This window comes from Pseudomonas putida (genome assembly GCA_041071465.1).
In the GTDB taxonomy this organism is placed as follows: Bacteria; Pseudomonadota; Gammaproteobacteria; order Pseudomonadales; family Pseudomonadaceae; genus Aquipseudomonas; species Aquipseudomonas putida_P.
In genome coordinates this window covers 2,983,702-3,041,372 of record CP163498.1, presented here as the reverse complement: position 1 = coordinate 3,041,372, position 57,671 = coordinate 2,983,702, and the positions used below count along the sequence as shown (strand labels likewise).

Sequence of the window (57,671 nt, the reverse complement as noted above, 5' to 3'; positions counted from 1 at the left end):
AGCATCACCCCTGAAAATGATTGCCAAGGAGAGATAAGCATGGCATTTGACGCTTATATAAAAATCGACGACATCGCGGGCGAAGCTCTGGATGAAAAGCACAGCAAATGGATTGAAGTCACCGGTTATGACTTCGGTGTAAGCCAAAGCACTTCCGCCACTGCCAGCTCGGCAGGGGCGCCACTTCGGGCGCGCCGAGGTGAGCCACTTCACTTTTACCAAGTTTCTCGACAGCGCCAGTTGCAAGCTCATGGAGGCCAGCTGCGCAGGGCAGCATCTCAAGGAGGTCAAACTCGCACTGTGCCGCGCGGGCGGCGACAAGCTCAAGTATTACGAGATTATTCTCGAAGAAGTGATCATTGCAGACTACACACAGAGTGCTGCCGATGGCGTGCCTGTCGAGGTAGTTCGCCTCGATTACGGAAGGATCAAGACCACCTACACCTTACAGAAGCGTATCGACGGTTCGGGCGGCGGCAATATTGCCGGCGGTTGGGACCGGATCGGCAACAAGAAATACGCGTGAGGAAATTGCCATGACCGAAGCTCGCGCGTTCATCAACCCCAAAATGCAGAACTACCACACACTCAAGGCTGGCCTTGCCCTGAGCGGGCATTCGGCCAGCAAGTTCGATGTACTGAACTCACACATTTACAACAGTGTGGTCAGAAGCGGCGAACTGGTCATTGTCGGTGACTGGTCCACGCCTTCATGTACTAGCCAGGAGGCGTATCTGATGGCAAAGGCTGCCGCTACGCACATGGGGCTAATGCGCAGCGGGCAAGGTGCCGACGAGTTCTTTCTTGAGAACTTCGAGTTGCTGAAGAGCCTGCTCGCCCATGCATCCATGGGTGCAGGCGTGGTCAGCGATGGGTGGAGCAGATACCTGAAGGCCACTCAAGACACGTTGCTGGAAATTGAGAAACTGTATCAGGAGCACATGAGTTCTGGGACGTTCAAAGCGCGCGATCAGTTCTATGCCAAGCGAGCGGCGCTATTTGGGAGGCTGGATGAGCAGTTGAGCAAAATGGCCGCGTTCGGTACGAGCCTGCGAAACCAAGGGTCGATTAAAAGAACCCTTGGCATCTCCACGAAAAGCTATTTGCATACAGGAGAAATTGCAGGGTATGCGGATAAGGTTGCCGGAGTGGGCAAGGCTGCCAACCTGATAAAAAAAGGTACCTATTTAGGCATATCGCTAGAGGTTGCGTCTATTGGATTAGATATTCAGAAGGCATGCACATTAGGGCGGCAAGACGCTTGCAGGAAAGCAGCATATATTGAAGGCGCTTCATTAGCCGGAAGTCTAGGAGGAGCCGCGGGTGGCGCGTATCTGGGTAGCTATGCTATTGAGCAACTTTGTATAGCGATTGGTGTTCCTACAAGAGGCCTCGGCACACTCGCGTGTGCAGTCATTGGGGGGGCGACTGGAGGCATGCTAGTAGGTGATGTCGGCAAAACACAGGGAGCAAGGCTCGGAGAACTTTTGTACGAGGTCTCAGGTGAATGACAAGCACTTTATGGATAATCATCTCTTTTCTTGTTCTGATCTCGCTGCTTTTCAGTGTTTCCGCACTGACCTATATCGCATATCGGCACGTTGAAAGCTTCGAGACGCTTTTGACAAATTGCAAATTCGTACAAGGAAACCGCTCAGCGTACTCTACGGCAGGCGTTTTCGGCAAAACGATGAGACTTTGCATGATAGCAGGAATGCTGTCGACCCCGAATTTTTACCTGCGCCGTAATCTGGCAGATATCTCTGACATAAAAAATTTCCCCCAGAGAACCAAGCGCCTGATCCTCTTTTTCTGGTACCACCTCATGCTCTCAGTGTCATCATTAATCATCTTCGAATGCGTCACAAGATACCTCGAACGAGGCTAGTTCAAAGTGCAAAAGAGGCGAACATCCCCATACCCTCTCGCGGAACAGGCATTCTGAGCCCGAGCCGCACTGCAACGAACCCATGCCTTAGCCTGTTGTCCCACACCTGCACCACCCAGGCTGTAAACCACGACCTTCGCAGGTGGGTTTGCCCCCGCGCTTGTGTCATCATGCTCCGACCGCCGGTGAGTCCTCCTATAAGCCTTTCTATGAACAAACCATACGCATTGCTGCTTGCCTTCGCCCTGCTCCAGGGCTGCCAGAGCCTGGCCCCGCAAAAAGCCGAGCCTCCCGTCGCCGAAGCCGGCAAGGGCGAGGCGGAAAAGCCCGTGGTGTATGGCTCGTTCAAGCAGGACACACTCTATAGCCTGTTGGTAGCCGAGCTGGCCGGCCAGCGCAACCGCTTCGACATCGCCCTGGCCAACTACACCGACCAGGCGGCAAAAACCCAGGACCCTGGGGTTTCCGAGCGCGCCTACCGCATTGCCGAATACCTCGGTGCTGACGAGCCGTCGCTGGACAATGCATTAGTCTGGGCCCGTAACGACCCGCAGAACCTCGACGCCCAACGTGCCGCCGCCATCCAACTGGCCCGCGCTGGCCGCTATGACGACTCCATGGCCTACATGGAAAAGGTTCTACAGGGCCAGGGCGACACCCACTTCGACTTCCTCGCCCTGTCTGCGGCCGAAACCGACCAGAGCACCCGCGACGGCCTGCTGCAAAGCTTCGAGCGCCTGCTGGTGAAATACCCTGACAACGGCCAACTGGTATTCGGCAAGGCCTTGTTGCTGAACCAGGACGGCAAGGCCGAAGAAGCCCTGGAGCTGCTCGAATCGCACCCGGCTCAAAACGGCGAAATTGCCCCGATCCTCCTGCGCGCTCGCCTGTTGCAGGCCCTGGACCGTGGTCCGGAGGCTCTGCCACTGCTGCGCGGCGCAATCCGCGACAACCCGGACGACAAACGCCTGCGCCTGACCTACGCCCGCACCCTGGTCGAACAGGACCGCATCGCCGATGCCAAGGGCGAGTTCCTCAGCCTGGTCCAGCAATACCCCGATGATGACGAACTGCGCTACTCGTTGGCCTTGGTGTGTCTGGAGAACAAAGACTGGGATGAAGCCGAAGGCTACCTGCAGGAATTGATCGAGCGTGAGAGCAACGTCGACGCCGCACACCTGAACCTGGGCCGCATCCGCGAGGAGCGCCACGACCCTGCTGGCGCCCTGCGTGAGTACGCCCTGGTCGGCCCTGGCCCCGACTACTTGCCGGCACAACTGCGCCAGGCCGACATCCTGATCGCCAACGGCCGCAGCAGCGAGGCCTCGCGCCTGCTTGCCGAAGCCCGCGAAGCCCAGCCAGACTACGCCATCCAGCTGTACCTGATCGAATCGGAAAGCTACAGCAACAACAACAAGGACGCCCAGGCCAGCCAGGTGCTGCAGCAAGCCATCCAGCGCTACCCGGACGACCTCAACCTGCTGTACACCCGCGCCATGCTGGCCGAAAAGCGCGACGACCTGGCGCAAATGGAGAAAGACCTGCGCGCCATCATCGCCCGCGAGCCAGAAAACGCCATGGCCCTGAACGCCCTGGGCTACACCCTGGCCGACCGCACCACTCGCTATACCGAAGCCAAGGCACTGATCGACAAAGCCCACCAGCTGACCCCGGACGACCCGGCAGTGCTCGATAGCCTGGGCTGGGTCAGCTACCGCCTGGGCAACCTCGACGCAGCGGAAACCTACCTGCGCCAGGCCTTTGCCAGCTTCCCCGACCACGAAGTGGCCGCTCACCTGGGCGAAGTGCTGTGGGCCAATGGCAAGCGCCGTGAAGCCCGCCAGGTCTGGGCGAAGGGCTTCGAAGCCCAGGCCGACAGCCCCATCCTGCGCAAGACCATTTTGCGCCTGACCGGATCCGAGACTCTTTAACGCCATGTTCCTGCGCCATTGCATCACCTTCACCCTTATCGCCCTGCTGGCCGGCTGTGCCGGCTTCGGTAGCCGAGAAGCCCTGCAGGGTCACGGCGACCCGCAGCAGTGGCGCGCCCATAAAGAACAGCTGAGCAGCCTCGATGGCTGGCAGATCAACGGCAAGGTCGGCATCCGCGCCCCGCGCGACTCCGGCAGCGGCACCCTGTTCTGGCTGCAACGCCAGGACTACTACGACATTCGCCTGGCCGGCCCGCTGGGCCGTGGCGCCGCACGCCTGACCGGGCGCCCAGGTGGCGTGGTGCTCGAAGTGGCCAACCAGGGCCGCTACGAGGCCACAAGCCCCGAAGCCCTGCTTGAAGAACAACTGGGCTGGCAGCTGCCAGTCTCGCACCTGGTCTGGTGGGTGCGCGGCCTGCCTGCCCCCGACAGCAAGAGCAAGCTGACCCTGGATGGTGACAGCCGCCTGGCCAGCCTCGATCAGGATGGCTGGCAGGTACAGTACCTGAGCTACACCGAACAAAACGGTTACTGGCTGCCCGAGCGCCTGAAACTGCACGGCAAGGACCTGGACGTGACCCTGGTGGTCAAGGACTGGCAACCGCGCCAGCTGGGGCACTGACCCTATGCACACGCTCACCCTGCCCGCCCCGGCCAAGCTCAACCTGTGGTTGCACATCATCGGCCGCCGCGCCGACGGTTACCACGAGCTGGAAACGGTGTTCCAGTTCCTCGACCACGGCGACGAACTGAGCTTCGCCCTGCGTGAAGACGGCGTGATCCGCCTGCACACCGAGATCGAGGCCGTCCCCCACGACAGCAACCTGATCGTGCGCGCCGCGCGCAAGCTGCAAGAACAATCAGGCACCGCACTCGGTGCCGATATCTGGCTGACCAAGGTGCTGCCCATGGGCGGCGGCATCGGCGGCGGCAGCTCGGATGCCGCCACCACCCTGCTGGCCCTCGCCCACCTGTGGCAACTGGATTGGGACGAAGACCGCCTGGCCGCACTGGGCCTGAGCCTGGGCGCCGACGTGCCGGTGTTCGTACGCGGCCATGCGGCGTTCGCCCAAGGTGTGGGCGAGCAACTGACACCGGTCGACCCGATCGAGCCCTGGTATGTCGTACTGGTGCCGCAAGTGTCTGTCAGCACAGTAGAAATTTTTTCACATCCACAGTTGACACGTGATTCACTCCCCCTTAAGATGCGCCCGTTCCCGAGGGAAACAGTCGAAATGACTGCCAACCGGTGGTAGAGCAGAATTACCCAGAAGTTCGCAATGCGTTGAATTCACTGGGGAAATTCACTGAGGCTCGGCTAACCGGCACTGGAAGTTGTGTGTTTGGGGCCTTCCCAAGCAAAGCCGAAGCTGATAAAGTTCTGGCCCTTCTTTCAGCGACCCAAACAGGGTTTGTGGCGAAAGGAAGCAATATTTCGATGTTGCATCGCAAGCTGCAAAGTCTGGTCAAGAAGTCGAGCGCATAAGCGTTCGCAGCAACAGATACAGGGGCGTCGCCAAGCGGTAAGGCAGCAGGTTTTGATCCTGCCATGCGTTGGTTCGAATCCAGCCGCCCCTGCCATTTTCCTTATACTCATCCAGGTATACCCTCAGCCTTCAGGTACTGCGCGTGTCCAAGATGATGGTCTTTACGGGGAACGCTAACCCCGATCTGGCTCGGCGTGTCGTACGTCAGCTGCATATCCCTCTCGGTGACGTCTCTGTCGGTAAATTCTCCGACGGCGAGATCAGCACTGAGATCAATGAAAATGTTCGCGGTAAAGACGTTTTCATTATTCAGCCGACCTGTGCCCCGACCAACGATAATCTGATGGAACTGGTAGTGATGGCCGACGCCTTCCGCCGCTCCTCAGCCTCCCGAATCACCGCCGTGATTCCTTACTTCGGATATGCCCGCCAGGACCGCCGTCCGCGTTCGGCACGTGTAGCCATCAGCGCCAAAGTCGTCGCTGACATGCTCACTGTCGTAGGTATCGACCGTGTACTCACCGTCGACCTGCACGCTGACCAGATCCAAGGCTTCTTCGATATCCCCGTCGACAACATCTACGGCTCGCCCGTACTGGTCGACGACATCGAAGACCAGCGTTTCGAGAACCTGATGATCGTCTCCCCGGACATCGGTGGTGTCGTGCGCGCACGCGCTGTCGCCAAGTCCCTGGGCGTCGACCTGGGTATCATCGACAAACGCCGCGAAAAGGCTAACCACTCCGAGGTTATGCACATCATCGGCGACGTCGAAGGGCGCACTTGCATCCTGGTAGACGACATGGTCGACACCGCCGGCACCCTGTGCCACGCGGCCAAAGCCCTGAAAGAGCACGGCGCTGCCAAGGTTTACGCCTACTGCACGCACCCTGTCCTGTCGGGCCGCGCGATCGAGAACATCGAGAAGTCGGTACTGGACGAGCTGGTGGTGACCAACACCGTACCGCTGTCCGCCGCTGCTCAAGCCTGTGACCGTATCCGCCAGCTGGATATCGCACCGGTTGTCGCTGAAGCGGTACGCCGCATCAGCAACGAAGAATCGATCAGCGCGATGTTCCGCTAAGCGGGACACGTGTTGATGTGAAGCGCCCCGCCCCAACCTGTGTTGGGGCGGGGCTTTTTTGCCATCCCCGTCTGGCGCTGGTCGCAAACGCCATACGGGAGGCTATTTTGGAGAAACAAAATGACTGACTTCATCCTGAACGCCCAAGCGCGTACTGACCTGGGGAAAGGTGCGAGCCGCCGCCTGCGTCACGCCGCCAGCATCCCTGCCGTTGTTTACGGTGGCGATAAAGAAGCCCAATCCCTGACCATCGTGGCCAAGGAAATCGCCAAACTGTTCGAAAACGAAGCTGCCTACAGCCACGTTATCGAACTGAACGTCGACGGCGCCAAGCAGAACGTCGTGGTCAAGGCCATGCAGCGCCACCCAGCCAAAGGCTTCATCATGCACGCCGACTTCGTTCGCGTCGTTGCTGGCCAGAAGCTGACTGCCAAGGTTCCGGTTCACTTCATCGGTGAAGAAGCCCCGGTCAAGAAAGGCGGCGAGATCTCGCACGTTGTTTCCGAGATCGAAGTTTCCTGCGAAGCCAAAGACCTGCCTGAGTTCATCGAAGTTGACCTGGCCAACGCCGAAGTCGGCACCATCATCCACCTGTCGGACCTGAAAGCTCCGAAAGGCGTAGAGTTCGTCGCTCTGGCCCACGGTGATGACAAAGCTGTTGCCAACGTTCACGCTCCACGCGTTGCTCCAGAAGCAGAAGGCGCTGCCGAGTAATCCACTCGCACGCCGGCGTTGATCGGGTTACAGTGCCGCGCGCACTGTAACCCACCAACTCCAAGGAAGAGCCCCTGACGTGACCGCCATCCAGTTGATCGTTGGCCTGGGTAACCCCGGCCCCGAATACGAACAGACCCGGCATAACGCAGGGGCTCTTTTCGTTGAACGCATTGCCAGCGCCCAGCGAGTTTCGCTGACTGCTGACAAAAAATATTTCGGCCTGACGGCTAAATTCAGCCATCAGGGCAACGACGTTCGTTTGTTGATCCCTACCACCTACATGAACCGCAGCGGTCAGTCCGTGGCGGCCTTGGCCAATTTCTTCCGCATCAAGCCGGAAGCGATCCTGGTGGCACACGACGAACTCGACCTGCCCCCAGGCGTTGCCAAGCTCAAGCGCGGCGGCGGCCATGGTGGGCATAACGGCCTGCGCGACATCATCGCGCAGCTCGGTAACCAGAACGACTTCCACCGCCTGCGGCTTGGCATCGGCCACCCGGGTGACGCCAAACTGGTATCCAACTTCGTCCTGGGCCGCGCGCCGCGCGCCGAGCAGGAGAAGCTCGACGCCAGCATCGATTTTGCCCTCGGCGTGCTGCCGGACGTGCTTGCCGGCGATTTCGCCAAGGCGATGCGCGAGCTGCACAGCCAGAAGGCCTGATTTCCTTTAGAGAGGGGAATACCCATGGGTTTCAATTGCGGCATCGTCGGCCTGCCCAACGTCGGCAAGTCCACCCTGTTCAACGCCCTGACCAAGTCTGGCATCGCGGCGGAGAACTTCCCTTTCTGCACCATCGAGCCAAACAGCGGCATCGTGCCTATGCCCGACGCTCGTTTGGCTGCGCTGGCTGAAATCGTCAAGCCAAACCGCATCCTGCCGACCACCATGGAATTCGTCGACATCGCCGGCCTGGTTGCCGGTGCGTCGAAAGGCGAAGGCCTGGGCAACAAGTTCCTCGCCAACATCCGCGAGACCGACGCCATTGCCCACGTGGTGCGCTGCTTCGAAGACGAGAACGTGATCCACGTTTCCAACAGCGTCGACCCCAAGCGTGACATCGAGATCATCGACCTCGAACTGATCTTCGCCGACCTCGACAGCTGCGAAAAGCAGCTGCAGAAAGTAGCCCGCAACGCCAAAGGCGGCGACAAGGAAGCCTTGGCGCAGAAGGCAATACTGGAAAAGCTGATCCCGCACTTCACCGAAGGCAAGCCTGCACGCAGCCTGATGAAGCACATGGCTGACGACGAAAAAGCTGTCATTCGTGGCTTCCACCTGCTGACCAGCAAGCCGGTGATGTACATCGCCAACGTGGCCGAAGACGGCTTCGACAACAACCCGCACCTGGACGTGGTCAAGGCCATCGCCGAGGAAGAAGGCGCGGTAGTGGTGCCGGTGTGCAACAAGATCGAGGCAGAAATCGCCGAGCTGGAAGACGGTGAAGAGAAGGACATGTTCCTCGAGGCCCTGGGCCTGGAAGAGCCTGGCCTGAACCGCGTGATCCGCGCCGGTTACGAGCTGCTGAACCTGCAGACCTACTTCACTGCCGGCGTGCAGGAAGTACGTGCCTGGACCGTACGCGTAGGTGCCACCGCACCACAAGCCGCAGGCGTGATCCACACCGACTTCGAAAAAGGCTTCATCCGCGCTGAAGTGGTGGCCTATGATGACTTCATCCAGTTCAAGGGTGAAAGCGGTGCCAAGGAAGCCGGTAAATGGCGCTTGGAAGGCAAGGACTACATCGTCAAAGACGGCGACGTGATGCACTTCCGCTTCAACGTCTAAGCGGTAGCCTGCTGCAACCACGAACCCCTTGAGGCCTACGCTTCAAGGGGTTTTGTTTTTCCAGCAGGTAGCAACGGCCAAGGAACGTGACTTGATCTCGCGCATGTGAACCGAGATCACAAATGATGTGCCCCTTCACCGGATATTCATCCCGCATCGTATCCCCCACAGTAGAGCCCGTTGACGCACACCTCACGCGTCTGCCGGGCAACGATCATAAATGCCAGCCCGGCCGCCTCCCCCGCCCCCACAAGAACCAGAACTCCGGCGAAGGCACCTTATCGTCTTGCGATTCTCGAATCCGGAGTACTGAACATGAGCAGATCCAGCACCGGGCTGCATCCCGGCATCCTCACCCTGGCGATCACCGCCTTCGCAATTGGCGTCGCCGAATTCATCATCGTCGGTATTCTGCCGTCGATCTCGACCGCCTTCGCGATCTCCCTCGCTAGCGCCGGCAGCCTGGTTGGGCTGTATGCCCTGGCCTTGGCCATCGGCACACCGTTCATCGTCATCGGCCTGGGCCGCTTCCCGAAAAAAACCGTGCTGATGATGCTGATCGGCGTGTTCCTGCTGGGGAACCTGGTCTCGGCCTTAGCGCCGAATTATCCGATCTTGTTGTTGGGGCGAATCATCACCGCGCTGGCGCACGGCAGCTTCTTCGCCATCGGCGCTACCGTAGCGGCTGGCTTGGCACGTGAAGGCCAGGCCAGCAAGGCGATCGCAGTGATGTTCGCCGGCCTGACCCTGGCGATGGTCATTGGTGTGCCGCTGGGCAGCTACCTTGGCAACGCCCTCGGTTGGCGCCTGCCGTTCTATGCGGTGGCGTTGCTGGCCCTGCTTGCGCTGCTGGCCACCGCAGTTTGGCTACCACGACAACCGGCCAGCAAGGCCGGCAATGCCCTGGGGCAGTTGGCTGCACTGCGCAGCCCGGCGATCTGGGCAATGATGTCGGTCACTGTCCTTGGCTTCGGTGCAAGCTTCTCGGCATTCACCTTCATCACGCCAATCCTGACAGACATCACCGGGTTCTCGGCCAGCAGCGCCAGCGTGCTGCTGCTGGTGTTCGGTGTGGCAACCATGATCGGCAACCTGCTGGGTGGCCGGCTGTCCGATAGCCTGGGCTGGGAACGTACCTTGCGGCTGCTGTTCGGCGTATTGGCGCTGACACTGGTGGCCCTGGCACTGTCGCTACCGTACAAAGTCTTGATGGTGATCACCGTGTTCGTCTGGGGCATCGTTGCCTTCGGCATGACTCCAGCGTTTCAGACCGGCATGTTGTCCACTGCCCGCTTGCATACGCCAAAGGCGGTGGACTTCGCTTCGGGATTGAACATCTCGGCATTCAACCTGGGCATCACCCTGGGCGAACGGGCAGGTAGCGTGCTAGTGGAAAACGGCCAACTGGCGCTCACCCCCTGGGCTGGTGTGGCTGCCGCCTTACTGGTGAACCTGCCGCTGGCCTGGTTGCTGTGGCGCCGGAAAGTGACCATGGCGGCTTGATAGTCGGCGATAACTGACGTCAAAGTATGCTGCGAATAGTTCCACCCTCCACCCGCATCGCCATCCCATTGAGAGCGGGCGATGCGGCCAGGTGCACCACACTGCGGGCCACCTCCTCCGGCTCGATCATGCGACGGATCAACGAGGTAGGCTCGGTCTGGTCGAAGTAATCAGCCACCACCTGCTGGGCGCTGATGCCTTTTTCCTCCGCGATCTCGGCATGGTAACGGCGCACCGCCTCAGTGCTGGTAGGCCCCGGCAGGATGCTGTTGACCCGCACCGCAGTTCCCTTGGTCAGTTCGGCCAAGGCACGGGATACGCCTAACAGGCAAGACTTCATGGCACCGTAGTGGACCATCCACGGCTGCGGCTTGACACCCGACTCACTGCTGATGAACACCACCGAGCCCTCGCCCGCGGCCAGCATCTCGGCCAGCACCAGGCGAGTCATGCGCACCGCCGTCATGACGTTCACGTCGAAATAGCGAAACCACTGCGCGTCGTCCGTCTCGAAGAAGTCGCGCACCTCGAAGATGCCGACACAGTTGATCAAGTAATCGATGGGGCCGTTGTGCCGCGCCTGCTCGACAAGGCGCTCGGCAATACCCGGTTGGGTCAGATCGCCGGCCAGACCGCTGCAGCGAGGGCCGAGGGCTTCGCAAGCTTCGGCAACCATTGCCTCAGTCAACCCACTGACTACCACATGAGCGCCCTCGTCCAGGAAGCACTGGGCAATGGCCTTGCCGATACCCGTGGCGCCGCCGGTGATCAGGACATTCTTGCCGACCAGTTGGTAATCCATGATGCCGTACCTTTTGTAGTTGTTCTTGCCAGGAATCTATTACGAATCGGCGTGACAGCCGTATTCACTTCCCGTGCAAACACCATTCAGCAAATGTTGATACGAATCGACGTCACAAGAGTTGTGCGTGGCTAGCGGCTGGTCGCGCCTTCGGCAAGTTCTTACCGTAGGCCTGCAACACAGATGCTTACCTCCACTCATCAATAAGAAAGGTCCACGATGAAAATCTTCATTACCGGCGCTTCAGGCTACATCGGTGGCTCGGTAGCCAAGTACCTGGCAGACGCCGGGCACGAGGTCACCGGCCTGATCCGTGATCCTGCCAAACGCGATGCCCTGCAAGCCTTGGGCATCACCCCAGTACTGGGCACCCTGGATGACACCTACATCCTCACCCAGCAAGCCCAGGCCGCCGACGCCGTGGTGCACACCGCCGATTCCGACCACCGGGCCAGCGTCGAGACCTTCATCAACGCCCTTCGTGGCAGCGGTAAACCGTTCATCCACACTTCTGGCTCCAGCGTGGTCGGCGACGACGCGCGCGGTGCCTACGAGCGGGAGGCAATCTTCACCGACGAGACGCCGTTCGAGCCGATGGACATCCGTCGTGACCGTGTGGCGATCAACCAACGCGTGCGCAATGCCGGCGTGGAGCTGGGCATCCGCGCCATTGTGTTCTGCCCGACCATGATCTACGGCGATGCACTGGGCCTACCGACCGCCAGCGACCAGTTGCCCAAGCTGCTGGCCAAGTCGCGCCAGTTCAGCGCTGGTGCTTACCTAGGCGAGGGCGTACACCGGTGGTCCAACGTACACATTGAGGACCTTGCCGAGTTGTATCGACTGGCCTTGGAAAAGGCACCTTCGGCGTCGTTGTTCTTTGCCGAGAACGGCGAGGCTTCGTTCATCGAGATCGCGACTTCCATCAGCCACGCACTAGGTTACGAAGGGCGTATCGAGAGCTGGCCGGCGGACGAGGCGATTGCCGAGCTAGGTGACTGGGCCCGCTTTGCGATTGGCTCAAACAGCCGCGTACGGGCGGTAAATGCGCGACAGTTGCTGGGCTGGCAGCCCAAGCGTGAGTCAATTCACCAGTGGCTGCGCACGACCAGCGTGCATTGGTAAGACAACCGGTTTAGTCAGCCCCCCACTTACAGGCAAACCGGATCGCGATCGGGCGAGTGCGGGCCCCCCCCCACCCGCCCCACTACTGCCTCACTTCCACCAATACTCCACCTGCACCCCGAAGTTACTGCCATGCAGCGCATTGCCGAAAGCACCGCTTTCAGACAGCGCCGAGCCCGCCGCACTCTCATTGGCGGCGCGCTGAGCGGCATGGTTCCAGCGTGCATGGGTGTAGTAAAGGCGTACCTCCGGTCGCTGCCAGAAGCCCGGCCCTGCCGGTGACCACGTGGGCGCGACGGTGATCTTGGTCAGCTTGCGTGTGCCGCCGGGGGCATCGATCTGGTCGCGGCCAAGCTCCGTGATCAGCTTGAAATGGTCGCCGAATGCGTACACTGGGCGCACGCCCAGCGACAGCCAGTCCTGGTCATTTCCATCAGGGCGACGGTCCTTCTGGTAGACCACCTGGAACTGCCCACCGAAACGCGGCGTCAGTTGCCAGTCGAAGTACTCCACTGCACGCCAGCTCTGGTTGCCGTTGTCCAGGGTAGGGTCACCGGTGTATCCCAAGGCTGTGCCGGGGCCACGGCCGTATTGCAGGGCGAAGGTGTTCAACCCGCCGAAAATGCCCCGCTGCTTGTGCTGCGCCGCCACTGACCACCCGCTGTGAGCACCGCGGCTGTCGGGCCGTTGCAGATAACTCACGCCGAACTCCAGCTCTCCCCCCGAGTTGCTCTTGAAGCCACCGACATTGAAATCGTGGCGGTTGATGTAGGGCTCCTGAAACAGGTTGTCCTTGCGCGAGAACACATAGCTGTACCTAAGGTCGCCAATGGCCACTTCGTCAACGCCAAAGCCTGTGGCGCTCTGGTTCCAGTAGAAATAGTCGGAGATGTGAATGTCGTTACGTCGGTAGTAGCGCCGGCCGGCCCAGAACGCGCCACCATTGAGTACCGGCATGTCGCGCCACTGGGCGTACATCTGCACCATTCGAGAATAGCCGTGCTCGCCTGTAAACCGTGGAGTGTGGCCATAGCCTGCGAACAGCTGGGCCATACCCACCACACTCAAAGTCGAGCCGTCGCCAGGCTTGATCAGGTCTTGAGCCAATTGCAGTTCGGCGAGCTGTTCACACTCGTTGCCCAAGCGGTACTTCGAGGGTGAGCCGGGAAGCTGAAAGCAGCTCTGGCTGCCGCCGCTGGAGGCGCCGCCGGCAACGGTTCGGAGGTAGCCCGTGAACTCCAGGGCATAAGCCGGCAGTACGAGGGTAGCCAGGGACGCCCCGGCAAGGGTGGTGAGGAACTTCAGTTTCATGGTGGTGCTCCGCTTTGTTGTTTTTTTGTTGCGGGCGATCAGTTTTCTGCGGGCGACAGCCGTCCACGGCAAGGGCGTCAGACACGCGCTCACCCGCCGCGCGATCGCGGCGAAAAAAGGTTTATTGGGGTTCTGTTGAAGTTGTCAGTCGCAGGAAAGGCTCAGCAGGCCAACCCTGCCGAGTGTGCCCAACACACCCCTACAGACGTCGAGATGGTCGCCGTAGGAGCGTGCTGGCACTGCAGTGGGTGAACTGCAGCTGCAGGTTAGTCGATCAACTCTCTCGCCACGCTCTCGATGCCTTCGGCATCCAGCTTGTAGTGACGATAGAGGTGGGTAGGCGGCGCGATCAGGCTGTACTCGTCATAGATGCCATGACGGCGGATGCGCGTGCCAATGCCAGCCTCGGCGATCACCTCGCACACAGCGCCCCCCAGGCCACCGATGATGTTGTGCTCCTCGACGGTAAGGATCGCCCGGCTTTGGCGCGCCACGCGCAAAACAGCCTCCACATCCAGCGGTTTGACCGTGGTCATGTCCAGTACCCCCACCGAACGCCCCTGGGCATTGAGCGCCTTGGCCGCCTGCAGTGCCGGGTGCACAGTCGAGCCTGTGGCGATGATGGTCAGCTCGTCACCGGTAAGCAACGTGGTGGCCTTACCAAACTCGAACACAGGTTCTTCTTCGTACACCACCGGGTCACGCCCGCGCTGGATGCGGAAGTAGATCGGCTGCGGGTGATTGGCCGAGGCCTTGATCGCGGCCTTGAGCTGGTTGGCATCGGCCGGTGCGACGATGGTGATGTCAGCAATCGCGCGCATGATCGCCAGGTCTTCGGTGGCATGGTGCGAGGTTCCATAGAAGCCCAGGGATATCCCGGCGTGGTGGCCAATCAGGCGCACCGGTAGCGCCGAGTAAGCGACATCCATGCGGATCTGCTCGCAGCACAAAAGCGGCAAGAACGAAGCAAAGGTGGCCACGAACGGCTTCATGCCGACCGCAGCCATACCGGCGGCGCACGACACCATGTTCTGCTCGGAGATACCGAACTGCACGAAGCGCTCCGGATGAAACTGAGCGAATTTGGCCAGGCCGTTGGAGTATTGAAGGTCCGCAGTACCAGCGACCACCGGTTCGCCCTGCTCGACCAACGCCAGCAAAGCATCGGACAACGCATCCAGGCCAGGCGTTTGGGTATTGAGGGCACGGTACTGCCAGGAGTTGGGGGACAGGGGGCAGTATTCATGATCAGATCACCTTGCTCTTGATTTCGTCGATGGCGCGTTGCGCGTCTTCAGGGTCCAGGTAGCCCAGGTGCCAGCCAGGTTCCGTCTCCATATACGAGACGCCTTTACCTTTGAGGGTCTGGGCAATGATGCACACTGGCTTCTCACGGCCCTTTTCAGCCTTGATGCGCCGCAACAGAGGGGTCAGCGCGGCCAGGTCGTGGCCATCGACGTCGTAGACCTCCCAGCCGAACGCACGCCATTTGTCAGCCAGTGGCTCGACACCAATCACATCGTCAACGCTGCCATCGAGCTGGAAACCGTTGCGATCGACGATCGCCACCAGGTTGCCTACCTTGTGATGCGAGGCGGCCATGGCCGCTTCCCACACCTGGCCCTCCTGCATTTCACCGTCGCCGACCATGACAAACGTAGTGAAGTCCTGGCCGAGCATGCGCCCGGCCATCGCCATGCCCAAACCGCCCGACAGCGCATGGCCGATGGAGCCTGAGGAGAAGTCCACGCCGGGCACCTTGCGCATGTCCGGGTGGTCACCCAGCGGGTTGCCCAGGCGGGTGTAGCCGTCGAGGATCTCCTTGTCGAAGAAGCCCCACTCCACCAGCACCGGGAACAGGCCCACGGCGGCGTGGCCCTTGCCCATCATGAATCGGTCGCGCAGCGGCCACTTGGGCTCGCCATGCCGCAGGGACATCACGTCGTAGTAAAGCGCGGCGAACAGCTCAGCCGCGGAAAACACCGAAGTGTAATGGCCAACCTTGGCAATCTCGATGAGGCGGATGGTTTCCAGGCGGATGAACTGCGCCTTTTCACGCAGGCGCGCCAGCTCGCTGGGCGTGAGCGCGTATTCGTCGGTGTTGCTCGGATCAACTGCTAGGGTCATGTTGCACCTTGGATCGGTAAACGTTCTGAAGGCATCAGTCAGGCGCTGACGGCCATGGCTGCATCGAGACGCGGCTGCATGTAACGGCTCAGTCGTGGCATCACTTCACGGGCGGTCAATTCCATCGAACGGCGCCACAAGGCCTCGTCATCCCATTCGTGGAAAGTGGTCATCAGGGTGCCGAACGGGCCGGTCCGCTCACTGAAGGCGACCAATTGCTCGACCACGCTGTCGGCATCCCCGTAAATCACCATCTCGCGGATGCAGTGATCGACCGTGACCTCGGCGTCAGTCATGTCAGGGCGGGTCTTGAAGATCTGCATGTAGTTGTTGCTGGCGAGGTTATCGATCATGTACTCGAAGTAACGCCGCAGGGTGCAGTTCGGATCAGCCAGGTAATCCTCGGCCTGGGCCTTGGAGTCTGCGACGAATACCGAGCGCGCCACGCGCCAGTTGCGCGGGTCGGCCTGGTGGCCGGCCTCCTCGGCACCCTTGAGGTAAGCCTGCCAGTGCGACGCTACCGTGGCGGTCGGGTTGAAGTTCGCGGACATCAGGTCCCAGTCCTTGCTGCCGGCCAGTTTCGCAGTGCTGGAGAACGGGCTCATGGCGGTCGTGGCAGGGCGCGGGAACGGATGCTGGAACGGCTTGGGCATGTAGCCGATCTCCAGCTCATGATTGACCGTATTCACCAGCGACACATCGAAGTACTCGCCAGAGAACTGGTAGGGTGCATTGCTGCTCCAGATCTTGCGGATCATCTCGTAGCACTCGACCATCATCCGGCCACGGTCCTTGCCGTTACTGCCATACACTTCAAAGTCGGAGGCCAACCCCCCTGGGCCGATACCCATGATGAAGCGGCCGCGGCTCATGTGGTCGAACATGGCAGCATCGGCGGCAATGCGCGCCGGGTGGTGGTGCGGCAAGTTGAGCACACCGGTGCACAGCTTGATGCGCTGAGTCAGCGGGATCAGTGCGGACATGAACTGCAGGGCGTTGGTAATCGGCTCGGTGCGCTGCGAGGTGTGCTCGCCGATCCACATTTCGTCGTAGCCGACCTGATCGGCGTGGACGACACAGGCTATGTCCTGGTCGTACATTTCATGGTAGTCCCAGCCCTTGTGGTGCAGAGGCTGCATGAACATCGCGAGTTTCATGATGGTTCTCCTTTATCAGGCGATAGCGTGCCCAGGCACCCACACAGGCGCCTTGGCGGTAGGGCGAGGGCGTCAGCTGCCGTGCAGCAGCCAGCCGCCGTCGACCGTGATGTCGGTGCCGGTGAGGTACGAGGCCAGGGGCGAAGCCAGGAACAACGCTACGTTGGCGATTTCGTATGGCTCCCCGGGGCGGCCCAGAGGGATGTTTTCCAGCACACGGTTGTGCTGGTGCTGGCGGAACAATTCAGGTTCCAGGTTGCCCGGTGTCGCGGTCAGCCCGGGCGAGATCGAGTTGACCCGGATGCAATGACGGCTCAGGTCCTTGGCCAAGCTGCGAGTCATGGCCAGGATCGCGCCCTTGCTGGTGTCGTAGGTCACATGGTTGGCCATTGGTCGATGACCGCACACCGACGACAGGTTGATGATGCTGCCGCCCTCCCCGTGTCGGCGGATCTGCGCCTGGGCGCACTGGGCGCCGAAAAATGCGGCGCGGGTGTTGATTGCCTGCATGCGATCCCAAAAGCCCTCGTCCACCTCGTCGATGGCCTTGAGTGGGTAGATGCCAGCGTTGTTCACCCAGATGCGCAGCCTGCCCTGCCCACTCGCTTCGGTCGCTAGCCGTTCGATCTGCGCACGGCAGCTGACATCGGTAGCGACGAAGTGCACGGCCAAGCCTTCGTCCATCAGCTCATCGGTGCGCTCGCGGGCCAGGCTGCCGATCACCACGCGCGCACCGGCCTGGGCCAGGCGCCGGGAAATGTCCAGGCCGATGCCAGAGCTGCCTCCGGTGACCACTGCCACTTGGCCGTCCAGGTCCAGCAGGCTCTCGAACGGCGTCTCGGGAAGGTGCTGGTATTCGATAGCGTCCATCGGCACTCCTCAGGCAGTCGCCAAGGCCATGATCTGCTGCGGTGCGACTTGCTCACCGTCGAGAATGCCCTGGCAAGTGCCACGGGCCATGACCATCACACGGTGGGAAAGGCCAATCACCTCGTCCAGGTCCGAGCTCACCACCACCACGGCCGCGCCACTGGCGGCGAGGTCGGCGATCAACTGGTAGATCGCGGCGCGGGCCCCCATGTCTATGCCACGGGTCGGCTCGTCGAGGATGATCACCTTGGGCTGCCGCGCGATCCATTTGGCGATCACCACCTTCTGCTGGTTGCCGCCGGAAAGCTTGTCCAGGGGCTTGTCCGGATCGCCCTTGACGCCGAGGGAGGCGATGCGCTCGCTGGCGAAAGCATCGATTCTGCCCCGCGTCAGCAACCCTCGAATGCCGAGGCGGTCAAGGTTGCAATACGCCAGGTTCTCGGCAATCGAATGGTCCAACACCACGCCTTCGGCCTTGCGGTCCTCGGGCACCAGCACGACGCCGGCATCGATCGAACCGCGCACACCGTCCAGACGCAGGACCTGGCCGTCGACTGTCACCTCGCCACTGGCTACCGGGTCGACCCGGCAATGGCCCGGATAACCTCGCTACGCCCGGCGCCGACCATACCGGCGATACCGAACACTTCACCAGCACGCACCGAGAACGAGATGTTCTGGAAGCGCTTGCTGCGGCAAGTCAGGTGACGCACCGTCAACACCTCTCGGGCACGGGGCGCTGCGATCACTGGGAACAACCGCTCGATCGAACGCCCGACCATCTGTGCCACCAACAGGTCCACCTCGACATCCGCTTGAGCGTGATGGGCCACCAGGTGGCCGTCACGCATCACCACGATGCGGTCGGCAATGCGGCCGATTTCTTCCATTCGGTGGCTGATGTAGATGAACGACACACCTTCACGCTTGAGCACCTCGATCTGCTCGAAGAGCCGTTCAGTCTCCTCTGTGCCCAGCGCCGCGGTGGGCTCATCAAGGATCAGCAGCCGTGAGTTGAGGGTCAGGGCCTTGGCGATTTCCACCAACTGCTGAGCGGCAATGCTCAGCTCACGCACCAGTGTGTCCGGCGAAATGTCCAGGCCCAGGCGCTCAAGCTGCACCTGTGCCTCGCGGCGCATACGCTGGCGATCAACTACGCCACTGCGGGTCGGCAGATGGCCAAGGAAGATGTTCTCCGCCACGCTCAGCTCAGGCAGCAACTGAATTTCCTGGTGGATCATGATCACACCCAAGGCGATGGCATCCTTCGGGCAGGTCGGCGCATAGGGCTGTCCCTCGAGGGTCATGCGGCCACGGCTCGGGCACAGGGCGCCGGCGATGATCGACGACAGCGTGGACTTGCCAGCGCCGTTTTCGCCGAGTAGCGCCACCACTTCACCGCGGCCGATCTCCAGGCTGATACTCTCCAACACACCGACACCATTGAATGACATCCCCAACTGGTCGGCGCGGAAGAAGGGCGCGTGCGTGCTTGCCATTTTCATGCTCGGCGTCCTCTCATGGGTGGCGGGTGATGAACGTCTCGACGTTCTCGCGGGTGGTGACGAAGGCGGGCAGCGCCTGATTTTTCTCCACCGGCACGCCAGCCTTGAGGGCTAGCGCAGTGCGCAGGGCGACACGGCCCATCTCCACAGCTTGCTGAGTGATGGTCATGTCCATCTTGCCGTCACGCACCGCCTCCAGCGCAGGACGCAGGCCGTCGTAGCCGAAAATCCACACCTTGTGCTGTACGTTGGCCACGCGTAAGGCCTGGGCGGCGCCCAAGGCCGGGGCATCTGAGCGGCCAACGAAGACATCGATCTGCGGATGCTTCTGCAACATGTCCTGGGCCACCTTGAAGCCGCTGTCCTGCAGCCAGTCGGTGGGTTTGCGATCGACGATCACCATTCCCGGGGTCTTGGCCAGTTCGACGTCGAAACCATCGGCGCGGGTCTTCTCGGTGGTGTCGCCAAGGGTCCCTTGGAGCAGGCCGATCTGCGCCTTGCCACCGGTCAGTTTCACCACCTGACGCGCCAGCTCGGCGGCGGCGGCGATGTTGTCAGTGGAGATGTAGGCGTCACACTCGACGTTCTTCGGGAAGTTATCGACGCACACCACCGGTACTCCCTGCTGCTTGGCCAGGCGCACTGGCACAGCCGAGGCGGCGGACCCGGTGGCGGTGTACAGCAGCACGTCGATACCTTTACTCAGCAAGTCCTGAATCTGGCTGACCTGACGCGCGGCGTCGGCCTGCGCGTCAACGACCAAGACCTCCTCGATGCCATCCTTCGCGGCCTGCTCCAGCACGCCGTCACGCACCATCAGGTAGAACTCCCATTGCAGGCTTGGGATCGACATACCCACTTTCAGCGGTTTGCCTTCAGCACTGGCCAGGGCAGGCAGCAGCATCAAGGCAAGAAAAACGCGCACACGTGAAGAGAAAACGTTCATTTACACGCCTCCAGAATTGTTCTGATTGTCAAAGGCTGATGTGGGAATTACGCGGGCTTTCGCTTCATGGCATCGAGCATCACGGCAGCGGCGATGACCGCGCCAATGATCACTTGCTGGACGAAGGGCGAGATGCCGGCCAGGTTCAAACCGTTGCGCAGTACGCCGATGATCAGGACACCCACCAAGGTGCCGACCACGCTGCCAGCGCCGCCCTTGAGGCTGCCGCCGCCGATCACCACAGCAGCGATCACATCCAGTTCGTAGCCGACCCCGGCGCCAGCACCGGCGGTGTCAAGGCGCGAAGTGAGGATGACCCCACCCAGCGCGGCGGTGATGCCGCAGATCACGTAAACGATGGCGGTATGGGTCTTGACCCGGATGCCCGACAGCTTGGCGACCTTGGCGCTACCGCCGATGGCATAGAGGCTGCGCCCGGCCACGGTGAAGCGCAGCACGAACCAGAACAGCAGGGCCAGAACCACGAAACAGGCCACAGTCAGCGACACCACACCGGCGTATCGGATGATGGAAAGGTTGCCGAACCATTCTGGAAAGCCGCTGATCTGCGTTCCGTCCGTAACCATGTAGGCCAGGCCACGGGCAACGGACATCATGGCCAGAGTGGCGATGAATGAAGGCAATCCGGCACGCACCACCAGTACTGCCGTGACACCACCGCAGGCCGCGCCAGTAAGCAATGCCGCGCCGATCGCCAAGCCCATGGGCAGGCCGATGACGTGCTCGGCCCAGCTCATGACCATGATCGACACGGCCAGCACCGCCCCGACTGACAGGTCGATTCCACCAATCAGGATAACCAGTGTCATGCCCAAGGCCATGATGCCCAGCACGGTCACTTGATCGAGGATATTGAGGAGGTTGCTCAAGGTGAGAAATGCGTCGGTGGTCAGGCTGAGCACCACGCACAGAAGGACCAGACCGAGCAACGGGCCGGTGATGCCCGACGCCTGCGCGTTGAGCTTGAATGAAGGCGGAATCAGGCGCACCTTGGAACTGAAGCCATACATACGAACACCACTTCTTGTATTTATTTGAGGGGTACGAGCACTAATTGCAGTCAGGCTGCCAGTTCCCTGAAGCGCCCACCCATGTACACGAGTGGCGACTCCAGCGACTGGGTCATGACGTTCACGACATTGCCAATGAAGATGGTGTGGGAGCCGTATTCCACCGCCTGGACGACTTCGCAGAAGATCGAAGCCTGGGCGTCGGCCAGGTAGCGCAGGCCATTGACGCCCACAGCCCAGTCGCCATCGACGAAGCGCCGGTCTCGCAACTCAGGCTTGCTGAAGATGGCACACAGGGCCTCATGCTCTTTCTGCAGCATGTTCACGCAGAACAGGCCGGACCGTTTGATGATGGGTGACGCACTGGAATTACGGTTGACGCAGACCAGCGCGGATGCGGGTCCATCGAAACCGAGGAGAACGCGGTGGCGGCCAGGCCGTGCGGGCAGCAGTGCTCGTCGACCGTGGTGACCAAGGTGACCGATGAGGCGAAACGCCCCATGGCGCTGCGAAACAGATCGGCGACATCCTGATTGCCGTGGGTGGTTTGATTCGATGCAACAGACATCATTCAACTCCTCTTAGCGTTGAGCCTGTTGCCATGTTAAGGAGCGTTTCTACCCGACAAGTATTCGATTTTCCCGGAATGACTTTTCAGCGCATTCGAAAGGCCACCCCCTGTATTAGCCGCCTTCAAGCCATTACATTGCCTAGCTTTAAGCAAACGTGAAAAATGATGCCCTGGCACGCAATGACGACAACGAGGTGACACCATGGCAGACAGGCTCCAGGACCTACGGCTGTTCAGGCTGGTGGTACAAAGCGGTTCATTGTCGATGGCTGGGCGTCAGCTTGGCCTTTCGCCAGCAGCCATGAGCGGTCGCCTTAAGGCAATGGAGGAGTTCTATGGTCTGCGCCTGCTAAAGCGCAATACACGTGGGTTGAGCCCCACCGCCGAAGGGTTGTACCTGTTCGAAGCGGCGCAGAAAATCCTGGAGGACGTGGAGGCTCTCGACGGCGTCATCCGTGGCGGTAGCGCACAACTGCGCGGTACGATCGGCGTCACCTGCCCCACCGATCTGGGCCGCCAGTGGGTCAGCCAATTGGTCGATGCGTTCGTCGAGGAGCACCCCCACGTCACCGTGCGGTTGTTCTTCACCGACCGCTTGCTGGACTTCGTCGAATCCGGCTCGGACATCGCGATCCGCTATGGCAATCTGCCTGACAGCACCCTGGTGGCGCGTTCGCTGGGAGGTGACCGCCGCATTGTCTGCTGCTCACCAGATTACCTGGCGCGCCACGGTACGCCGCTGTGCCCGGAACAGTTGCTGGAGCACAACTGCCTGATTCATCTACAAGCGGATTTCCCCCAGGACAAGTGGCGTTTCACGCGTGACGGGGAAACGTTTTCGGTGCAAGTCCGGGGTAATCGCCTGGTCAACGATGGTTTCACCCTGCGCCAATGGGCGCTGCAAGGGCTGGGGATCGCCTGGAAGTCTGTCTGGGAGGTTGCCGAAGATATTCACGAACAGCGGCTGGTGCCGTTGCTGGAGGATTTCAGCTGCCCAGCGACCGGCTTCCACCTGCTGACCGAGGGCGGTAAGAAACTGCCCCAGCGGGTACGGGCATTCGTCGATTTCGCAGTGCGTTACTTCAACGAACTGGAAACACCTGCGCGCCACCTGCTCAGGCCCGCGGGACATTGAAGGCTCAAGAGGTCTGCAACCGCGAGGAGGCCAGCAGCGACCAGCCTACATCCATGGCAACCTCGCCATGTCTCGGAACACCGGCCCGAGCGCTTCCAGCATCCTGCCGTAAACCTGCCGTCGCTGCTGGTACAACCCGTGCTTCGATTGGCCCGGCAGCGTGACCCCATTCACCGCCTCCGTCACCCGCCCAGCAGCCTGCTTCAGGTCGGTGAAAACCCCAGCTCCGTGGCCGGCCAACAGCGCCGCCCCTCGGGCCGCGGCCTCGAATACCCCGTGACGACGATAGGCCAACCCTAGCACGTCGGCCTTGACCTGGTTGAACACCTCGCTCGAGGCCCCTCCGCCTACCACCAGCACACCGCCTTCGACGGGCCTCAAGCCGGTGCCCCGTATGGCCTCCAGAAAAACGGCGTACTCAAAGGCGGTAGCCTCGACCATCGCCCGCTGCATGTCGGCCAGACCGTGCTGCCAGGTCAGGCCAACAAAGGCACCGCGCATATCCGCAAACAACGGTAAATGACGGCCGCCCATATGCGGTACGAACAACAGCGGTGGCACCTGTGCGCGTTCTCGCAATGCCGCGCTGACATCCTGAGGCGGGCGGGCTTCAGCCCGCAGCGACTCCAACCAGTCACAGCACAACCCGCCACCACCAACGTAGCCAGCGCTGTAATAGAGGCCCGGTATGCAGTGGCGCAGGGTCAGCAATGTGTGGTGCTGGTCGTCCACGCTGAAGTCGTCACGTACCGCGCAAAACACAGAGCCGGTACCCGCAATGTCCACGAGCTGCCCTGGCACTGACACGCCAGCACCCAGCAAGGTCGCGGCGACATCGCCGCACCCGGCGAACACCGGCGTACCCTGAAGAAGACCAAGCGCCTGTGCTATGTCGCGGGTCAAACCACCGACGCGCTCCCAGGGTTCGATGACGCGCGGCAGGTGCGCAGGGTCGAGCGCCAACGCCCGGACCAAATCAAGGTTCCAGCCACCGGAGGCAACATCGGCAAAACAGTTGAACCCCAGGCAAGTGGTATCCATGAACGCCGCTTGCCCAGGCAGCCCACACAGCCGTCCAGCCACCACAGCAGAAGGCACCGTCAACTTGCACAAGCGCTGGTAGAGATCTGGCTGTTGCTGGCGGATCTGCAGCCACCTGGCTCCATGGCTGGCGATCAGTTGGCTGCCCGAACGCGCCACGATCTCCCGCTCATGCGACCGCAACAAGGCCACGCTTGAGGCACAGGACAGGTCGAGCCAGGCATCGCAGGAAGTCGCGGGGTCACCCATGGCATCCACCGCACAGAGTCCAGCCATCTGCCCACACAATGCGATCCCGGATACCTGCGCCGGGCTCGCCCGGGCGTCGTCAAGTGCTTGCCGGATGGCCGCCAGCGGTGCATCGAGAAACCCCTCCCGCGCCATGCCTTGCCCGGGCCTCTGCGCCATCGGCACATCGCCCACGCGTGCGACACCACGCAAAGTGCCCTGGGCATCGAGGGCCACGGCTCGGGTGCTGGAGGTACCCAGATCGACACCCATGAGAATCGCCTGGCTGCTCACATTGCGTACCTCGACCAACGTGACCGGCGCGCGGCCACGGTCATTGAACGTGTACGTGCTCGACGAGAAAATCCAGCACCGCGCGAACCCGCAGCGGTACATAGCCGTCCTGGCCGACGAACACTGCATGAACTTCTTCCAGGTCGCCTGGGTTGTACGCCTCCATCACCGGCACCAGACGCCCCTCGGCGATGTCCTCACGCACCCGGAACGCCGCCAACCTCGCCAACCCTGTGCCACTGAGCGCCAAGCGGCGCAAGGCTTCGCCATCACTGGCCTGAACGTTGCCTGCCGTAACCACTTTGATCACCTGCCCCCCGTCCTGCAAAGGCCAGCCATTGAAGGCTCGCGCATAGTTGGCCGTCAGCAGGTTGTGGCACTGCAGCGCTGCGGGACAGTCTGGAACACCATGAAGCTGAAGATAGCCGGGCGCGCCCACGATCACCATGCGCGTTTGGCCAAGCTTGCGAGCGACCAGGTTGGAGCTTTTCATGGGGCCTGCTCGTACAGCGATATCGGTGCGCTGGCCGACTACGTCGATCACCTCGTCGGTCAGCACCAGATCGAGCTTCACTTCTGGCAAGTGCTTGATGAGCAGTGGGACCAGCGGCAACAGGTAGTGATAACCGAAGGCCATGTTGGCATTGATGCGCACCCGTCCTCGTGGCGCATCCTGGGAGGCAACGTTGCGCTCCAATTCGTCCAGATCGGCCAGTAGCCCCACGCCACGCTCGTAGTAAGCGCGACCTTCATGGGTCAGGCTCAGCTGGCGGGTCGAGCGGTTGAACAGTCGTGACCCCAGCCGCCCTTCCAGGCGTGCGACAAGCTTGCTCACCGCCGAGGGCGTTATCCGCAGGTCTCGCGCCGCTGCCGAGAAGCTTCCAGCCTGGACGACACGCACGAACACCTCCAGTTCACCGGAGCGGTTGATGTCAAGTCGGGCCATTGCTGATCCTTGGGCACAAATAGGAAAGATTAGCGTGCGGTATGGGGGCTGGGCAGACGGCAACGGGTAAAAACTGTTTTTAGAATCACTGACAAGTGAGGCTGCTCCCCTCACAAGGAGCCCAGCGACATTCACGACCTCAATTCACAATTGATTTGAATTATCCGGGTCTACTGCACAAGCTGGAGCTGCCATAGGCTGGCCGCCATTTCTTGTCTTGCGAACCCCAGCCATGAATTCTACTTTGCAGAAACTTACTACTGGAGGCCTGAGCATTGGCCTCGAACTGCCGTTGGACAACGATTGGAACAGCGTGCGCGAGCAGTCTCGGCAGCGGGCAGGGACACCGTTCGGGATACCGGATCTCGCCCACCACGCACGCTTGGCTACCCTCGCTGACCGCCTGGGATTCCGCGCACTTTGGGTACGCGACGTGCCCTTGTACGATCCAAAGTTCGGCGATGCCGCACAGGTATTCGAGGTATTCACCTACCTAGGTTTCCTGGCCGGTGTGACCCGCAACATCCTGCTCGGCACCGCCGCAGTGGTATTACCGATCCGCGAACCGTTGCTGACCATGAAGGCGGCTGCCAGCGCCGACCTGCTAAGTGGCGGACGCTTGCTACTGGGAGTGGCCAGTGGTGATCGACCCGTGGAGTACCCGCTGTTCGGCCGCGACTTCGATAACCGTGGCGAGGTGTTTCGAAAGCAAATCACCCAGTTGCGCGAGTGGCGCAGTGCCGATCTACCGGCTGGCGTCGAAGTACTCCCAAGGCCGCACCAGCCTATACCGCTCCTCGTGGCGGGCCTGGCACAACAGAGCCCGGCCTGGGTCGGCGAGCACTTGGACGGCTGGCTGGCCTACCCTGGCACCCCCACCGAACACGTACATCGCGCAGGCGTGTGGCGTGAGGTGGCGGGAGACAAGCCATACGTGTCATTCATTCACCTGGACCTGGATGAAAGCCCCGAAGCGCCGCTGGAGCGTCACCGCTTCGGCTGCAAGGTGGGGCGCAAGGGGTTGATTGCCGAACTCGAAGCCATGCGCGCGGCGGGCGTGGCGCATATTGGTCTCCATTTGCGGCACAACCGGCGCCCCTTGGACGAGACACTGGAGGAGTTGGGAACATTCGTGCTACCGCATTTCCATGGGTAGCCACTTGTTCAATCTGGAGCCAAGCCCGCTCGTCAAGCCTGTGCTGACGTACCCATTCTCTTGTGATCGCCTGCAGAATGCACGATCGACCACCAAATCAGTATTGCGCCTATCAAAGCCATTGGAAGGCTAAGGTACTGACCTGTGCTGAACAGTTGGTGGGCTTCGTAGGCGGCCTGCGGCTCCTTGAAAAACTCGAGGATCAAGCGTGCCGAAAACACCAGGGTCAAAAACACGCCAAACAGCAGGCCATGGGGAGTGCGGTGCTTGAATTTTTGGTAACAACCCAGCAAAGCCAAGAACGTCAGCAGATAGGCTAGCGCTTCGTAGAGTTGAACGGGATGGCGTGGCACGGCATCAACGGACTGAAATACGACGCCCCAATCTGAATAAGTAGGCTTGCCCAGAATCTCAGAATTCAGAAAATTGCCGATTCGTACAAGCGCTGCTCCCAATGCTGCGGGAAGGCTTGCCCGGTCGATCAGCCAGAGGAAGGGCATGTCCGATTTCACTGATCGAGATCCAAGCCACAGTCCAATCAGTACACCGATCATTCCACCGTGGCTAGCTAGGCCTCCTTCCCAAACACGAAGGATCGCCCACGGATTGGCGAGATAGTAATCAGGGTCGTAAAACAAGCAATGGACAAGTCGTGCACCCACGATGGCACCGACCAGCGCGCAGTAAAACAACCGCTCTGCGTAATCTGGGTTGATGCCCTCAGCATTGAAGATGCCTCTGAGTATTCTTTGTGCCCCCAGGAATGCGCCGACGAAAAGTACCCCGTACCAGCGGATAGAGAAGGGCCCCAAAGTCACCAGGACAGGGTCAAAGCTCCAGTGGATCAACATGTGTGTAGCCTCCAACCGTGTTGGTCGTTTTCTTCATCTGTGCGGGCATGGAACTGGGTAGGCCTGTCACTTGGCGCGCCCAGGGGGCTTAAAATTTTGGCAAGGCTGAGGCGTTTGGATTAAGAGCAGGTTATGGGCTCACCTAGGCCGCCAAGGCTGCCGCTTGCCTTGGCTCTCAGGGTGGGCAAGGTCGCTGCCGAGATGGCACTTCGCACGATCAGCGCCCTGGCTCTGTTGTCAAAGACCGCTGCGACCGATAGATGCGCCACCGTCAACGTAAATTGTCTGCCCAGTAATGAAGGCACTGCTCTCCCCAAGCAGGAAGGCCACTGCCGAAGCGACTTCTTGTGGCTGCCCGAGCCGCCCCATCGGCACCGCGGCGATATAGGCAGCTTCGCCTGCGCTGCCCAGCGGATTGCCGCCGCGGAACAGTTCGGTCTCGATCGGCCCTGGAGCGACCGCATTGACCGTAATTCCGGTCTGCGCCAGTTCCAGCGCCCAACTGCGAGTGAAGCTGACCAACGCTGCCTTGGCAGCCGCGTAGGAAGTGCGCTGGCGAATACCGAGCACGGTCAGGCTGGAGATATTCACTACGCGCCCCCAACCGCGCTTGCGCATCCCTGGCAGCAACGCTTGGGTCGCCTGCAACGCAGGGTGCAAGTTAACCCGCATAACTTCATCGAAGCTTGCCAAGTCAATTTCGCCCAGCATCTGCGGACGGACCAAACCGACGTTGTTCACTACGCCGTCGAACGCGTAGTGCTTGGTCAGCTCCGCCAGCATCGCAAACAAACGCATTGAGTCGCTCAGGTCCGCGGCGATCAGTTCGCCGGGGAAGCTGGTATCCCCTGCTTGGCGAGCAATACCAACGATCTGATGGCCCTGTTCCACCAGTTGTTCGGAAATTGCCCGGCCGATGCCCTTGCTGGCTCCGGTAATCAAAAAGGTACGTTGCGTCATGGCATGCCCCTGTTGATCAGTGTTTCTGCAGACGATGCAAAACAGCCTGGGCCACCTGCGTCGCTGATGCCGGGTTCTGCCCGGTTATCAATTCACGGTCGATGACAACATTAGGCGTCCAGGGCGACTGGTTGCTCTGATACTGCCCGCCCGCGCGCTCCAGGGCGGTCTGCGGATAGAACTTCATCTGCCCCCGCCGAGCAGGCCCTTGGCCTGTTCTTCCTCCTGGTTGCTGATGACCGTCATGCGGTAGCCAGAATAGATCCAGTCGTCGGGCATCGCTGTCCGGCTCCCGCTCTCCAGTGCCTGGATCAACTTGCGCGGCTGGTCCAGCGCGGAGAGCAGAGCAATGGGACCGTGGCAGAGCAACGCGGTGGTTTTGCCCTCGGCGTGAAATGCACGAAGCAGACGACCTAGGGCCGGGTCGGCGAGTAGGTCTTGCATCGGGGCATGGCCGCCAGGCACGTAGACTGCATCGAACGTCCCATAGCCAATCTGCTCCACACGGGCCAGGCTTATCACCGGCGAATGCTCCGCAGAAGTGAGCTGCAACTGGTCCAGCAGCGCCTGGTATTGCTCCAATTGCTTCGGATCGTTACCGAAGTACTGGGCGCTGGCCGAGCTGCGGTCCAGAGTAGGCGCACGGCCGAGGGGAGTGGCGAAGGTCACTTGGTGGCCTGCGTCGAGCAGCATTTTGGTCGGCTCCAGCAGCTCGTTGAGGTAGAAGCCGGTGGCGAAGGCCTTACCATCGCGCAGGCCTAGGTGGCTCTCGTCGGACAGCACCACCAGCACGTTAGCCGCGTGGGCGCCCAAGCTCACGCTGCCAATGACAGCAGCCAGGATCAGTCGTCGGTAAGTCCCCATCGCATTTTCTCCCATTCATGCACAAGCCGGATGCCGTGCCCTGATGGACACTTTATTGATGATCAACCAGGCGATAAATTGGGGGCGTGGGAAAGCAGTTTTGCTCTGGAGAACAAGATGGCGCGACGGTTTGGTCACCTAGGGGATGTCGAGGCGCTGCTGGAGGTAGTAGAGCGTGGCTCGCTCAGCGCGGCAGCGGTGGCCCTCGCCACCACACCCTCCGTGGTTAGTCGGGCGATTTCACGGCTTGAGGCACACCTAGGGGTGCAGTTGCTACGCCGCACCACGCGTCGATTGAGCGTCACTGACAGTGGCCTGGAATACATCGAGCAGGCCCGCACTGCGTTTCAACAGATCGCCAGCGCGGAGCGAGCACTGAGCGGCCAAGGCGAGGTGCAGGGCCGTGTGCGCCTGAGCGCGCCGACCACCTATGGGCATCACCGGTTGCCGGCCATGCTGGCAACCTTCGCGCTGCGTTATCCGAAAGTACAGGTCGAGTTGAGCATCACCAATCGTAATGTCGACTTGGTGGCCGAAGGGTATGACCTGGCCATTCGTCTTGGCGTCTTGCCGGATAGCGCCCTGGTGGCGCGTCGGTTGGAGGAAGCTCGGCTTTGCCTGGTGGCGGCGCCGGCCTACATCTCGCGTGCCGGCAGGCCGCAATCCATAGCAGATTTGGCCGGACACAACTGCCTGCCTTTCGTAATGCCCAGCAACGGCCGGCCAGGCGTTTGGCAGTTCCGCCAAGGTGAGGAGGAAATATGCTTCATACCGCAGGGAAATCCGGTGGTGGCGGACGATGTGCTGGGTTGCATCTCACTGGCCGATCAGGGTGTCGGGATCTGTCAGACTTACGAGTTCATCGTCGCCGAACGCTTGCAGCAGGGCCGGCTGGAGCGTTTGTTGGAGGACTACGAAGGTGCCCGACGGCCTTTCTCGATCATTTATCCGCCGCATCGCCAACTGTCGGCGGCCAGCCGGGCATTAATCGATTTTCTGATAGCGACGGCTGTGGATGAAGGCGCAACCTGAGGTTGGATTTGTGTCCAACATCAGGCGCGCAATTCAGGGGGGTGTTTGCGGCGAGCTTCAGAAATCCCCACGCAAGGTCAGCATGTAGCTACGCGGCGCGCCGTAAGTAGTGCCGCGGGTCCAGTAACCGGTCGAGTCGAAATACTTGCGGTCCAGCAGGTTCTCCACGTCCACGCCCACCGTCCAGTGCTGGTCGAGCTTGTACGCCGCCCGTGCATCGAACACCGCCCGGCCGCTGTTGCTCACGCCATTGTAAGCGTCGTAGTAATGGGACTGGGCCGACACACCACCGCCGACACTGAGGCGGTTCCACTCACCCGGCAGGGTGTAGTTGGTGTTCACCCGCAGCAGATGCTTGGGCGTTTGTGCCGAGATCGGCCCGCCAGTCTCCGACTGCGTGGTGTTGAAGGTATAACCCGCCGCCACCTGCAAGCCCGGCAGCAACTCACCGCTGGCCTCTGCCTCGAAGCCCTTGCTGCGGCTGATGCCATCGCTGTTCACGTAACAACGGCCTGCAACGTCTGTGGGACAGTTGCCATCATTGGCATAGTCGCGAGCGGCGACGTCCTCCTGTTCGATATAGAACAGCGCAAAGGACAGGTTCAGACGCTTGTCGAACAACTCGCCCTTGATGCCGGTTTCGTAGTTGGAACCGATAGCGGGGTCAAGCATCTTGCCACCCGCACTGCGGTAACTGGCCTGGGCATGAAGATATCGGCATAGCTGGCGTACAGAGACCAGTTGTTGTTCAGGTCGTAGATGGCACCAACGAAAGGCGTGAACTCGTGCTTCTGTTCATTGGTGCTTTTCAGCCCGCCACTCCAGGCCTCGGTCTTGTACCAACTCAGGCGCCCGCCCAGCACCAGGCTGAGGTCCTCGGTCATGTGCAGGCGGGCATTGAGGTAGGTGCCGTAACGGGTATCGAAGGTGTCTTCCTTGTAGTCCCATCCCTGTCGCGAAGGTTCTGGGACAATGCTGTGGTCCGGGTCGAACACATTGAGCGGGATGGGGCTGTCGAGCTTTACAGTGGCGTCCTTGTCATTCATCTTGCGCCGGGACCAGTTGGCCCCCAGCGACAGCTGATGGCTCAGGCCAAACGCTTCGAACTCGCCGTCCAGGTGGCCGTCCACCGCGTTGGCGGTGACATCGAACTTGTGAAAGCTGGTGTCGTTGATTATCGGCCCAGTGGGGCTGCCGTACTCCAGCGTGTCCTCTGCGCTCCATTCGATGGCGCTGCGGTTGTAACTGCTTTCGGAGTGCGACAGCGCCAGCTTGCCGCTCCAGTTGTCGGTGAAACGGTGATTGAGGTCGGCGAACACTTCGTCGGTGCGGGTCTGCAGCGTGGCCCAGTCCTGGCCCAGGAAGGTGGAACGCTTGAGGTGCGGGTTGCTGCCATCCGGGTTGTTCGGCAAGCCCAGCACGCTGTAGCCGTCAATGCGCGAAGTCTGCCGGCGCAAACCCAAAGCAATGGTAGTGGCGTCGCTCAGGTCGCCTTCGACTATGCCGTACAGCAACGGCCGCTTGGACTTGCTGACATCGGTGAAGTAACCACGGTCCTCGTAGGACGCCACCACGCGGCCGCGCAGAGAACCTTGCGGGTTCAGCCTGCCACTGGCGTCCAGGTCCAGCCGGTAATTGTCCCAGGAGCCGGCACGGGTGGTCACGGAGAAACGTGGCTCCGACGTCGGGCGCTTACGCACCAGGTTGACCGCACCGCCTGGGTTGCCCGCCCCTACCAACAGGCCCGAGGCGCCTCGCAGTACCTCGACACGGTCGAACACCGCCATGTCGGGGATCATCCAGCCGGTGTAGGCGTAGGCCTGCCCGGCCACGCCGTCGACCATGTAACTGTCGTCGGTGATGTCGAAACCCCGGGAGCTGAAGTGATGGTTGCCGTAGCCACGGTTGGCGCGGGTAATGCCTGTGGTCTGGGCCATCACCTGGTCCAGTGAGACCAGGTTCTTGTCGTCCATCAGTTTGCGCGTAACCACGGTCACCGACTGCGGTGTACGGCGCAGCGACTGAGGGGTCTTGCCGATCGTCACGGCGCCGGTGGTGTACGAGCCAGAACCCTCGGTGGTTTCGCCCAGCCCCACGCTGTTGATGTTGGTAGCACCCAGTTCCAGCGCGCCCTTGGCGTCCACCGTCGGCACCACACTGAAGGTGCCGCTGCCAGTGACGATCAGTTGCAGGCCGCTGCCCACCAGCGCCTGCTGCACGGCTTGCAAGGCACTCATCTCACCCTGGATCGCGGGGGCCTGCTTGCCGACGACCAGAGCCGGGTCCAGCGACATCACCTGCCCACCTTGGCGGGCGATGGTGTTGAGGGTTTGCGCCAGGCTGGCGGCCGGCAGGTCGAAACGCTGCAGCTGTTGCTGCGCAGATCCTTGCGCCTGGACGACGGCCGTTGGTGCGGTTGCCAGCACGATGGCAAGGGCGAGGGGCCAAGGTTTGAACACGTGGATACTCCTGAATTTTTGCTGTTGTCAGGAGAGAGGTGGGACGAGCAAGAAAAACCGGACACGAATGATAAAAATTTTCATTCGAAAGCAGCCCGCTCAGCGCGCTTCGATCAAGGTCAGCCAGGCACCGTAGCGTTTCACGCTGATCGGCATCGTCTCTTCAAGGGCAGCCAAGGTGCGCTCGCTGTCATCCAGCGGGAACACCCCCTGTACCCGCAGGTTGCGCACCTGCGGGCTGACACGGACGAACCCCGGGCGATACGGGCGCAAGGCATCGATAACCAACGCCAGGGGCTCGTCCAGCACACTGAGGTGACCTTGCACCCAGTCGGCGCGGTAGGCCTGCCCCGCCGTCAGTGGCTCGATGCGCTGCGCATGCAACAACGCTGCCTGACCCTCTGCCAAGTCCAGCTCGGTGCCATTGGGCAACGAAGCGCGCACGGCGTGCTCCAGCACCACCACGCGGGTGGCGTCGGCCAGTTGCTCGACCAGAAAACGCGTACCCAGTGCGCGCACATCACCTTGCTCGCTACGCACGATGAACGGACGGCTCGGGTCTGCAGCCACCTGCACCACCAGCCCTCCCCTGCGCAAGCGCACCAGCCGACGGCTGCCGGAGAAGGCGAGGTCGACCGCACTGTCGGCATTCAATGTCAGCCGGCTGCCATCAGCCAACGTCAGGCTGCGACGTTCGCCGGTGCCTGTACGCAAATCGGCCGTCAATGCCTGGCCGGTATCGCTGCTGGCGGCGAACCACAAACTGCCACCCAGCACAGAAAGCCCGGCCATTGCCCGCAACACATCGCGCCGACCGACTTCCGGCTGCAGCAAGGTATCGCGCAAAGCGCCAGGAGCTCGGCGCACAACCTCGAAGTGCTCGCCCAAGCCACGTTGCAATTGCTCCCAGGCATGGACGTTGGCCGGGTCATCACCCAGCCACTGCTGAAAAAGCGCCTGTTGCCGGGCATCGTCTCGCCCGGAGCGCAGGCGCACCATCCACGCGACTGCCTGTTCGGCGGCAGGGTTCAATACGCGCCGGCTCATGCTTGCGCCCCGCTCAGGTAACACTGGCGCAAGGCCTGGGTCATGTAGCGGCCAACCGTACGTTCGGATACGCCCAGGCGCCGACCAATTTCCGCATAGGCCAGGCCATCGAGCTGGCTCATGAGAAACGCCTTCTTCACCACCAGCGGCAGCCCTGCCAGGCTGCGGTCGATGGCGTGCAGGGCTTCCAGCAGCAGGTGGGTTTCTTCCGGCGAGGGCGCCAGCGTTTCAGGCAGCAGCATCAGCCGCTCCAGGTAGGCCTGCTCCAGGCGTCGGCGGCGATGGCGGTCGGAAATCAGTCGCCTGGCAATGGTCGAGAGGTAGGCGCGCGGCTGCTCGATGGCCGCTGGGTCGACCCGTGCGGCAAGCAGCTGGCAGAAGGTTTCGGCAGCCGTGTCCTCGGCGTCTGGGCGGTTGCTCAGTTGCCGTTGCACATGCCGCAGCAACCAGCGGTGGTGATCGCTGAAAAACAAACCCAGCTTGCTGGTGTGGGATGCGGACACGGGCAGGACCAAAAGCTAATGAGAATTTATCGCATTTTATAGGCGAGACGCGGGAAGCGCTACCCGGCGCCAACACCTATTCTGTGATTGAGCCCCCTCCTTCTCCAGAGCCCGCACCATGCCCGACACCACACGCTTCGACTGGCAACGCTGGATGCCCGGCCTGGTCACCCTGCTCCACTACAAAGCGGCCTGGTTACCCAAGGACATCGCCGCCGGCCTGGTGCTCACCACCATGCTGGTACCCGTGGGCATCGCCTACGCCGAAGCGTCCGGCGTCCCCGGTATCTATGGGCTGTACGCCACCATCATCCCGCTGCTGGCCTATGCCCTGTTCGGCCCCAGCCGCATCCTGGTGCTGGGGCCGGACTCGGCGCTGGCCGCGCCGATCCTGGCAGTGGTGGTGCAGTACGCTGCCAGCGACCCGCAGCGGGCGATCGCAATCGCCAGCATGATGGCGCTGGTCGCCGGGGCGTTCTGTGTGGTTGCCGGGTTGCTGCGCCTGGGCTTTATCACCGAGCTGCTGTCCAAGCCGATCCGCTACGGCTACATGAACGGCATCGCCCTCACCGTATTGATCAGCCAGTTGCCCAAGCTGTTCGGCCTCAAAGTCGACAGTGAGGGGCCCTTGCGCGACCTTTGGCACTTGGGCCAGGCGCTGTTCGCCGGCCAGGGGCACTGGCCAAGCTTCGTCGTGGGCGCCGGTAGCCTGGCGCTGATCCTGCTGCTCAAACCGTTCAAGCGCCTGCCAGGCATCTTGATCGCCGTGGTGTTGGCGACGCTGGCAGTAAGCCTGTTCAATCTCGACCAAATGGGCGTCAAGGTACTCGGGCAATTGCCCCAGGGCCTGCCCAGCTTCGTCTTCCCTGGGTAACCGACATCGACCTGGTCGAAGTGATACTGGGCGGGGTTGCCGTGGCGCTGGTGTCGTTCGCCGACACCAGCGTACTGTCACGCTCTTATGCCGCACGCCTGAAAATGCCGGTAAACCCCAACCAGGAGATGTTCGGCCTGGGCGTGGCCAACCTGGCTTCGGGGCTGTTCCAAGGCATCCCGATCAGCAGCAGTTCGTCACGCACACCGGTGGCCGAAGCCGCCGGCTCGCAGACCCAGCTCACCGGCATCATCGGCGCGCTGGCAGTAACCCTGTTGCTGCTGGTAGCGCCCAATCTGATGCAGCACCTGCCCAACAGCGCGCTGGCTGCGGTGGTCATTGCCGCTGCGCTGGGGCTGTTCGAGTTCGCCGACCTCAAGCGTATTTTCCGCATGCAGCAGTGGGAATTCTGGCTGTCGATCACCTGCTTTGTCGGTGTGGCGGTGTTCGGCGCCATTCCCGGTATCTGCATTGCCGTGGCGGTGTCGGTGATCGAGTTCCTGTGGGACGGCTGGCGGCCGCACCACGCGGTGCTCGGGCGTGCCGATGGGCTGCGTGGTTACCATGACGTGCAGCGTTATCCACAGGCCCGGCGTATTCCGGGGCTGGTGCTGCTGCGCTGGGACGCGCCGCTGTTCTTTGCCAATGCCGAGCAGTTCCAGAGCACAGTGATGGCGGCGGTGGACGCGTCGCCGACGCCGGTGCAGCGGCTGATAATTGCGGCGGAACCGGTGACCAGTATCGACATCACCTCGGCGGACATGCTGGCCGAGCTGGACCGAGCGCTGGAGGCACGGGGGGTGGAGTTGCAGTTTGCCGAAATGAAGGACCCGGTGAAGGACAAGATGCGGCGATTCGGGTTGTTCGAGCATATGGGAGAGAGGGCTTTTCACCCTACAGTGGGCGCGGCAGTGGATGCCTATCTGGAAGAGAGTGGGGTCGATTGGCAGCCCTGACAGAGGAACTAAACAGCCCGTACCCGAAGCCGAAACCGGTCAATCCAGATAAGCATGGCACTGGCATACACCGACACCGCCAGAAACAGTGCCATGCGCACGGCAAAGGCGCGGTAAACGTCCTGCCCGCCGGCACTGTCCTGCACCGACTGCCCTAACAGGATCAGCATTGTCGTCAGGCAGCTCACCCAATAAGCCGGGCTCTGCCGGTTCGACACGGCCTGGTACAGCCGTCGCGCCTGCCAGAGCGCGAACAGCAGTACCCACAGGAAGAACATCCACAGGTGCACGTACAGGCTCAACGCCCCCCACAACACTATCGCCAACACCCCAGCAAGCAAGGTTGAACCGATCAGCTCTCGGCTGGCGTGCCGCGCACGGGTTTCGCCGGCCTGCTGCCCAACGCTCACGGCTTTCATGATCAGTGGCATGTACTGGTCCGGCGCGATCAACGCCAGGAGAAAGGCCGGCATCACGATCAGTGTGGCCCGCAGCGCCACCCAGCTGACATGCTCGCTGGCCAGCAGCGCCGCCGCCGGTTGTGCCGGCGCATCGGCTGGCTCGGGAAACAGCACATGCGCCACTGTCGTGCCCAGCACCGCCAGCAGCATGCCCTTGGCCAGCGCTTCGACTACCGAAAGCGCCAATGTGAAATCGCTGGTGCCGGCAGCAGCAATCATGGTCAGGCCGACCACCAGCAGGTTGGCCAGCAGGCCGTTGCCCCCCTTCAACGCATAGCGCAATGTCAGGAAAACCCCCACCCCCACCAGCAACACGCCAGCCGTTGGGGCATGGCGCAACAGCGGAATAAGCAGCAGACCGCTGCCGCAACTTAGCAGCACCAGCAGCGCCAGGGCCGGCGCCGCACGCAGGGGCAGTGGCTGACTGCGCATGGCGAGCAGCAATACTGCAAACACAGGTGCCAGGATCGGCACCGGCAAGCCGATACCAAAGCTCACTGCCAGGCACAGTGCCACGCCCCAGGCCAGGCGCAGGGCGCGCAGGCGGCGCAGCTCAATAGGCATATGACAGCCAGCTCATCAGCCACATGAACAACCGGCCCAGCAGGTTCAGGGGGTTGCCTTCGCCGGGCAAGGCCATGACCTCGGCCTGGCCACCGACCCGCAGCACGGTCTTGTCCTGAAGCTGGTCGCGCTCCAGCTCGACGATCACCGGGAAGCGCTGCGCCGAACGCAGCCACTCGCGGCTGTTCTGCACGGTCGGCAGCGTACCCGGCGCTGCAGGCTGGCCCACGCTCACACCGTAGCCAATGCTGCGTATACGCCCCTTCAACACAGTGCCGGGCAGCGCGTCGAGCACCACCAGCACCGGCGTGTCGGGGCGCAGCCGACCGAGGTTGTTCTCGGTCATGTCGGCACTTATCCACACGTCATGAATACTGATCAGGGTCATCATCGGGCTGCCCGCCCCGACATAGTGGCCAACGTCGGTGCGCAAGTCGGTGATCAACCCGTTCGCATCAGCGCGTACCACGGTACGGGCAAGGTCCAGGCGGGCCTTTTCCACGTTGGCCGCTGCACTGCGCAGCTGGGCATTGTCCTCCTGTGCACCGCCCTGCTGTTCACGGGCGCGCACCACTTCAGCACGGGCCGCCGCCACTTGGCTTATGGCCTGGTCACGGGTGGCCTGTGCGCCTTCCAGGCGGCGCACCGATACCGTGCCGGGGTCTTCGTCAATCAGCCGCTTGAGGCGTTCTGCGTCCTGCCGCGCCTTGCGCTCATTGGCCTGGGCCGCCACGAGCGCAGCCTGAGCGGAGTCGATGCCAGCGGTACTGGCGCCGATCTGCCGGCGCACGGTATCGAGATCGGCTTCGGCGCGGGCCAAGGCAATGCGGTACTGTTCTTGGTCGAGTTCGAACAGCACATCGCCCTGGCGCACTTCCTGGTTGTTGCCGACGGCCACACGCTTGATCTGCCCGGCCACTTCGGCGGCCACCGGCACCACGTAGGCCTGCAGGCGTGCCTGCTGGGTGTATGGCGTGAAGCGGTCCGCCAGCAGGTACCAAAGCAGGCTCACGGCAATTAGCAACAGCACCCAGCGCATACCGCGATCAGGGGCTGACGGGGGCGGCGCTGGCCTGGTGTCGCTCATTCGGTTTCACCTTGTGCATGTGCGCTGGAGGCTGGCACGTCGAGCAGCTCGCCCAGTCGGTGCGTTGCTGCATGTGCTGGCGGGTGGCCGGGTCGATCGGCGCGCGGCGGGTGTCCCAGCCTCCGCCCAGGGCCTTGTACAACGTCACCAGGCTGCTGACCGCGTTGCCACGGCTGACCAGGTAACCATCCTGTTGCTGCAACAGCAGTTGCTGGGCATCGAGCACCCGCTGGAAGTCGGCGAAGCCTTCGCGGTACTGCGAGCTGGCCAGGGTCAGCGAGCGTTGCGCCGCCTGGGAAGCCTGGTCGCGAATGGTTGCACTTTGCAGCGAGCGCACCAGACCGCTGGCAGCGTCGTCGGCTTCACGGGCGGCTTCGCGCACACCCTGTTGGTACAGCTCGATCAGTTGCTGCAAGCGGGCATCTTCCACCCGCACGGCATTTTTGCGCCGGCCGTAGTCGAACGGGTTCCAGATCAGGCTCGGCCCTGCCGCCAGGTCGAAAGTGTTGGGCAGGTGACTGGCCGAAAGAAAGGTCCAGCCGATACTGCCAAGCAGGCTCAGTTGTGGATAAAGATCGGCCTCGGCCACCCCGACCAGCGCCGACTGCGCCGCCACTGCCTGCTCGGCGGCGCGAATGTCTGGCCGGCGCTGCAGCAGGTTGGCAGGCACGTCCTGCAATATTGCGCGCTCTGGCAGCGGCAGCTGGCCATGACCGGCCTGCAACTGCGGCAGCGGCCCGGGCGGGCGGCCCAGCAATGAGCACAACACATTGCGCAGGGCGTTGAGCTGATTCTCGAATTCAGGGATGGTGGCCAGGGTCGCCAGGTATTGAGTACGCGCCTGCTGCCAGTCGAGTTCGTCATGTTCGCCGTGGCGGAAAAGCCGCTCGGTGATCTCCAGGCTACGCGCCTGGCGCTTGGCGTTCTCTTGCGCGATATCCAGCCGCGCCTCGGCGGTACGCAGGGCAAAGTAAGTGTCGGCCACTTGCGCACGCAGCAGCAACATGGCGTCGGCGTAGTTGGCCTGGGAGGCGAAGTAGAGGGCATCTGCGCTTTCGATGGCGCGACTGAAGCGGCCCCAGAAGTCGATCTCCCAGCCAATGTCGAAGCCGACGCTGGATTGCCAGAACACCGAATCACGGGCGGTGGCAGTACCGGACTGGTTCTGCTTCAGGTACAGGCTCTGCGCGCTCAGTTGCTGCAGCTGTGGATAACGCCCGGTCTGCACGATGGCCAATTGCGCACGAGCTTCAGCGATACGCAGGCCAGCCACGCGCAGGTTGGTGTTGTTGGCGTCGGCCTCGGCAATCAGCGCGTCCAGCATCGGGTCGGCAAACACCGCCCACCACTGGCGCAGGTCAGGGGTGGTGGCGCTACGCCCTGCCTGTTCCAGCATGGGTGTGCTCCAGCCGTCCAGCCACGGGGCCTGGGGCTTTTCGAAATCGGGGCCGACCTGGGTGCAACCAGCCAGCAGCATCAGCAACCCCAGGCCATAGCAGCAGTTGGGCATGGCTCAGGCGGCGGGGGGTGCCGGTTGCTCCGGCACCTGCAGCGCAACCCATTGCCAGAACAACACGTAGGTCACGCCTAGGATTACCGGGCCAATGAACAACCCGATGATGCCTTTGACCACCATGCCGCCCAGTGCCCCAATCAGCACCACCGGCATCGGCACATCGACCCGCGCCCCAGCAGCATCGGTTTGAGCACGTTATCGGCAAGGCCGGCGACGAAGGTGTAGACGGCAAAAACGATGGCCGCCACCGTGAAGCCTTCGGTGTTGAATACATAAATGATTACCGGCACCGTGACCAACGTGGCCGGGGCTTGGGCAATCCCAAGCATGAGGATGACGATGGCCAGCATCCCTGCCCCTGGTACGCCTTTGATGACGAAACCGACACCGATCAACAGCATTTGGATGAACGCAATGCCGATCACGCCTTGCGCCACCGCGCGAATGGTAGCGGTGCACAGCGTGGCCAAGGGCTTACCGCGCTCTTCGCCCGAAACCCGCATGGCAATACGCTGCGCTGCGACTTCACCGCGTTCACCGAAGGCCATGATGACCCCGGAAATGATGATCGCGCCGATGAACAGCAGGAAGGCCCCACCGGCACTGGCCGCAGCGCCCAGTACCGTAAGCCCGGCACCCTTGATCTGGGGCATCCACTGATTCAGTACACTGGCCATGTTTTCGGAGGCCGCCAACCACAGCGCATGCACCTTCGGCCCGATCAGTGGCCAATTCGCCACGGAGTCAGGTGGGACCGGCACGCTCCAGGCACCGCTCTTGAGCAAGGTCACCAGGCTGTCCACCGATTCACCAATGGACATCACGACCAGGTAGATCGGCACCAACAGCACCACCAGTACCAGCAGCACCACCAGCGTCGCCGCATAGCCTTGCTTGAGCCCAGTGCGGCGCTGGATACGGCAATGCAACGGGTACAACGTGACCGCCAGGATCACCGCCCACAGCATCAATTCCAGGAACGGTTGGAATACCTGGAAGGAGAAGATCACCAAGGCTGCCACCAGGCCGGCCTTGATGAGTACATCGAGCAAGCCCCGCGACAGGGCGCTGTCCAGCTTGAAACTCGACTGCATGATCCACCTCCCGACATTCAATGCACCAGCCAGGCGCAATTCACTGGCCCGTTTCAGGGGATACCTGCACGGGGCTGTCGTCGCGTAGCTGCCGCGCCAAGGCCATCATTACCAAGGGCACCACGGCCATCGACAAGGTGATGGCCAGTACCAGCAGGTCGTGCACCTGCTGGGTGAGGACCTGATGGTCCAGCGCCAGCTTGAACACCACGAAGGCGAACTCGCCCCCCGAGGCCAGCACTACGCCCAGGCAGAGCGCCTGTGCCTTGTTGAGCCCACCGAGCGTGCGCCCCAGGCCATACAACAAGGGCAGCTTGATGGCGACCAGCAGCAAGGTGAGCCCCAACACCATCAGCGGCATGCCGAACAGCAGGCGCAGGTCGGCACTCATGCCCACGCCAACGAAGAACAGCCCCAGCAGCAGGCCTTTGATTGGCTCGATCTGGGTTTCCAGTTCGTGGCGAAAGGGCGACTCGGCCATCAGCACGCCGGCCAGAAAGGCCCCCAGCGCCATCGAAACACCCACGTGCTCCATCAACCAGGCGGTGCCCAGCACCACCAGCAAAGCCGTGGCGGTCGACAGCTCAGGCAGACCCGACCCCACCGTCCACTTGAATACCGGGGTCAACAGATAACGGCCAAAAACAATCAGCACACCAATGCCAACAGCCACGGCCAGCAACGGCCAGGCACCTTCGTCGGCGGTGCTGACATCACCACCGAGCAACGGCACCACAGCAATCAGGGGAATGGCGGCAATGTCCTGGAACAGCAGAATGGCCACGGCCAGACGGCCGTGAGGCTTGCCCAGGTCCTTGCGTTCGGCCAGTACCTGCAAGCCAAAGGCGGTGGACGACAGCGCCAGGCCCAGGCCCAGCACGATCGCAGCGGCCCTGGATTGGTCGAACACCCCATACGCCAGCAGCCCAAGCAGCACGGCGGTAAGCCCCACCTGCAAGCTGCCGACGCCAAACAGCGCCCGGCGCATGGTCCACAGACGCCGTGGGGACAGCTCCAGGCCAATCACGAACAGCAACATGACCACGCCCATTTCCGACAGCCGCGCCACGTTGTCCGGGTTGCCGAGCAGCCCAAGCACCGACGGGCCAATCAGGATACCCGCCAACAGATAACCCGGTACCGCCCCCATTTTCAGACGTTGCGCCAGCGGTACCAGAAGCACCACGGCCAACAGGAACACCACCGTCGCCTGCAGCAGGCTGCCGTCATGAGGCATGAGCTCGTACCTTCGCAGCTTCCCGTAGGAAGGGGTTCAGAAGCGTTCTTCGACGACCTTGAACGGGTAGGCCACAGCCTTGTACTTGCCGATCTTGCCGCGTTTGGGCAGCTTCACCAGCTGCTCGCGGGTGATGTCTTTGTAGGGAATACGGCTGAGCAGATGGCTGATGATGTTCAGCCGAGCGCGACGTTTGTCGTTGGAGTGCGCCATGAACCACGGCGCCCAAGCGGTATCCGAGGCCTGGAACATGTCGTCACGCGCCTGGGTATAGTCATCCCAGCGGGTGTACGACTTGAGGTCCATCGGCGACAGCTTCCACAGTTTGCGGCCGTCGGTGATGCGATCCTGCAAGCGCCGGGTTTGCTCTTCGGCGCTGACTTCAAGCCAGTACTTGATGAGGATGATCCCCGACTCGACCATGACCTTTTCAAACACCGGCACACCGGACAGGAACTTATCCACTTGCTCATCGGAGCAGAAGCCCATTACCCGCTCCACCCCTGCGCGGTTGTACCAACTGCGATCGAAGATCACCACTTCGCCTGCCGCAGGCAAGTGGCCCAGGTAGCGCTGCAGGTACATCTGGGATTTTTCCCGTTCGGTCGGCGCCGGCAGCGCCACCACACGAAACACCCGCGGGCTGACGCGCTCGGTAATGGCCTTGATGGTGCCGCCCTTGCCGGCGCCATCGCGGCCTTCGAAGACAATGCATACCTTCAAGCCCTTGGCCACCACCCACTCCTGCAGCTTCACCAGCTCTACATGCAGGTTCCTGAGCGCTTTTTCGTAGGCCTTGCCGCCCAGTTTTTCTGGCTGTTCCTGGGTGGGTTTCTTCCTGGACGGCTTCGACATGACACTCTCCTGAAGGCGAATGAAGAGTCAGTATGGTCGATTCATGACGGTTTGCCGCTTCGCTTGCAGATTGATGCGGGGGCTGCCGTGCAGCCCCGCCGGGTGGCGCTATTTGGCCAGCTTGTTGTAACTGGTCATCAAGTTGCGGTAGTCGGGGATATGGTTGGAGAACAGGGTACCCAGCCCCTCGATGTCATTGCGCCAGTCACGGTGCAGCTCGCAGGCCACGCCGAACCAGGTCATCAGCTGCGCCCCCGCAGCCTCCATGCGCCGCCAGGCCGAATCTCGGGTCAGTTCGTTGAAGGTGCCTGATGCATCGGTGACAACGAATACTTCGAAGCCCTCCTCCAGTGCCGACAAGGCCGGGAAGGCCACACACACTTCAGTGACGACACCGGCGATCAGCAACTGCTTCTTGCCGGTGGCTTTGACTGCTTTGACGAAGTCTTCGTTGTCCCAGGCGTTGATGTTGCCGGGGCGTGCAATGTAGGGGGCGTTGGGGAACTGCTCTTTCAGTTCCGGCACCAGCGGGCCGTTGGGGCCGGTCTCGAAGCTGGTGGTAAGGATGGTCGGCAGCTTGAAGTACTTGGCCAGGTCCGAGAGGGCCAGCACATTGTTCTTGAAGCGGTCGGGTCGATGTCCCTTACCAGCGAGAGCAGGCCGGTCTGGTGGTCGACCAGCAGCACGGCGGCGTTGTTCTTGTCCAGACGCTTGTATTGGAAGCTCACGGTGGATCTCCTTGCTTCAGCGGGTTGGGAGTATCAGCGTAGGCAAGGATGAAGGGTGGGAGCGACCGTCAGTCGGTTCGCTTGTTCTGTGCCTGCCCAGTTTTAGTATTCCCGGCGCTTGCGAAACGCCCAGCGCCCAACCAGCACGGTGAAGGTCGCCACCAGGGCAACCAGCACCCAGAAGCCATGGGGGTTTTCCGCCAGCGGCACGCCACCCACGTTCATGCCGAAGAAGCCCGCGATGATGTTGATCGGCAGCGCCAGCACCGTTACCACGGTCAGGGTGAACAAAGTGCGGTTGGTCTGTTCGTTGACCTTGGCGGCGATTTCTTCCTGCAGCAGCTTGATCCGCTCGCCCAGGGCGGTGAGGTCGCTGATCACCAGGGTGAACTCTTCAGTGGCGGCACGCAGTTGGCGTATGTCCTGTTCCTTCAGCCACTCCGGCGGGCGGTTGAGCAAGCGCAACAGCGCCCCCGGCTCCAGCGCCAGCAGGCGCTGCAAGCGCACCAGAACCCGGCGCATGCTGCCCAGCTCGGCACGGTTGTCGCTTAGGCGCTGGGACAGCAACTGGTCTTCGATGCGATCGACGCTGGTGGTGGTTTCACGCACGATCTGGGTCAGCACATCGCCCTGGTCACGCAGCAGGTGGACCAACAGTTCGATGGACGAATGAAAACGCTCACCCTGCTTGACCGACGAACGCAGCTTGTCCACCGAGTGCAACGGCTGCAGTCGCGCACTCACCAGCAACTGGCTGCTGGCACAGGCCCACAGCGTGGAAATGTCCGACGACACCAGGCCGAAGTTGAACACCACATCGTTGACCACTGCCAGCAGTGCTGAGTCGGCGTGCTCGATGCGGGTCGAGCGGGAACCTTCGCGCAGCGTTTCGAAGAAAGCGTCGGGCAACTGCAGGTGGGTGCGCAGCCAGCGCTCGCAGGCTGCGTGGGCCAGGTTCAGGTGCACCCAGAGAAACTCACCGGGCTCCAGCGGCTGGCCGAGCGTGTGCAACAACTGCGTCGAATCGATTTCGCGCCCTGGCTGGCCGGGCGGAAAGCGAAGGCGTAGAGCAAGCCGAACAGGTCGTGGTCCTGTGGCAGGTGCAGCGCGGGATGGCCCATTCGAACTCGCAATGAGGCACGGGGAGATGGCAGAAATGTTGCTGAATATTCGTTGCAGCCAGATGACAGCAACCTTCAGCGGCACTGCCCGCTCCCACAGGGTCGGTGTCTACCAGCGATAGGTGGCCGTGCCCAGCACTGTGCGACCATTGCCGTAGATACAGCGGGTAGCGTCATAGCATCCCGCCACATACTCTTTGTCGGCCAGGTTGCTGGCGTTTACCGCAAACCGCCACGGCCCGGTTTCGTAATGCACGGCGGCATCGAGCAAGGTATAGGCCGGCACGTTCAGCGAGTTGTCCGGTGCCCCCGGATTGCGACCGGTGTAGCGCACCCCTGCGCCGAAACCCAGGCCCTTGAGCAAGCCATCGTGCAAGGTGTAGTCAGCCCATACCGAGGCCAGGTTGCGCGGTGTCGGGATGCTGATGGGCGTCTTGCCATCGGTCTCATCGTTGGCCTTGGTCACCTTCACGTCCTGGTAGGTATAGGTGGCGATCAAGTTGAGCTCATTGCTCAGGCTGGCCACCCCTTCCAACTCGATGCCACGCGAGCGCACCTGCCCCGTCTGTACTTTGTCATTGGGGTTGCCTGGCGCAGTGGTCAGCACGTTGTCCTGGGTAATCTCGAAGACAGCGGCAGTCAGCGAGCTGTTCGAGCCCGGTGGCTGGTACTTGATACCCGCTTCGTATTGCTTGGCTTCGGTGGGCTCGAATGGCTGATTGTTGGCATCGGTGCCAGGGTTTGGCGTGAAACCTTCGCTGTAGCTCAGGTAGGGTGCCAGGCCGTTGTCGGCCAGATACACCAGGCCAACCCGGCCACTGAACGCCTCGTCACGGGTATGTATTTCGGGATCGGAACCGGCATCGGTCCAGTTTCGGGTTTGCGATGTGGCCCAGTCATAGCGACCACCCAGGGTCAGTACCCAATGGTCGTCGAAGTGCAATTGGTCTTGCAGGTACAACCCGGTTTGTCGGCTGGTCTGATGGCTGTAGCTCCAGGTGTCCGGAGTGAACTGGCTTGGGTCGACCGGGCCATAGTCCGTGCCGCCATACAGGTCGACAGGGGTGGTCAGGACGTAGGCCTGCGGGTCAGAGGTTTGCTGACGCTGCCAATCCACACCGATCAGCAGGGTATGGCGGATGTCGCCAGTACTGAAGTCGGCCTGGGCCTGGTTATCCACAGCCCAGCGGCTGTACTTGGGGTTCTCGATGCCGGCGTAGCGTAACAGTGTGCGCTCGTCACCACCTTCCATGCCGTAGTAGGCGGTAGTGCCAACACCAAAGACCATGTTGTCATTCAGGTCCAGATGCGAATAACGCAGGTTCTGGCGCAGCTGCCAGACGTCGTTCAGGCGCGTTTCGAATTCGTAGCCGAGGCTGTACTGGGTCTTCTCGTACTTTGAGAAGTGCTTGTCGCCGGTGAAGGTATCGCGACCGATCTTGCCGTAGGGCGAGTGGGACAAAGTACCAACTGCCGGCAGGAAGTTGTCCTGGGCGTTGGAATCGTCCGCCAGGTAATTGCCCATTACGGTCAGCCGGGTCTCTTCCGACGGCTGCCAGGTCAGGGCGGCGGAGAGTGCCTGGCGCTTGTCCTCCCAAGGGGTGTCGCGAATGTTGGCTTCATGGCCGATGGCCGTTATGCGGTAGCTCCAAACGCCCTCGTCATCCAACGCGCCGGTGCTGTCGAAGCCCAGCTGTCGGCGCGCGTCAGTGCCGTACTGGGCCTGGATTTCGTGGCTGCTGACCGTGCTCGGGCGCTTGGATACCTGGTTGATCACCCCACCGGGGTCGCCCTGCCCATACAAGACGCCTGCCGGACCACGCAGCACTTCGACACGTTCGAGCATGTAGGGGTCGACCATCCAGCTGGCCAGGTTGATGGTGGTCGGCAGTTGCAGGCCGTCTCGATAGGTCGTCGGCGAGAAGCCGCGTACGACCGTGTACCAGTCGGAGCGGTTGTTGGCGCCGTAGGAAGACACGCCCGGGGTGTAACGCAGGGCCTCATTGACCGACTGCACGCCTTGAGCCTCCATGCGTTCACGGGTTACCACCGAAATTGACTGCGGGGTCTCATGGATAGGCGTGTCGGTCTTGGTTGCAGTGACACTGCGCTTGGCCACGTAGCTGCCCACCGGCCCCAGCGGGTTCTCTTCGCCCAGGGCGGAAATGGTCTGTGCCTGCAAGGTGACCGCCCCTTGGCTCGTCGCACATACCAGGCGCCAGCTGCCATCGCTGCTGGCTTCGGCGGCCAAGTCAGTGTTGCCGAGCAGGGAAGCGAAGCCTACGTCGATCGGGTAATCACCTGACAGGCCGCGGCTGCTCAGGCCACGTGTGAGTGCCGGGTCGAAACTCAGCAGCACGCCGGCCTGGCGGGCATAGGCGTTGAGGGCACCTTCCAGGCTACCGGCCGGGACCTCGACGTGGTGGCTTGGCGCAGCCTGCGCCAGGCTGCCGATGGGCAGGCTGACACTCAGGCCCAGCAGGGCGATACGCAGAGCGCGGGCAAGCGGGGTGTGCGGGGACGACGCCATGGGGTTTCCTTGTGGTCATGAGCGGAATTGCAAGGAGGCCGAGCCACGGCGAAAAAACTGCAAAAAAAAGAAAATAGTTTCTGTGAGATGTGCATGAACGTTTTCGCGGGCATGCCCGCGAAGGGGCTCACGCGCTTTGTCAGGCCGGCTCCAGGGTCACCCACCAGCGGGTCAAGTACCGCGTTCGCACAGGCAAAGTACGGCCCAATGCCGCCAGCGCCCGGTCCGGCTCGTCCAGCGGAAACACCCCGGAAATCAGCAAGTCCGCTACCGCAGGGTCACAGCGCAACACCCCGTTGCGATAACGCCCGAGCTCGGCACACAGGCGGGCCAAAGGCCACTGCCGAACGACCAGATACCCGTCGCGCCAAGCCAGTGCGTCACGGTCCAATGGCTGGGTCGCAAATACCCTTTGCCGGTTGAAACGCACCTGCTCCCCCGCGCGTATAACGGCTGCAGATTGCAGCAAGGTACCCGGCCGCACCGCAACGGCCCCCTCCTCCACGGCCAGCAACGCACTCTCGTCATTCAGCCGCACCGAGAAACCGGTCCCGAGTGCCTGCAAGGTCCCCAAGGGGGTTTCAACCCAGAATGGCCGTTCGGCCCCTTGCTTGCCGGTCTGGATCATCACCTCGCCAGCCAGCAGATTTATACGCCGCTGCTGGCTGTCGAATGCCAGGTCCAACGCGCTACCACTGTTCATCTGCAGCCAGCCGCCATCCGGCAGTTGCAGGCGCCTGCGCTCACCCATGGCAGTGCGCTGCCCTGCCAGCCAGGGCGAGCCGCGCATCCCCAGGCTGGCACTACCGACCACGGCTGAGCCGCCCAATAGCAACGCCAGCCCTTTGAGTACCGTGCGTCGATCGCGGTAACGCAGGGCCTGGCTTGCCTGGGGTGGCGGCATCGCCCCCAGGCGCCCGTCGAACACCGCCAGCCGTTGCCAGGCCTGCTCATGGCTTGGGTGCAAACCGCGCCAACGCTGGCAGGCTTCCAGTTCTTCGACCTGGGCCAGCCCCGAGGCCAGGCGCACGCGCCAGCCGATGGCCTGCGCCACCACTTGCTCAGTCGGTTCCGATGCGCTCACGAATACAGCACCCGGTAGCAATGGCCGAACGCCTGGGTCATGTACTGCTGCACCGAACTGAGCGAGAGGCCCAGCTGTTCGGCAATTTGTGGATAAGTCAGCCCGTCCAGCTGCGACAGCAGGAACGCGCTACGCACCTTGGGCTTCAGCCCATCGAGCATTCGGTCGATTTCCACCAGAGTTTCCAGCACCAGCACCCGCGCTTCGGCTGGCGGAGCTTCCGGCTCAGGCAGCGCCGCGAGGCTGTCGAGCCAGGCCCGTTCCAGGCTCAGCCGGCGGTAATGGTCCACCACCAGCCCCTTGGCGACGGTGGCCAGAAATGCACGTGGCTCGCGCAGGCCATTCAAGGTGTCACGCCCAGCAGGCGAAGGAACGTGTCCTGGGCCAGGTCGGCAGCCTGGTGCTGGCACTCCAGGCGCTTGAACAGCCAACCACGCAGCCAGGAGTGATGGCCACGGTAAAGCTCGCCGACTTGAGCGTTGTGGGGCAGCGACGACACGGGAGTACCTCGAGGCAGGGTTACGCGAGGGTGTTAATGGGAAGCAGTATTATTTACAAGTGCGCGCATTTCAAGAGACTTGCCCATGGCCATCACTTCACAAATTCCTGAACTGATTATTTGCCGTCAGCGATTTGTCCCCTCGCCAACCACCACCAGAATCGCTTCACCATAATCACAAAAACCGTGAGGCCACTCCCGTGGACCAGACACTCCAGGTGCGCCAAGCCGCCGCCGACCTCGTCGCCGCGTTCGCCAGCAACGACACCGCCCGCTATTTCGCCTGTTTCAGCGAAGACGCCACATTCCTGTTCCACACCTTGCCGCAGCCGCTGCTGTCGCGCCGCGCCTACGAAGACCTTTGGGCCCAGTGGCAGGCCGAAGGCTTTGCCGTGCTCGCCTGCGAGTCGAGCAACGCCCAGGTAAGCCTGCAAGGTGACGTGGCGATCTTCATGCACGATGTGGCCACGCATATCCGTATCGCCGGTGAAGACCACCGCTTGAGCGAACGCGAGACAATTGTCTTTCGCCGCCAGGCCGACCAGTGGTTGGCCTGTCACGAGCACCTGTCGGTCGTAACGCCGGCCTGATCACCTTTACGCGGCACTGCCGCCCTGCCATCGCACCCACAAGAAGGCCCGCGCACTGCGCAGGCTACAACAACCGCGCTGGAGCACCACCATGAGCCACTCGACCGGTATCGAGACCAACGGCGTCGAACAGATCCCCGCCGATCAACGCGACGCCTCCCCACTGGACCTGTTCCGCCTGATCTTCGGCGGTGCCAATACCTTCGCTACCGCCGTGCTGGGCAGTTTCCCGGTGCTGTTCGGGCTGTCGTTCCAGGCGGGTGTGTGGGCCATTCTGCTTGGCGTTGGCGTCGGTGCACTGATCCTCGCACCGATGGGGTTGTTCGGCGCGCTCAACGGCACCAACAACGCCGTTTCGTCAGGCGCGCACTTTGGCGTGCACGGGCGTATCGTCGGCTCGTTCCTGTCACTGCTCACGGCGGTGGCGTTCTTCTCGCTGTCGGTTTGGAGCTCGGGGGATGCCCTGGTCGGCGGAGCCAAGCGCCTGGCCGGCCTGCCGGAAACCGACCTGACCCTGGGCCTGGCCTACGGCTTGTTCGCGGTGCTGGTACTGGTGGTATGCATCTTCGGCTTCCGCTTCATGTTGTGGGTCAACAAGATTGCCGTGTGGGCTTCAAGCCTGCTGTTCCTGTTGGGCATCGTCGCCTTTGCCGGCCCGTTCGATGCGGGTTATGCAGGCAGTGTCAACCTTGGCCAGGCAGGCTTCTGGGCGGCGTTCGTCGGCGCAGCGATCCTGGCCATGAGCAACCCGGTGTCGTTCGGCGCCTTCCTGGGCGACTGGTCGCGCTACATCCCGCGTGAGACGCCCAAGGCGCGCATCATGCTGGCAGTGATCGCGGCACAGGGCGCAACGCTGATTCCGTTCCTGTTCGGCCTGTGTACTGCCACCCTGGTTGCCACCCAGGCACCGGACTACATCGCCGCCAACAACTATGTGGGCGGCCTGCTGGCGGTAGCGCCAAGTTGGTTCTTCCTGCCGGTGTGCCTGATTGCGGTGATCGGCGGCATGTCCACCGGCACCACCGCGCTGTATGGCACGGGCCTGGACATGTCCAGCGTGTTCCCCGCTTGCTCAGCCGTGCCGGCGCCACGCTGCTGATCGGCGTGCTGGCAATCGGCTTCATCTTCGTTGGCCGCTTCACCTTCAACCTGGTGCAGAGCGTGTCGACCTTTGCCGTGCTGATCATTACCTGCACAAGCCCGTGGATGGTGATCATGATCCTTGGCCTGATTACTCGCCGCGGCTTCTACCACGCCGATGACCTGCAGGTGTTCACCCGCGGCCAGCGTGGTGGCCACTACTGGTTCCTGCACGGCTGGAACTGGCGCGGCATGGGGGCGTGGATCCCCAGCGCGGCGGTCGGCCTGTGCTTCGTCAACCTGCCGGGGCAGTTCGTCGGCCCGCTGGGCGACCTGGCCGGTGGCATCGACCTGAGCCTGCCGGTCACCCTGGGGCTGGCTGGCGTGCTGTACCTGCTGCTGCTCAACCTGTTCCCTGAACCTGCTGGCGTGTATGGCCCCCAGGGCCCGCGTTGGGTGCGCTGCAAAAGCACCGCGCGCACGCCTGTGACCACTGCCGAAATGGCCTGACTGGAAACCGACCATGACCACTTCCCACTATATCGCCGGCCGTTGGGTCGAAGGCCAGGGCAGCGACTGCATCAGCGTCAACGACCCTGCGCTGGGGCAACCGTTCGCCGAACTGATGGCCGCCAGCGTGGCCCAGGTCGATCAGGCCGTAGCCGCTGCCCGCAGCGCTCTGCCCGCCTGGAAAAACACCAGCGCCAGCGAACGCGCAACCTTCCTGCGTGGCTTTGCCGAACAGCTCGGGCAGCGCCGTGAAGCGCTGATCACCTTGCAGATGCGCAACAACGGCAAACCCCGTCACGAGGCCGAAATCGACCTGGATGACGCCATCGCCACCTTCGGCTACTACGCCGAACTGGCCGAGCAACTGCCGTCGAAAAACCGTGACGTGCCGCTGGCCGCACCCGGTTTTACCGCCCGTACCCGCCTGGAGCCGGTGGGCGTGGTCGGCCTGATCGTGCCGTGGAACTTCCCGCTGGTCACCAGTGCCTGGAAGCTCGCCCGGCCCTGGCTGCCGGCTGCACCGTGGTGCTCAAACCGTCGGAGGTCACCCCGCTGATCGAGCAGGCCTACGGCCAGCTCGCCGACGCCCTGGGCCTGCCGGCCGGCGTGCTGAACATTGTCAACGGCAAGGCCGAGACTGGCGCCGCGCTCAGCAACCATAACGGCCTGGACAAGCTGTCGTTCACCGGCAGCAACAGCGTCGGCAGCCAGGTAATGCGTAGCGCGTCGGCGCAGTGCCGGCCGGTGACACTGGAGCTGGGCGGCAAGTCAGCCATCGTGGTGTTCGACGATTGCGACATCGACCAGGCAGTGGAGTGGATTGTTGCCGGCATCAGCTGGAACGCCGGGCAGATGTGTTCGGCCACTTCACGGCTGCTGGTCCAGGACGGCATTGCCGATGCGCTGTTGCCGCGCTTGCAGGCGGCACTGGAAAACCTTCGGGTGGGCAACCCATTGACCGAAGAGGTCGACATGGGCCCGCTGACCAGCCAGGCGCAGTGGCTGAAGGTGGCCAGCTACTTTGCCACGGCGCGGGAAGAAGGTTTGCAGTGCCTGGCCGGCGGCAAGGCTTTGGACCGTGATGGCTGGTTCGTCAGCCCCACGCTGTATGCCGACGTGCCGAAAGACAGCCGCCTGTGGACCGAGGAAATATTTGGCCCAGTGCTGTGCGCACGGCGCTTTGCGACAGAAGAACAGGCGATTGCCGAAGCCAACGACAGCCGCTTCGGGCTGGTAGCCACCGTCTGCTCCGCTAACCTGGAGCGTGCCGAGCGCGTGGCCGATGCGCTGGAGGTTGGCCACGTATGGATCAACTCTGTGCAGGCAGTGTTCGTCGAAACCTCGTGGGGCGGTACCAAGGGCAGCGGGATCGGCCGCGAGCTGGGGCCTTGGGGGTTGTCGGCGTACCAATCGGTCAAGCATGTGACGCGCTGCCTCGGCTAACATCGCAAGGCGCCGCTCCCCCAGCAAGTGTGCAGCCCTTCAGCATGCGCGGTACCTGTGGGAGCGGCCTTGTGCCGCGATAGGGCTGCAGAGCAGCCCCCGGCATTCACACCGATTCGTCAGCGGGGCGCACACCCTCTTGCACCAGTACCATGCTCTGTGGCGAAGACAGGGGAATACCTTCGTCACGCAGGCGCCCAAGAATGGTGAACAGCAGGTCGCTGCGGGTGCCTGACACCTGCCGCGGCCCGGCCACGTAGCCGCTGACGCCAATCACCATGCCACTGGTCGTCAGGTCCTTGAACGACACCGAAGAAGCCGGCGCATCCAGAATCGCCTCATGCTCGTGGTAGGCCGCCAGCAGCAGCTCACGCACCTGGTTGGCATCGGTCTCCAGCGGCAGTGTCAAGGTAATGCTGACCACACCCAGCGCATTGCCCATGGTCACGTTGCGCACGTTCTGCGAGATGAACTGCGAGTTGGGCACGATCACCGTTGAACGGTCTGACATCTGGATTTCGGTGGCGCGCACGTTGATGCGGCGGATATCGCCCTCGACACCCGCCAGGCTCACCCAATCACCCACCTTCACCGGGCGCTCGGTCAACAGGATCAGGCCGGAGATAAAGTTCTGCACAATCTGCTGCAGGCCGAAACCGATACCGACCGACAGCGCACTGACCACCCAGGTCAGGCTGGTGAGATTGATGCGCAAGGTCGACATCACCAGCATGGCCAGGAACAGGAAACCCAGGTAACCCACCAGGGTCACCAGCGAGGCCCGCATGCCGGCGTCCATGTCGGTTTCCGGCAGCAGGCGATCGCTCAGCCAGCGCTTGACCACACGGATGGCGAACAGGCCACCCAAGAAAATCGCCAGGGCCAGCAGGATGTCCTGCGGCACGATATTCAGGTTGCCGAGCAGCTTGCCGCCGGTGCCGTCCCAATCGCCCAGGCTCAGCAGCAGTTCGCTGGGGCTGGTGCCCGATGGCATCAACACCAGCAACAGCGCCAGGAACAGCACGATGGTGCGGCCGATGCCAGCCAGGATGGTGCTGGCTTGCGCCTGGTGACGAGGTGCCAGGCCCAGGGTCGAGGCCAGCGCCAGGCCTCCGGGCTGGCGTGGCGACAGCAGGGTTTCGCACAGGTCGCCGAAGAAGGTGGTCAGCAAGTAGGCACAAGTGACCACCAGGCTGACCCACAGCAACTTGGCAGTGAGGAAATAGGCAAGCGTCAGGTAGCCGGTGCAGTGCCAGCAGGATCAACGCCAGCCAGATGACCATCACGAACGGGATCAGCCCAGCCAGGCCCGTCGGGCGCTCCAGTTCATGCTTGCGCAGGGTGTGGCGATAACGCAGCAACGCGCCGGCAAAGATGAACGCCACTACCAGTGCGGTCAGCCCGTTGACGGCCACCGTCAGCGCCAGGCTGGCGCCGATCACACTGTTCATGCGCTCCATGGTCATCATGACCATCAGGGCCAATGCCAGTACCTTCGGGAACCAGCCCAGCGCGCTGGCAACTTCGTCATGGATCGGCGGCAGCCGCCAGGACGGCCGCTGCAGCATCAGCATGGCGCGGCCCAGGCCGGTAATGAAGGCACTGAACACGACCAGGGCGAGAATGTGGTTGGTCAGGCTGGCGATATCCGAACCCAACTCTGCACTGCTTTCCAGCCCCCAGCGCAGCAACGAAACAGAACCGGCGATGGTACCCAAGGTTGCCAGGCTGACACCAAGGGCCAAAGCGCTGCGGCGCAGGCGCCCTTCGGGCAGCCAGCCGACCATGGCACTGGCCAGCAAGCGCTCGAGCACGCGGCGCACCAAGGTCCATACCAGAATCGCCGCCACCAGGCTGGTAATGAACAGCCAGCGGTGATCGGCGCTGAAGGCGCTGTTGATGGCATCGGCTGCCTCGCCGCGCAGGTCGCGCAGGCGCGCCACGTCGTCCTGGGTGGGGCGGATGATGCTCTGCCAGAACGCCGGGCTCAGTGGCGAAGCGGCACGGCTGGTGATCTGCGAGTTGAACTGGCTGCGGCGCAGGTTGACGATTTGCGTGGACAGGTCGCGGGCCGACTGGGTCAGCTTGATGGCCTGGTCCTGCTGGGCTACCAGCGCCTTTTTCTCAGCCTCCAGCGCTTTGCGCTGCTGGGTCAGAGTGAGTGCCTCGTCCGGCTGGGCCGGGCCGATGACCTTCAGCTTGTCGTCGAGTTTTCCCACATCGGCAGTGCGCTGTGCACTCAATGCATCGGCCTGACGCTGAACCTGCATGGCTGCAAGACGCAGTTGCGACAGCAGGTCGTCGTTGGCCTCGCTGGTGACGCCCTGACGGATCTGGTCCAGGCGGTCGTTCAGCTGTTCAAGGCTGGCGTTTTCGTCCAGTGCTGGCGCTTCGGCAGCCGCCAAATTGGACAATGGCGTGGCCGGGGCCGACCACGCCGGGCTGGCGAGCACCAGCATAAAGGCCAGCAGGGCCATCAGGCCTGGGCAACTACGGGCAAGGCTGACACGCCTCATCGAATATTCCTCTTTACAATTCGATTTGGCGGGGGATTCTACGCGGCTTCTGGCAATCAGGAGAGTGCCGTCTCTCGCTTCAGCAATTGCTCTTTGCGCTCCACGCCCCAGCGGTAGCCGCTGATGTCGCCATCCCGGCGCACCACGCGGTGGCAGGGGATGGCCACGGCAATGGGGTTGGCCGCGCAGGCCATGGCCACTGCACGCACGGCCTTGGGCGCGCCAATGCGCTCGGCAATGTCGGTGTAGCTGACCCGGCTGCCGGCCGGCACCTCGCGCAGGGCCTGCCACACTCGCTCCTGAAACGCGGTGCCTTGCACATCCAGCGGCAGGGCCAGGCCCAGCGCCGGGGCCTCGACGAAACCGATCACTTCGGCGACCAGCCGTTCGTAGGCGCTGTCACCGCCTATCAGGTGAGCCTTGGGGAACTGGTCCTGCAAGGCGTTCAACAAGGCTTCGGGGTCGTCACCCAGCAGGATCGCGCATATGCCCTTGTCGCTCTGGGCCACCAGAATCGCGCCCAGCGAGCACTGCCCCAAGGCAAAATGGAGGGTAGCCCCGGCACCGCCGGCGCGGTACTGCCGTGGGCGCATGCCCAGGCGCTGGTCGGCGCTTTCGTAGAAGCGGCTGTTGGAGTTGTAGCCGGCGTCGTAGATGGCATCGGTGACCGAGCGCTGGCCGTCTTCCAGGTGCGCGCGCAAGCGACGGGCGCGGAAGGCCGTGGCGTAGGCTTTGGGGGTAACGCCGGTTTCGGCCTTGAACAGCCGGTGCAGGTGGAAGGGGCTGACGGCCAGTTGCGCACTGAGCTGGTCGAGGCTGGGCGCGGGGTCGCTGGTTTCGATCAGCCGGCAGGCGCGGGTGACCAGCTGGCGATGGCGGGCGGTGCTGGCCTTGCCGATACAGCGTTTGCAGGCGCGATAGCCCGCGGCTTCGGCAGCAGCGGGGGTGTCGTAGAAATCGACGTTCGTGCGTTTGGCCAGGCGTGATTTACAGCCAGGGTGGCAGTACACACCAGTGGTGCGTACGGCGTACACGAAGTGGCCTGTGGCGGTGGCGTCGCGGGACTCGACAGCTTGCCAGCGTTGGTCGGGGGTGGTGTAGAGGGTCATGGTTCAGCATCCAGATAAGTTGTCGCCTGTACTGGCCCGCGAAAGGGCCGCAACGGGCAATGCAATAGCCTCAGGCACGCCACAGATACCAGGCCGCCACCGTACGAAACGGCCGCCAAGCGCCCCCCAGCGAGCGCATCTGCGCCGGTGTCGGCGCCTTCTCCAGCCCCTTGAGCCGCCGGTACCCTTCACGCACACCAAAATCGTCCACTGGCAAAATGTCCGATCGCTCAAGGCTATAGATCAGCAGCATCTCGACCGTCCATCGCCCTACCCCACGCAGCGCCACCAGGCGTTCGATCAAGGCCTCGTCGGCCATGGCCAACGCCTGCTCCCGCGTCGGCACCAAGCCCTCCAGACTGGCTTGAGCGATACCCTGGATCGTCGCCAACTTGCTCGCCGAGAAGCCGCAGGCCCGCAAGGTTTGCGGGGTAACCGCCAGCAACTGCTCTGGCTGCGGGAAGGCATTCGCCGGAAACAGAGCCAGCAACCGCCCCAGGATCGCTTCCGCCGCACGCGCGTGCAGCTGCTGATAGGCAATCGCCCGCACCAACGCTTCGTAAGGCTCACGTCCCGAGGTGGCCTGGTGCAGACAAGGCCCGGTCGCCGCAATGTGCCGCGACCAGTCCGGGTCAAGTGACGCCAGGTGTGCGGTGGCCTCGCGGTAGGCCTCGGGGGAAAGGTCGGCCAGAATCATGGCAACTCCGTCAAGTCGATTGCAGGTCCAGCTTAGCGCAGCCGCTCATCGGGCAAACGCCGGTTCTTGCGCGGCTAATTCCTGGCATACCATTGCTCCGCGCCATTCTCCCCGCATAGAATTGAGAACTATTCACAATCGCACACATCACGGGACCGGGCCTTCGCTACGATGCAGTTCAACGACACGCTCAAACCGACCGAGGTCGCTCTGCTCTACCAGTCCCACCATGCCTGGCTGCGCAGCTGGTTGCGCAGCCGGGTCGGCTGTAGCGAACACGCCGCAGACCTGGCGCAGGATACCTTCGTGCGCGTGTTGCGCGCCCGCCAGGTGTCGCCGCTGAAGGAGCCGCGCGCCTACCTCAGCAGCATCGCCCGTGGCTTGATGATCGACCAGTTCCGCCGCCGCGCGCTGGAACGGGCTTACCAGGAAAGCCTGGCTAACCTGCCCGAAGCAGAGGTGCCCAGCGAAGAGGACAGGCTGGTCATCCTCGATAGCCTGGAACGCCTCGACCGCGCCTTGCACCAGTTGAAGCCGCGCGTGCGCCAGGCGTTCCTGCTGGCACAGCTCGACGGTTTGAGCATCGTGCAGGTCGCCCAACGCCTGGAGGTGTCCAGGGCCACCGTCGAGCGCGATCTGGCCAAGGCCCTGGGTGTCTGCTATCGGTTGCGCTATGCCGATGCCTGATGATACGCCGGCACAGGTGCAGGTCGATCAGGCCATCGACTGGTTGGTGAAACTGCGCTTCGACAGCCCCAGCGCG

Annotated in this window: 40 protein-coding genes, 1 tRNA gene and 14 pseudogenes (1 of these 55 running past the window's edge); 22 read left to right on the top strand and 33 right to left on the bottom strand. The window is 62.3% G+C overall.

Features of this window, described 5'->3' with window-relative positions:
* Positions 1-39 precede the first annotated feature (39 nt).
* The 11 genes and pseudogenes from AB5975_14125 to AB5975_14075 all read left to right on the top strand — a co-directional run bounded on the left by AB5975_14125 (position 40) and on the right by AB5975_14075 (position 10,396).
* Positions 40-526 (top strand): annotated as a pseudogene (locus AB5975_14125) (Hcp family type VI secretion system effector).
* 10 nt (positions 527-536) lie between these two features.
* The gene (locus AB5975_14120) at positions 537-1,511 is read left to right on the top strand and encodes a hypothetical protein (GenBank protein ID XDR22811.1); all 975 of its coding nucleotides are present in this window, start codon (positions 537-539) and stop codon (positions 1,509-1,511) included.
* Between the two features lie 586 nt (positions 1,512-2,097).
* Positions 2,098-3,819: a tetratricopeptide repeat protein gene (locus tag AB5975_14115; GenBank protein ID XDR22810.1), complete on the top strand. Its 1,722-nt coding sequence runs from the start codon at positions 2,098-2,100 to the stop codon at positions 3,817-3,819.
* A gap of 4 nt (positions 3,820-3,823) precedes the next feature.
* A complete protein-coding gene (lolB, locus tag AB5975_14110; GenBank protein ID XDR22809.1) occupies positions 3,824-4,441 on the top strand; it encodes a lipoprotein insertase outer membrane protein LolB in 618 nt (205 codons plus the stop codon).
* A 4-nt stretch (positions 4,442-4,445) separates the two neighbouring features.
* Positions 4,446-5,305 (top strand): annotated as a pseudogene (gene ispE, locus AB5975_14105) (4-(cytidine 5'-diphospho)-2-C-methyl-D-erythritol kinase).
* Between the two features lie 20 nt (positions 5,306-5,325).
* Positions 5,326-5,400 (top strand) — tRNA-Gln (locus AB5975_14100).
* 48 nt (positions 5,401-5,448) lie between these two features.
* Positions 5,449-6,390, top strand: a complete 942-nt coding sequence (locus tag AB5975_14095) for a ribose-phosphate pyrophosphokinase (GenBank protein XDR22808.1) — start codon at positions 5,449-5,451, stop codon at positions 6,388-6,390.
* A gap of 120 nt (positions 6,391-6,510) precedes the next feature.
* Positions 6,511-7,104 (top strand): 50S ribosomal protein L25/general stress protein Ctc, encoded by a 594-nt coding sequence (locus tag AB5975_14090; GenBank protein XDR22807.1) that lies wholly within the window; start codon positions 6,511-6,513, stop codon positions 7,102-7,104.
* Positions 7,105-7,183: 79 nt separating this feature from the next.
* Positions 7,184-7,768 carry an aminoacyl-tRNA hydrolase gene (gene pth / locus AB5975_14085; GenBank protein ID XDR22806.1) on the top strand — a complete coding sequence of 195 codons (585 nt, stop codon included), beginning with the start codon at positions 7,184-7,186 and terminating at the stop codon, positions 7,766-7,768.
* A gap of 24 nt (positions 7,769-7,792) precedes the next feature.
* Positions 7,793-8,893, top strand: a complete 1,101-nt coding sequence (ychF, locus tag AB5975_14080) for a redox-regulated ATPase YchF (GenBank protein ID XDR22805.1) — start codon at positions 7,793-7,795, stop codon at positions 8,891-8,893.
* Between the two features lie 315 nt (positions 8,894-9,208).
* Complete coding sequence (locus AB5975_14075; GenBank protein XDR22804.1) at positions 9,209-10,396, top strand: MFS transporter; 1,188 nt, start codon at positions 9,209-9,211, stop codon at positions 10,394-10,396.
* 19 nt (positions 10,397-10,415) lie between these two features.
* Here the strand turns inward: AB5975_14075 and AB5975_14070 are convergent, their stop codons facing one another.
* The gene (locus AB5975_14070; protein XDR22803.1) at positions 10,416-11,198 is read right to left on the bottom strand and encodes an SDR family NAD(P)-dependent oxidoreductase; all 783 of its coding nucleotides are present in this window, start codon (positions 11,196-11,198) and stop codon (positions 10,416-10,418) included.
* 219 nt (positions 11,199-11,417) lie between these two features.
* Between AB5975_14070 and AB5975_14065 the strand changes: the two genes are divergently transcribed.
* Complete coding sequence (locus tag AB5975_14065; GenBank protein XDR22802.1) at positions 11,418-12,323, top strand: NAD-dependent epimerase/dehydratase family protein; 906 nt, start codon at positions 11,418-11,420, stop codon at positions 12,321-12,323.
* A gap of 90 nt (positions 12,324-12,413) precedes the next feature.
* Here the strand turns inward: AB5975_14065 and AB5975_14060 are convergent, their stop codons facing one another.
* Complete coding sequence (locus AB5975_14060; GenBank protein XDR22801.1) at positions 12,414-13,634, bottom strand: maltoporin; 1,221 nt, start codon at positions 13,632-13,634, stop codon at positions 12,414-12,416.
* Here AB5975_14060 and AB5975_14055 point away from each other — a divergent pair.
* On the top strand, positions 13,633-13,773 hold the full coding sequence (locus AB5975_14055) for a hypothetical protein (protein XDR22800.1): 141 nt from the start codon (positions 13,633-13,635) through the stop codon (positions 13,771-13,773). The genes AB5975_14060 and AB5975_14055 overlap by 2 nt on opposite strands.
* 127 nt (positions 13,774-13,900) lie before the next feature.
* On the opposite strand, the gene AB5975_14050 is transcribed toward AB5975_14055, so the two are convergent.
* From AB5975_14050 to AB5975_14010, 9 genes and pseudogenes are all read right to left on the bottom strand, one after another.
* On the bottom strand, positions 13,901-14,815 hold the full coding sequence (locus AB5975_14050) for a transketolase family protein (GenBank protein XDR22971.1): 915 nt from the start codon (positions 14,813-14,815) through the stop codon (positions 13,901-13,903).
* A 67-nt stretch (positions 14,816-14,882) separates the two neighbouring features.
* A complete protein-coding gene (locus AB5975_14045) occupies positions 14,883-15,761 on the bottom strand; it encodes a transketolase (GenBank protein ID XDR22799.1) in 879 nt (292 codons plus the stop codon).
* Positions 15,762-15,799: 38 nt separating this feature from the next.
* Entirely contained in the window at positions 15,800-16,918 is a 1,119-nt protein-coding gene (locus AB5975_14040; protein ID XDR22798.1) for an LLM class flavin-dependent oxidoreductase, read from the bottom strand.
* Positions 16,919-16,990: 72 nt separating this feature from the next.
* Positions 16,991-17,788 carry an SDR family NAD(P)-dependent oxidoreductase gene (locus tag AB5975_14035; GenBank protein XDR22797.1) on the bottom strand — a complete coding sequence of 266 codons (798 nt, stop codon included), beginning with the start codon at positions 17,786-17,788 and terminating at the stop codon, positions 16,991-16,993.
* Positions 17,789-17,797: 9 nt separating this feature from the next.
* Positions 17,798-19,293 (bottom strand): annotated as a pseudogene (locus tag AB5975_14030) (sugar ABC transporter ATP-binding protein).
* Between the two features lie 13 nt (positions 19,294-19,306).
* Positions 19,307-20,239 carry a sugar ABC transporter substrate-binding protein gene (locus AB5975_14025; protein XDR22796.1) on the bottom strand — a complete coding sequence of 311 codons (933 nt, stop codon included), beginning with the start codon at positions 20,237-20,239 and terminating at the stop codon, positions 19,307-19,309.
* A gap of 47 nt (positions 20,240-20,286) precedes the next feature.
* Positions 20,287-21,270 (bottom strand): ABC transporter permease, encoded by a 984-nt coding sequence (locus tag AB5975_14020; GenBank protein XDR22795.1) that lies wholly within the window; start codon positions 21,268-21,270, stop codon positions 20,287-20,289.
* A 50-nt stretch (positions 21,271-21,320) separates the two neighbouring features.
* Positions 21,321-21,620: a flavin reductase family protein gene (locus AB5975_14015; GenBank protein XDR22970.1), complete on the bottom strand. Its 300-nt coding sequence runs from the start codon at positions 21,618-21,620 to the stop codon at positions 21,321-21,323.
* On the bottom strand, positions 21,593-21,838 hold the full coding sequence (locus AB5975_14010; GenBank protein XDR23069.1) for a hypothetical protein: 246 nt from the start codon (positions 21,836-21,838) through the stop codon (positions 21,593-21,595). Before AB5975_14010 ends, AB5975_14015 begins: the two co-directional genes overlap by 28 nt.
* Before the next feature lie 205 nt (positions 21,839-22,043).
* Between AB5975_14010 and AB5975_14005 the strand changes: the two genes are divergently transcribed.
* The gene (locus AB5975_14005) at positions 22,044-22,976 is read left to right on the top strand and encodes a LysR family transcriptional regulator (protein ID XDR22794.1); all 933 of its coding nucleotides are present in this window, start codon (positions 22,044-22,046) and stop codon (positions 22,974-22,976) included.
* 45 nt (positions 22,977-23,021) lie between these two features.
* Here the strand turns inward: AB5975_14005 and AB5975_14000 are convergent, their stop codons facing one another.
* Both AB5975_14000 and AB5975_13995 read right to left on the bottom strand, forming a co-directional pair.
* On the bottom strand, positions 23,022-24,641 hold the full coding sequence (locus AB5975_14000; GenBank protein ID XDR22793.1) for an FGGY-family carbohydrate kinase: 1,620 nt from the start codon (positions 24,639-24,641) through the stop codon (positions 23,022-23,024).
* Positions 24,580-25,485: a LysR substrate-binding domain-containing protein gene (locus tag AB5975_13995; GenBank protein ID XDR22792.1), complete on the bottom strand. Its 906-nt coding sequence runs from the start codon at positions 25,483-25,485 to the stop codon at positions 24,580-24,582. The genes AB5975_14000 and AB5975_13995 overlap by 62 nt, the downstream gene beginning before the upstream one ends.
* Positions 25,486-25,717: 232 nt before the next feature.
* Here AB5975_13995 and AB5975_13990 point away from each other — a divergent pair, with 232 nt between their 5' ends.
* Positions 25,718-26,641 carry a TIGR03571 family LLM class oxidoreductase gene (locus AB5975_13990; protein XDR22791.1) on the top strand — a complete coding sequence of 308 codons (924 nt, stop codon included), beginning with the start codon at positions 25,718-25,720 and terminating at the stop codon, positions 26,639-26,641.
* A gap of 32 nt (positions 26,642-26,673) precedes the next feature.
* Here the strand turns inward: AB5975_13990 and lgt are convergent, their stop codons facing one another.
* The 3 genes and pseudogenes from lgt to AB5975_13975 form a co-directional block, all read right to left on the bottom strand.
* Complete coding sequence (gene lgt, locus AB5975_13985) at positions 26,674-27,492, bottom strand: prolipoprotein diacylglyceryl transferase (GenBank protein XDR22790.1); 819 nt, start codon at positions 27,490-27,492, stop codon at positions 26,674-26,676.
* Between the two features lie 237 nt (positions 27,493-27,729).
* Positions 27,730-28,452: an SDR family oxidoreductase gene (locus AB5975_13980; protein ID XDR22789.1), complete on the bottom strand. Its 723-nt coding sequence runs from the start codon at positions 28,450-28,452 to the stop codon at positions 27,730-27,732.
* Between the two features lie 16 nt (positions 28,453-28,468).
* Positions 28,469-29,316, bottom strand: a pseudogene (locus AB5975_13975) (type 1 glutamine amidotransferase domain-containing protein).
* 117 nt (positions 29,317-29,433) lie between these two features.
* Here AB5975_13975 and AB5975_13970 point away from each other — a divergent pair.
* Positions 29,434-30,348, top strand: a complete 915-nt coding sequence (locus tag AB5975_13970; GenBank protein XDR22788.1) for a LysR substrate-binding domain-containing protein — start codon at positions 29,434-29,436, stop codon at positions 30,346-30,348.
* A gap of 57 nt (positions 30,349-30,405) precedes the next feature.
* Here AB5975_13970 and AB5975_13965 read toward each other — a convergent pair.
* The 3 genes and pseudogenes from AB5975_13965 to AB5975_13955 all read right to left on the bottom strand — a co-directional run bounded on the left by AB5975_13965 (position 30,406) and on the right by AB5975_13955 (position 34,357).
* Positions 30,406-32,321 (bottom strand): annotated as a pseudogene (locus tag AB5975_13965) (TonB-dependent siderophore receptor).
* 585 nt (positions 32,322-32,906) lie between these two features.
* Complete coding sequence (locus AB5975_13960; GenBank protein XDR22787.1) at positions 32,907-33,854, bottom strand: FecR domain-containing protein; 948 nt, start codon at positions 33,852-33,854, stop codon at positions 32,907-32,909.
* Positions 33,851-34,357 carry a sigma-70 family RNA polymerase sigma factor gene (locus AB5975_13955; protein ID XDR22786.1) on the bottom strand — a complete coding sequence of 169 codons (507 nt, stop codon included), beginning with the start codon at positions 34,355-34,357 and terminating at the stop codon, positions 33,851-33,853. Before AB5975_13955 ends, AB5975_13960 begins: the two co-directional genes overlap by 4 nt.
* 118 nt (positions 34,358-34,475) lie before the next feature.
* On the opposite strand from AB5975_13955, the pseudogene AB5975_13950 reads away from it, so the two are divergent.
* Positions 34,476-36,187, top strand: a pseudogene (locus AB5975_13950) (SulP family inorganic anion transporter).
* 8 nt (positions 36,188-36,195) lie between these two features.
* Here AB5975_13950 and AB5975_13945 read toward each other — a convergent pair.
* The 11 genes and pseudogenes from AB5975_13945 to AB5975_13895 form a co-directional block, all read right to left on the bottom strand.
* Complete coding sequence (locus AB5975_13945) at positions 36,196-37,212, bottom strand: DUF2955 domain-containing protein (GenBank protein ID XDR22785.1); 1,017 nt, start codon at positions 37,210-37,212, stop codon at positions 36,196-36,198.
* Positions 37,202-38,299: an HlyD family secretion protein gene (locus tag AB5975_13940; GenBank protein ID XDR22784.1), complete on the bottom strand. Its 1,098-nt coding sequence runs from the start codon at positions 38,297-38,299 to the stop codon at positions 37,202-37,204. The genes AB5975_13945 and AB5975_13940 overlap by 11 nt, the downstream gene beginning before the upstream one ends.
* Positions 38,296-39,809 (bottom strand): annotated as a pseudogene (locus tag AB5975_13935) (efflux transporter outer membrane subunit). The gene AB5975_13940 and the pseudogene AB5975_13935 overlap by 4 nt, the downstream one beginning before the upstream one ends.
* Before the next feature lie 3 nt (positions 39,810-39,812).
* Positions 39,813-40,909 (bottom strand): annotated as a pseudogene (locus AB5975_13930) (AI-2E family transporter).
* Between the two features lie 40 nt (positions 40,910-40,949).
* Positions 40,950-42,146 (bottom strand): monovalent cation:proton antiporter-2 (CPA2) family protein, encoded by a 1,197-nt coding sequence (locus AB5975_13925; GenBank protein XDR22783.1) that lies wholly within the window; start codon positions 42,144-42,146, stop codon positions 40,950-40,952.
* 36 nt (positions 42,147-42,182) lie between these two features.
* On the bottom strand, positions 42,183-43,001 hold the full coding sequence (gene ppk2 / locus AB5975_13920; GenBank protein XDR22782.1) for a polyphosphate kinase 2: 819 nt from the start codon (positions 42,999-43,001) through the stop codon (positions 42,183-42,185).
* Between the two features lie 108 nt (positions 43,002-43,109).
* Positions 43,110-43,729 (bottom strand): annotated as a pseudogene (gene ycaC / locus AB5975_13915) (isochorismate family cysteine hydrolase YcaC).
* A 102-nt stretch (positions 43,730-43,831) separates the two neighbouring features.
* A pseudogene (locus AB5975_13910) lies at positions 43,832-44,850 on the bottom strand (transporter).
* Between the two features lie 109 nt (positions 44,851-44,959).
* Positions 44,960-47,380: a TonB-dependent siderophore receptor gene (locus AB5975_13905; GenBank protein ID XDR22781.1), complete on the bottom strand. Its 2,421-nt coding sequence runs from the start codon at positions 47,378-47,380 to the stop codon at positions 44,960-44,962.
* 139 nt (positions 47,381-47,519) lie between these two features.
* A complete protein-coding gene (locus AB5975_13900; GenBank protein XDR22780.1) occupies positions 47,520-48,464 on the bottom strand; it encodes a FecR domain-containing protein in 945 nt (314 codons plus the stop codon).
* Positions 48,461-48,963 (bottom strand): annotated as a pseudogene (locus tag AB5975_13895) (sigma-70 family RNA polymerase sigma factor). Before AB5975_13895 ends, AB5975_13900 begins: the two are co-directional and overlap by 4 nt.
* Positions 48,964-49,163: 200 nt before the next feature.
* Between AB5975_13895 and AB5975_13890 the strand changes: the two are divergent.
* From AB5975_13890 to AB5975_13880, 3 genes and pseudogenes are all read left to right on the top strand, one after another.
* Positions 49,164-49,553, top strand: coding sequence for a nuclear transport factor 2 family protein (locus tag AB5975_13890; GenBank protein XDR22779.1), 390 nt, complete (start codon positions 49,164-49,166; stop codon positions 49,551-49,553).
* Positions 49,554-49,644: 91 nt separating this feature from the next.
* Positions 49,645-51,143, top strand: a pseudogene (locus tag AB5975_13885) (cytosine permease).
* 13 nt (positions 51,144-51,156) lie between these two features.
* Positions 51,157-52,586, top strand: a pseudogene (locus AB5975_13880) (aldehyde dehydrogenase family protein).
* Between the two features lie 106 nt (positions 52,587-52,692).
* Here AB5975_13880 and AB5975_13875 read toward each other — a convergent pair.
* The 3 genes and pseudogenes from AB5975_13875 to AB5975_13865 form a co-directional block, all read right to left on the bottom strand.
* Positions 52,693-55,102, bottom strand: a pseudogene (locus AB5975_13875) (DUF3772 domain-containing protein).
* Positions 55,103-55,158: 56 nt separating this feature from the next.
* Positions 55,159-56,211: a bifunctional DNA-binding transcriptional regulator/O6-methylguanine-DNA methyltransferase Ada gene (gene ada, locus AB5975_13870; protein ID XDR22778.1), complete on the bottom strand. Its 1,053-nt coding sequence runs from the start codon at positions 56,209-56,211 to the stop codon at positions 55,159-55,161.
* A gap of 70 nt (positions 56,212-56,281) precedes the next feature.
* Positions 56,282-56,908: a DNA-3-methyladenine glycosylase gene (locus tag AB5975_13865; protein XDR22777.1), complete on the bottom strand. Its 627-nt coding sequence runs from the start codon at positions 56,906-56,908 to the stop codon at positions 56,282-56,284.
* Positions 56,909-57,079: 171 nt separating this feature from the next.
* Between AB5975_13865 and AB5975_13860 the strand changes: the two genes are divergently transcribed.
* Together AB5975_13860 and AB5975_13855 are read left to right on the top strand one after the other, a co-directional pair.
* A complete protein-coding gene (locus tag AB5975_13860) occupies positions 57,080-57,595 on the top strand; it encodes a sigma-70 family RNA polymerase sigma factor (GenBank protein XDR22776.1) in 516 nt (171 codons plus the stop codon).
* Positions 57,582-57,671: the beginning of a FecR domain-containing protein gene (locus AB5975_13855; GenBank protein XDR22775.1), read on the top strand. It continues 867 nt past the right edge of the window; the window shows 90 of its 957 coding nt (coding positions 1-90); its start codon is at positions 57,582-57,584; its stop codon lies off the right edge, out of view. Before AB5975_13860 ends, AB5975_13855 begins: the two co-directional genes overlap by 14 nt.

Bases quoted from the DNA above. Each gene is read 5' to 3' on its own strand.
- AB5975_14120 (XDR22811.1), top strand. From the start codon at position 537: ATGACCGAAGCTCGCGCGTTCATCAACCCCAAAATGCAGAACTACCAC.
- AB5975_14115 (XDR22810.1), top strand. From the start codon at position 2,098: ATGAACAAACCATACGCATTGCTGCTTGCCTTCGCCCTGCTCCAGGGC.
- lolB (XDR22809.1), top strand. From the start codon at position 3,824: ATGTTCCTGCGCCATTGCATCACCTTCACCCTTATCGCCCTGCTGGCC.
- AB5975_14090 (XDR22807.1), top strand. From the start codon at position 6,511: ATGACTGACTTCATCCTGAACGCCCAAGCGCGTACTGACCTGGGGAAA.
- ychF (XDR22805.1), top strand. From the start codon at position 7,793: ATGGGTTTCAATTGCGGCATCGTCGGCCTGCCCAACGTCGGCAAGTCC.
- AB5975_14075 (XDR22804.1), top strand. From the start codon at position 9,209: ATGAGCAGATCCAGCACCGGGCTGCATCCCGGCATCCTCACCCTGGCG.
- AB5975_14070 (XDR22803.1), bottom strand. From the start codon at position 11,198: ATGGATTACCAACTGGTCGGCAAGAATGTCCTGATCACCGGCGGCGCC.
- AB5975_14065 (XDR22802.1), top strand. From the start codon at position 11,418: ATGAAAATCTTCATTACCGGCGCTTCAGGCTACATCGGTGGCTCGGTA.
- AB5975_14055 (XDR22800.1), top strand. From the start codon at position 13,633: ATGGTGGTGCTCCGCTTTGTTGTTTTTTTGTTGCGGGCGATCAGTTTT.
- AB5975_14060 (XDR22801.1), bottom strand. From the start codon at position 13,634: ATGAAACTGAAGTTCCTCACCACCCTTGCCGGGGCGTCCCTGGCTACC.
- AB5975_14045 (XDR22799.1), bottom strand. From the start codon at position 15,761: ATGACCCTAGCAGTTGATCCGAGCAACACCGACGAATACGCGCTCACG.
- AB5975_14040 (XDR22798.1), bottom strand. From the start codon at position 16,918: ATGAAACTCGCGATGTTCATGCAGCCTCTGCACCACAAGGGCTGGGAC.
- AB5975_14035 (XDR22797.1), bottom strand. From the start codon at position 17,788: ATGGACGCTATCGAATACCAGCACCTTCCCGAGACGCCGTTCGAGAGC.
- AB5975_14025 (XDR22796.1), bottom strand. From the start codon at position 20,239: ATGAACGTTTTCTCTTCACGTGTGCGCGTTTTTCTTGCCTTGATGCTG.
- AB5975_14020 (XDR22795.1), bottom strand. From the start codon at position 21,270: ATGTATGGCTTCAGTTCCAAGGTGCGCCTGATTCCGCCTTCATTCAAG.
- AB5975_14010 (XDR23069.1), bottom strand. From the start codon at position 21,838: ATGTCTGTTGCATCGAATCAAACCACCCACGGCAATCAGGATGTCGCC.
- AB5975_14005 (XDR22794.1), top strand. From the start codon at position 22,044: ATGGCAGACAGGCTCCAGGACCTACGGCTGTTCAGGCTGGTGGTACAA.
- AB5975_14000 (XDR22793.1), bottom strand. From the start codon at position 24,641: ATGTACCGCTGCGGGTTCGCGCGGTGCTGGATTTTCTCGTCGAGCACG.
- AB5975_13995 (XDR22792.1), bottom strand. From the start codon at position 25,485: ATGGCCCGACTTGACATCAACCGCTCCGGTGAACTGGAGGTGTTCGTG.
- AB5975_13990 (XDR22791.1), top strand. From the start codon at position 25,718: ATGAATTCTACTTTGCAGAAACTTACTACTGGAGGCCTGAGCATTGGC.
- lgt (XDR22790.1), bottom strand. From the start codon at position 27,492: ATGTTGATCCACTGGAGCTTTGACCCTGTCCTGGTGACTTTGGGGCCC.
- AB5975_13980 (XDR22789.1), bottom strand. From the start codon at position 28,452: ATGACGCAACGTACCTTTTTGATTACCGGAGCCAGCAAGGGCATCGGC.
- AB5975_13970 (XDR22788.1), top strand. From the start codon at position 29,434: ATGGCGCGACGGTTTGGTCACCTAGGGGATGTCGAGGCGCTGCTGGAG.
- AB5975_13960 (XDR22787.1), bottom strand. From the start codon at position 33,854: ATGAGCCGGCGCGTATTGAACCCTGCCGCCGAACAGGCAGTCGCGTGG.
- AB5975_13945 (XDR22785.1), bottom strand. From the start codon at position 37,212: ATGCCTATTGAGCTGCGCCGCCTGCGCGCCCTGCGCCTGGCCTGGGGC.
- AB5975_13940 (XDR22784.1), bottom strand. From the start codon at position 38,299: ATGAGCGACACCAGGCCAGCGCCGCCCCCGTCAGCCCCTGATCGCGGT.
- AB5975_13925 (XDR22783.1), bottom strand. From the start codon at position 42,146: ATGCCTCATGACGGCAGCCTGCTGCAGGCGACGGTGGTGTTCCTGTTG.
- ppk2 (XDR22782.1), bottom strand. From the start codon at position 43,001: ATGTCGAAGCCGTCCAGGAAGAAACCCACCCAGGAACAGCCAGAAAAA.
- AB5975_13905 (XDR22781.1), bottom strand. From the start codon at position 47,380: ATGGCGTCGTCCCCGCACACCCCGCTTGCCCGCGCTCTGCGTATCGCC.
- ada (XDR22778.1), bottom strand. From the start codon at position 56,211: ATGACCCTCTACACCACCCCCGACCAACGCTGGCAAGCTGTCGAGTCC.
- AB5975_13865 (XDR22777.1), bottom strand. From the start codon at position 56,908: ATGATTCTGGCCGACCTTTCCCCCGAGGCCTACCGCGAGGCCACCGCA.
- AB5975_13860 (XDR22776.1), top strand. From the start codon at position 57,080: ATGCAGTTCAACGACACGCTCAAACCGACCGAGGTCGCTCTGCTCTAC.